Annotated in this window: 49 protein-coding genes (2 of these 49 cut by a window edge); 20 read left to right on the forward strand and 29 right to left on the reverse strand. The window is 40.5% G+C overall.

Features of this window, described 5'->3' with window-relative positions; genetic code table 11:
- The 4 genes in view from AN391_RS01620 to AN391_RS01635 are tightly spaced (at most 14 nt apart) and all read right to left on the reverse strand, a layout consistent with a single transcriptional unit that may run on beyond the window.
- On the reverse strand, window positions 1–1,008 hold the 5' portion of the coding sequence (locus tag AN391_RS01620; protein WP_055013767.1) for a zinc-binding dehydrogenase. 21 nt of this gene lie to the left of the window's left edge; the window shows 1,008 of its 1,029 coding nt (coding positions 1–1,008); it begins with the start codon at window positions 1,006–1,008; its stop codon lies off the left edge, out of view.
- A 14-nt stretch (window positions 1,009–1,022) separates the two neighbouring features.
- Complete coding sequence (locus tag AN391_RS01625; protein ID WP_055013768.1) at window positions 1,023–2,432, reverse strand: TolC family protein; 1,410 nt, start codon at window positions 2,430–2,432, stop codon at window positions 1,023–1,025.
- Window positions 2,425–5,577, reverse strand: coding sequence for an efflux RND transporter permease subunit (locus tag AN391_RS01630; RefSeq protein ID WP_055013769.1), 3,153 nt, complete (start codon window positions 5,575–5,577; stop codon window positions 2,425–2,427). The genes AN391_RS01625 and AN391_RS01630 overlap by 8 nt, the downstream gene beginning before the upstream one ends.
- Window positions 5,578–5,586: 9 nt before the next feature.
- Window positions 5,587–6,753 carry an efflux RND transporter periplasmic adaptor subunit gene (locus tag AN391_RS01635; RefSeq protein WP_055013770.1) on the reverse strand — a complete coding sequence of 389 codons (1,167 nt, stop codon included), beginning with the start codon at window positions 6,751–6,753 and terminating at the stop codon, window positions 5,587–5,589.
- 119 nt (window positions 6,754–6,872) lie between these two features.
- Here AN391_RS01635 and AN391_RS01640 point away from each other — a divergent pair, with 119 nt between their 5' ends.
- Window positions 6,873–7,811: a LysR family transcriptional regulator gene (locus AN391_RS01640; RefSeq protein WP_055013771.1), complete on the forward strand. Its 939-nt coding sequence runs from the start codon at window positions 6,873–6,875 to the stop codon at window positions 7,809–7,811.
- 8 nt (window positions 7,812–7,819) lie between these two features.
- Here AN391_RS01640 and AN391_RS01645 read toward each other — a convergent pair whose 3' ends face one another.
- From AN391_RS01645 to AN391_RS01675, 7 genes are all read right to left on the reverse strand, one after another.
- Window positions 7,820–8,857: a GGDEF domain-containing protein gene (locus tag AN391_RS01645; protein ID WP_055013772.1), complete on the reverse strand. Its 1,038-nt coding sequence runs from the start codon at window positions 8,855–8,857 to the stop codon at window positions 7,820–7,822.
- A gap of 129 nt (window positions 8,858–8,986) precedes the next feature.
- The gene (gene moaA, locus AN391_RS01650; RefSeq protein WP_055013857.1) at window positions 8,987–9,958 is read right to left on the reverse strand and encodes a GTP 3',8-cyclase MoaA; all 972 of its coding nucleotides are present in this window, start codon (window positions 9,956–9,958) and stop codon (window positions 8,987–8,989) included.
- An 82-nt stretch (window positions 9,959–10,040) separates the two neighbouring features.
- Window positions 10,041–12,332 carry a xanthine dehydrogenase family protein molybdopterin-binding subunit gene (locus AN391_RS01655; RefSeq protein WP_055013773.1) on the reverse strand — a complete coding sequence of 764 codons (2,292 nt, stop codon included), beginning with the start codon at window positions 12,330–12,332 and terminating at the stop codon, window positions 10,041–10,043.
- 12 nt (window positions 12,333–12,344) lie between these two features.
- The gene (locus tag AN391_RS01660) at window positions 12,345–12,833 is read right to left on the reverse strand and encodes a (2Fe-2S)-binding protein (RefSeq protein ID WP_024032209.1); all 489 of its coding nucleotides are present in this window, start codon (window positions 12,831–12,833) and stop codon (window positions 12,345–12,347) included.
- Between the two features lie 193 nt (window positions 12,834–13,026).
- Window positions 13,027–13,635, reverse strand: a complete 609-nt coding sequence (locus AN391_RS01665) for a nucleotidyltransferase family protein (RefSeq protein WP_055013774.1) — start codon at window positions 13,633–13,635, stop codon at window positions 13,027–13,029.
- 1 nt (window position 13,636) lies between these two features.
- Window positions 13,637–14,656: an XdhC family protein gene (locus AN391_RS01670; protein ID WP_055013775.1), complete on the reverse strand. Its 1,020-nt coding sequence runs from the start codon at window positions 14,654–14,656 to the stop codon at window positions 13,637–13,639.
- A 253-nt stretch (window positions 14,657–14,909) separates the two neighbouring features.
- Complete coding sequence (locus AN391_RS01675) at window positions 14,910–15,770, reverse strand: DUF6279 family lipoprotein (protein ID WP_055013776.1); 861 nt, start codon at window positions 15,768–15,770, stop codon at window positions 14,910–14,912.
- A 583-nt stretch (window positions 15,771–16,353) separates the two neighbouring features.
- Between AN391_RS01675 and AN391_RS01680 the strand changes: the two genes are divergently transcribed.
- A complete protein-coding gene (locus tag AN391_RS01680; protein ID WP_055013777.1) occupies window positions 16,354–17,079 on the forward strand; it encodes a tetratricopeptide repeat protein in 726 nt (241 codons plus the stop codon).
- A 70-nt stretch (window positions 17,080–17,149) separates the two neighbouring features.
- On the opposite strand, the gene AN391_RS01685 is transcribed toward AN391_RS01680, so the two are convergent.
- The 9 genes from AN391_RS01685 to dnaK form a co-directional block, all read right to left on the reverse strand.
- The gene (locus AN391_RS01685) at window positions 17,150–18,568 is read right to left on the reverse strand and encodes a coniferyl aldehyde dehydrogenase (protein ID WP_055013778.1); all 1,419 of its coding nucleotides are present in this window, start codon (window positions 18,566–18,568) and stop codon (window positions 17,150–17,152) included.
- 154 nt (window positions 18,569–18,722) lie between these two features.
- Complete coding sequence (locus tag AN391_RS01690) at window positions 18,723–20,447, reverse strand: ATP-binding protein (protein ID WP_055013779.1); 1,725 nt, start codon at window positions 20,445–20,447, stop codon at window positions 18,723–18,725.
- 171 nt (window positions 20,448–20,618) lie between these two features.
- The gene (locus AN391_RS01695) at window positions 20,619–20,885 is read right to left on the reverse strand and encodes a CBU_0592 family membrane protein (RefSeq protein WP_055013780.1); all 267 of its coding nucleotides are present in this window, start codon (window positions 20,883–20,885) and stop codon (window positions 20,619–20,621) included.
- A 185-nt stretch (window positions 20,886–21,070) separates the two neighbouring features.
- On the reverse strand, window positions 21,071–21,322 hold the full coding sequence (locus AN391_RS01700; RefSeq protein WP_055013781.1) for a hypothetical protein: 252 nt from the start codon (window positions 21,320–21,322) through the stop codon (window positions 21,071–21,073).
- A 158-nt stretch (window positions 21,323–21,480) separates the two neighbouring features.
- Window positions 21,481–21,849 carry a response regulator gene (locus AN391_RS01705; protein ID WP_055013782.1) on the reverse strand — a complete coding sequence of 123 codons (369 nt, stop codon included), beginning with the start codon at window positions 21,847–21,849 and terminating at the stop codon, window positions 21,481–21,483.
- Between the two features lie 48 nt (window positions 21,850–21,897).
- Window positions 21,898–22,302: a DUF1761 domain-containing protein gene (locus tag AN391_RS01710; protein ID WP_055013783.1), complete on the reverse strand. Its 405-nt coding sequence runs from the start codon at window positions 22,300–22,302 to the stop codon at window positions 21,898–21,900.
- 120 nt (window positions 22,303–22,422) lie between these two features.
- Window positions 22,423–22,884 carry a Cys-tRNA(Pro) deacylase gene (gene ybaK / locus AN391_RS01715; RefSeq protein WP_055013784.1) on the reverse strand — a complete coding sequence of 154 codons (462 nt, stop codon included), beginning with the start codon at window positions 22,882–22,884 and terminating at the stop codon, window positions 22,423–22,425.
- A 299-nt stretch (window positions 22,885–23,183) separates the two neighbouring features.
- On the reverse strand, window positions 23,184–24,326 hold the full coding sequence (gene dnaJ, locus AN391_RS01720; RefSeq protein WP_055013785.1) for a molecular chaperone DnaJ: 1,143 nt from the start codon (window positions 24,324–24,326) through the stop codon (window positions 23,184–23,186).
- 201 nt (window positions 24,327–24,527) lie between these two features.
- On the reverse strand, window positions 24,528–26,447 hold the full coding sequence (gene dnaK, locus AN391_RS01725) for a molecular chaperone DnaK (protein ID WP_055013786.1): 1,920 nt from the start codon (window positions 26,445–26,447) through the stop codon (window positions 24,528–24,530).
- Window positions 26,448–26,688: 241 nt separating this feature from the next.
- Here dnaK and AN391_RS01730 point away from each other — a divergent pair, with 241 nt between their 5' ends.
- The 4 genes from AN391_RS01730 (at window position 26,689) to AN391_RS01745 (ending at window position 31,439) form a co-directional block, all read left to right on the forward strand.
- On the forward strand, window positions 26,689–27,510 hold the full coding sequence (locus tag AN391_RS01730) for a thioesterase family protein (RefSeq protein ID WP_055013787.1): 822 nt from the start codon (window positions 26,689–26,691) through the stop codon (window positions 27,508–27,510).
- Between the two features lie 502 nt (window positions 27,511–28,012).
- On the forward strand, window positions 28,013–29,179 hold the full coding sequence (locus AN391_RS01735) for a paraquat-inducible protein A (RefSeq protein ID WP_235576197.1): 1,167 nt from the start codon (window positions 28,013–28,015) through the stop codon (window positions 29,177–29,179).
- On the forward strand, window positions 29,176–30,831 hold the full coding sequence (gene pqiB, locus AN391_RS01740) for an intermembrane transport protein PqiB (protein ID WP_055013789.1): 1,656 nt from the start codon (window positions 29,176–29,178) through the stop codon (window positions 30,829–30,831). Before AN391_RS01735 ends, pqiB begins: the two co-directional genes overlap by 4 nt.
- Complete coding sequence (locus tag AN391_RS01745) at window positions 30,831–31,439, forward strand: membrane integrity-associated transporter subunit PqiC (protein ID WP_055013790.1); 609 nt, start codon at window positions 30,831–30,833, stop codon at window positions 31,437–31,439. Before pqiB ends, AN391_RS01745 begins: the two co-directional genes overlap by 1 nt.
- Window positions 31,440–31,823: 384 nt before the next feature.
- On the opposite strand, the gene AN391_RS01750 is transcribed toward AN391_RS01745, so the two are convergent.
- Entirely contained in the window at window positions 31,824–34,715 is a 2,892-nt protein-coding gene (locus AN391_RS01750; protein ID WP_055013791.1) for an insulinase family protein, read from the reverse strand.
- 168 nt (window positions 34,716–34,883) lie between these two features.
- On the opposite strand from AN391_RS01750, the gene AN391_RS01755 reads away from it, so the two are divergent.
- The gene (locus AN391_RS01755) at window positions 34,884–35,303 is read left to right on the forward strand and encodes an MAPEG family protein (RefSeq protein WP_055013792.1); all 420 of its coding nucleotides are present in this window, start codon (window positions 34,884–34,886) and stop codon (window positions 35,301–35,303) included.
- Between the two features lie 313 nt (window positions 35,304–35,616).
- Here the strand turns inward: AN391_RS01755 and AN391_RS01760 are convergent, their stop codons facing one another.
- On the reverse strand, window positions 35,617–36,375 hold the full coding sequence (locus AN391_RS01760; protein WP_055013793.1) for a peptidylprolyl isomerase: 759 nt from the start codon (window positions 36,373–36,375) through the stop codon (window positions 35,617–35,619).
- Window positions 36,376–36,669: 294 nt separating this feature from the next.
- Here AN391_RS01760 and ushA point away from each other — a divergent pair, with 294 nt between their 5' ends.
- Complete coding sequence (ushA, locus tag AN391_RS01765) at window positions 36,670–38,292, forward strand: bifunctional UDP-sugar hydrolase/5'-nucleotidase UshA (protein WP_055013794.1); 1,623 nt, start codon at window positions 36,670–36,672, stop codon at window positions 38,290–38,292.
- Between the two features lie 28 nt (window positions 38,293–38,320).
- Here ushA and AN391_RS01770 read toward each other — a convergent pair whose 3' ends face one another.
- Together AN391_RS01770 and AN391_RS01775 are read right to left on the reverse strand one after the other, a co-directional pair.
- The gene (locus tag AN391_RS01770; protein WP_055013795.1) at window positions 38,321–39,265 is read right to left on the reverse strand and encodes a hypothetical protein; all 945 of its coding nucleotides are present in this window, start codon (window positions 39,263–39,265) and stop codon (window positions 38,321–38,323) included.
- Window positions 39,258–40,139, reverse strand: a complete 882-nt coding sequence (locus AN391_RS01775) for a hypothetical protein (RefSeq protein ID WP_055013796.1) — start codon at window positions 40,137–40,139, stop codon at window positions 39,258–39,260. Before AN391_RS01775 ends, AN391_RS01770 begins: the two co-directional genes overlap by 8 nt.
- Window positions 40,140–40,373: 234 nt before the next feature.
- Here AN391_RS01775 and AN391_RS01780 point away from each other — a divergent pair, with 234 nt between their 5' ends.
- Window positions 40,374–41,219 (forward strand): S1/P1 nuclease, encoded by an 846-nt coding sequence (locus AN391_RS01780; protein WP_055013858.1) that lies wholly within the window; start codon window positions 40,374–40,376, stop codon window positions 41,217–41,219.
- Between the two features lie 326 nt (window positions 41,220–41,545).
- Entirely contained in the window at window positions 41,546–44,689 is a 3,144-nt protein-coding gene (locus AN391_RS01785) for a TonB-dependent receptor (protein WP_055013797.1), read from the forward strand.
- A gap of 101 nt (window positions 44,690–44,790) precedes the next feature.
- Here AN391_RS01785 and AN391_RS01790 read toward each other — a convergent pair whose 3' ends face one another.
- Window positions 44,791–45,216, reverse strand: coding sequence for a MarR family winged helix-turn-helix transcriptional regulator (locus AN391_RS01790; RefSeq protein WP_055013798.1), 426 nt, complete (start codon window positions 45,214–45,216; stop codon window positions 44,791–44,793).
- 414 nt (window positions 45,217–45,630) lie between these two features.
- On the opposite strand from AN391_RS01790, the gene hmgA reads away from it, so the two are divergent.
- Window positions 45,631–46,929 (forward strand): homogentisate 1,2-dioxygenase, encoded by a 1,299-nt coding sequence (hmgA, locus tag AN391_RS01795; protein ID WP_055013799.1) that lies wholly within the window; start codon window positions 45,631–45,633, stop codon window positions 46,927–46,929.
- Between the two features lie 5 nt (window positions 46,930–46,934).
- Window positions 46,935–47,564, forward strand: coding sequence for a maleylacetoacetate isomerase (maiA, locus tag AN391_RS01800; protein WP_055013800.1), 630 nt, complete (start codon window positions 46,935–46,937; stop codon window positions 47,562–47,564).
- Here the strand turns inward: maiA and AN391_RS01805 are convergent.
- Window positions 47,561–47,794: a TIGR02647 family protein gene (locus tag AN391_RS01805; RefSeq protein WP_055013801.1), complete on the reverse strand. Its 234-nt coding sequence runs from the start codon at window positions 47,792–47,794 to the stop codon at window positions 47,561–47,563. The two genes, maiA and AN391_RS01805, sit on opposite strands and share 4 nt — an antisense overlap.
- Before the next feature lie 117 nt (window positions 47,795–47,911).
- On the opposite strand from AN391_RS01805, the gene AN391_RS01810 reads away from it, so the two are divergent.
- Window positions 47,912–48,214, forward strand: coding sequence for a DUF1496 domain-containing protein (locus AN391_RS01810; protein WP_055013802.1), 303 nt, complete (start codon window positions 47,912–47,914; stop codon window positions 48,212–48,214).
- 54 nt (window positions 48,215–48,268) lie between these two features.
- Entirely contained in the window at window positions 48,269–48,577 is a 309-nt protein-coding gene (locus tag AN391_RS01815; protein ID WP_055013803.1) for a VF530 family DNA-binding protein, read from the forward strand.
- A 38-nt stretch (window positions 48,578–48,615) separates the two neighbouring features.
- Here AN391_RS01815 and AN391_RS01820 read toward each other — a convergent pair whose 3' ends face one another.
- Window positions 48,616–50,235 carry a diacylglycerol kinase family protein gene (locus AN391_RS01820; RefSeq protein WP_055013804.1) on the reverse strand — a complete coding sequence of 540 codons (1,620 nt, stop codon included), beginning with the start codon at window positions 50,233–50,235 and terminating at the stop codon, window positions 48,616–48,618.
- Window positions 50,236–50,684: 449 nt separating this feature from the next.
- Here AN391_RS01820 and AN391_RS01825 point away from each other — a divergent pair, with 449 nt between their 5' ends.
- The 6 genes from AN391_RS01825 (at window position 50,685) to AN391_RS01850 (ending at window position 56,330) form a co-directional block, all read left to right on the forward strand.
- Entirely contained in the window at window positions 50,685–51,209 is a 525-nt protein-coding gene (locus tag AN391_RS01825) for a sigma-70 family RNA polymerase sigma factor (RefSeq protein WP_055013805.1), read from the forward strand.
- Complete coding sequence (locus tag AN391_RS01830; protein WP_055013806.1) at window positions 51,206–51,889, forward strand: anti-sigma factor domain-containing protein; 684 nt, start codon at window positions 51,206–51,208, stop codon at window positions 51,887–51,889. The genes AN391_RS01825 and AN391_RS01830 overlap by 4 nt, the downstream gene beginning before the upstream one ends.
- Window positions 51,890–52,038: 149 nt before the next feature.
- On the forward strand, window positions 52,039–53,631 hold the full coding sequence (locus AN391_RS01835; protein ID WP_055013807.1) for a DUF4331 domain-containing protein: 1,593 nt from the start codon (window positions 52,039–52,041) through the stop codon (window positions 53,629–53,631).
- 10 nt (window positions 53,632–53,641) lie between these two features.
- Window positions 53,642–54,145, forward strand: a complete 504-nt coding sequence (locus AN391_RS01840) for an Ig-like domain-containing protein (RefSeq protein WP_055013808.1) — start codon at window positions 53,642–53,644, stop codon at window positions 54,143–54,145.
- A gap of 56 nt (window positions 54,146–54,201) precedes the next feature.
- The gene (locus AN391_RS01845) at window positions 54,202–55,230 is read left to right on the forward strand and encodes a lipopolysaccharide assembly protein LapB (protein ID WP_055013809.1); all 1,029 of its coding nucleotides are present in this window, start codon (window positions 54,202–54,204) and stop codon (window positions 55,228–55,230) included.
- On the forward strand, window positions 55,227–56,330 hold the full coding sequence (locus AN391_RS01850; RefSeq protein ID WP_055013810.1) for a HupE/UreJ family protein: 1,104 nt from the start codon (window positions 55,227–55,229) through the stop codon (window positions 56,328–56,330). Before AN391_RS01845 ends, AN391_RS01850 begins: the two co-directional genes overlap by 4 nt.
- A 41-nt stretch (window positions 56,331–56,371) precedes the next feature.
- Here the strand turns inward: AN391_RS01850 and AN391_RS01855 are convergent, their stop codons facing one another.
- Entirely contained in the window at window positions 56,372–56,998 is a 627-nt protein-coding gene (locus tag AN391_RS01855; RefSeq protein WP_055013811.1) for a TetR/AcrR family transcriptional regulator, read from the reverse strand.
- Between the two features lie 78 nt (window positions 56,999–57,076).
- Window positions 57,077–57,671, reverse strand: the final stretch of a protein-coding gene (locus AN391_RS01860; RefSeq protein WP_055013812.1) for an efflux transporter outer membrane subunit. Its footprint extends 821 nt past the window's final position; 595 of the gene's 1,416 nt are visible here — the last part of the coding sequence; the start codon falls outside the window, past its right edge — the gene reads right to left on this strand; it ends in the stop codon at window positions 57,077–57,079.

Here is a 57,671-nt window from a genome sequence, read left to right on the forward strand (position 1 = left end):
GTGTTTGCCTGTAAAGCCACCCGCTATTTGATTGTTTAAAGCAGCACTTACAGACTCTGCAGTAAAATCAACCGCAGTTATTGCTGGTGTTTTAATATCGCCCGAAAGCGCGCCTTCAAGTAACAAATTGCCCATAAAACTTAAACGCTGTTGCGCACATAAACTGTTTGCAAGCCATGCACCACCAATTGAAACCACGCTAATATTAGGTGCTCGGCGGTACATTAAATTTTGATCAAAATGAGGCAATGGGTTTAAACACGCAATACGACCGCAAAAGCGCATTAATTCTATATTTCGCAGCGTTGATGCACCGCCCATTGTATCAATTACAGCATCAAAACCTTGTGGACCAAGCTCACGGCGAATTTTGTCGCACAACTTTTTATCGTTGTAGTCAAAAACAGTATCGGCTCCTAGCTTCTTAACCAATTTGTGATTACGTTTAGATGCAGTAGCAAATACATCAGCGCCACGTTGCTTGGCATATTGAATGGCAAACTGACCTACCGCGCCAGAGCCACCTTCAATTAATACTGTATCACCTTCGGCAATTGCAATTTTATCTAAGCTGATAAGTGCTGCCATACCCGCGCAAGGTAATGTTGCCGCTTGCGCAGGACTGAGCTCATTGGGCACAACCGATACAGCAAAATTAGGTACTTTAGTGTACTCACTCAATACCCCTTGCTCGCCAATATTGGCATGCCACATTACTCGCTCACCCACATTGGGGAACACGCCTTTGTTAGCTTTAACCACCACACCTACAGCATCAAGGCCTAGTATGTGTGGGTATTGCCAGTTACAAAAGCCTGTTTTAGCAAAATGCGCATCCGCAGGGTTAAGGCCCACGTATTCCACCTTTACCAACAATTCGTTGTTGACGCAATCAGGTACATCCACTTCAACATCGTGTAAGCAAATTTGCTCATCGGGTTGAGGAAGTACAATTGCCCGCATTGTTTGCGGAATATCGTATCTATCTGACAGTTCAGTATTGCTCATTCAATTAACTCTACTTATTTTGCGCTGTTAAGTGCATAGCTCCATTGGCCATTAAATGCTTGATAAGCTTTAACTTTCGCAAGCAAAGCTGTAATAGTTGTATCAACCGCATTTTCTTGGGCTATTAAAACATCCTGACGCGCATCTAACAACTCTAAGTACGGTATTTGTCCTTCTTCGTACATGGCTTGTGCTTGTAAAAACGCTTTATTAGCAAAGTCAAAACGCTCATCTGCAAACGTTTTTTGTTGCTGTTGGTTGACCAACATTTGCAGTGAAAGTTCACTTTCAGTCACCGCACTTAATACTATTTGCTGATAGTCGCTGTAAGCAGCTTCACTTAAAAACTGCTGTGCGTCGCGCTGAGCAAGTAGAGCTGGATAACTTAATATTGACCACTGTAACTGTGGCGCAACTTGCCATTGTTGGTCAGTATTTTTTAATCCTGTGCTGTCTATGCTCACCACGCCTGCAAAGGCCGATAAGCTAATGTCTGGCAGTAGCGCTTTGCTTGCAGCTACGCTCAAGCTATTAGCTTGACTAAAATCATAAAGTGCGCGGCTTATATCAGGGCGAAGCGCAATAGCTTCATTGGCATTTTTAAGCGCTACGCTAAAGTCGTGTTCAAGTATGTTTTGCTCATCGTTTATAGCTAGATCTTTGGTTAATTTACCACTCAGCACGGCCAGTGCCGATAAATCACTGTATTTAGCATACTCTATAGCAGGCATTAGGGCTTCTTGCTGCCTAAGCTGTGCCATAGTGCGGTTTAAATCAAGCTCGTTAGCAACGCCTTCGTCTACACGTGCTTGCAATACGTCAATACTTTGCTCAAGTGCTTCAATTTGCATCGCAATGATCTGCTGTTTTTGAACATTGCCTTGGTAGCTTACAAAGCCTTTCACCACTGACGATACAACTTCAATTTGCAATAAACGCACTTGCTCGGCTTGGCTCATGGTTGATGCATTTGCGGCATCAACCAAGGCTGTAATTCGACCAAACAAATCAAGTTGCCAGTTAAGAGCGACATTTGCACTTGATTGGCGCTCATACACACTGGGCGCATCGCTTCGAGCTGCGCCTACTTCAACACCACCTTGTGGTAAGTATTGCGCTTTTTGCTCGCCTAATCTTGCAAGTGCACTTTTCAGCGTTAATTGACTCGTTTTTAAGTCGTAGTTATTAGCAAGCGCGCTATTAACAAGGGCATTGAGCTGCTCTGACTCTAGCTTTTGCCACCAGTTAGTTTCATCAGCTGTCGCCACATTGCTTGCAATATTAGCCTGTGCTACAAAATCGTTAATGGCGTTTTGCTCACTGCGAGTATCTATTTTGCTTGCGCAACCAGATAAAGCAGCAGCCACTAACACAGCACTTAGCGTTAAGCGCGTTTTTACACGTTTAGTCATTAACTTAGTCATGTGATAACTCCTGCTCTTTTTGCTGCTTTTTAACAACTAACATGTAAAACACGGGGGTAAATAGTAAACCAAATACGGTTACCCCTATCATGCCTGCAAACACGGCGTTACCCATAGCATGGCGCATTTCGGCACCTGCCCCCGTTGCAAGTACTAGTGGTACAACCCCTGCTGTAAAGGCAATTGATGTCATTAATATTGGGCGCAAACGCATACGACATGCTTCAAGTATTGCCTCTATGTGCGTTAATCCTGAGTCGTGTCTGTCTTTTGCAAACTCAACCATTAATATCGCGTTTTTAGAAGCCAAGGCCACCAGTACTATTAACGCTATTTGCGTGAATATGTTGTTGTCTGAACCGACAAGCCACACCCCTAATAACGCAGAGAAAATAGTCATAGGTACAATTAATATTATTGCCAGTGGTAAACGTAAGCTTTCGTACTGCGCTGCAAGTACCATAAATACAAGCAATACAACTAACGGGAATACATAAACCATGGTATTACCGGCAAGTACTTGCTGGTAGGTTACTTCTGTCCACTCGTATTCAATACCCGTCGGTAGATTATCTGCAAGTATTGTTTCGATCGCGGTTTGTGCTTGATCAGAGCTGTAACCTGGTGCTGGGCTGCCGTTTAGTTCTGCACTTGGGTAACCGTTGTAATGCATTACACGGTCAGGCCCTATTGTTGGTGTCACCGTTAGTACAGAACCAAGTGGGACCATGTTCCCTGCACTGTTACGTACTTTTAGGTTAAGAATTTGCTCAGGATCAAGGCGGTAATCAGCATCAGCTTGCGCATTTACTTGGTAAGTACGACCAAACATATTAAAGTCATTTACATACACTGAGCCTAAGTAAACTTGCAGTGCGTCGAATACTTCATCAAGTGGAATACCTTGTATAAGTGCTTGTTCACGGTCAATGTCTATGTCCATTTGCGGCACTTGAATACGGAAACTTGAATACATACCCATTAACGCTGGGTCTTGCTGAGCCTTACCAATAATAGTTTGTAAGCTGTTAAATAGCGCGTCGAAGCCTTTATTTGCTCTGTCTTCAAGTTGCAATTTAAAGCCACCGGTTGTACCTAAGCCTTGAATTGGCGGTGGCGGAAATACAGCTACAAATGCTTCATCAATGGCCGCAAAACGTTGGTTTAGCTGCGCAGCAATGGCCATTGCCGATTGGCTAGGGTCTGTGCGTTTATCAAAGCTTTCAAGTGGTGTAAATACAATGCCGCTGTTCGGGCTATTCGTAAACCCATTAACCGATAAACCAGGAAACGCAACAGTGTGAGCAACACCAGGTACTTCTAACGCAATTTTTTGCATTTTCGAAATTACATCTTCAGTGCGGTCTAAACTTGCTGCATCGGGTAGTTGCGCAATGGCCACTAAATATTGCTTATCTTGTTGTGGAATAAAGCCACCAGGTACGGTATCAAACAATTTAATTGTACCGCCCACCAGCGCAACATAGGCCACCATAACAATTACACTCATACGAATAAGCTTTTGTACTAGTTTTTCGTACCCTTTGGCACCGCGATTAAATACGCGGTTAAACGGTTCAAACAACCAACGACCAAACAATTTATTCAGTAAACGAGTAAACGCATCTGGTTTTGCATCGTGCGATTTTAATAACAATGCAGCAAGCGCTGGCGATAACGTCAGTGAGTTAAACGCAGAGATAATAGTCGAAATTGTGATTGTAAGCGCAAATTGCTTATAAAACTGACCAGACAACCCAGTAATAAACGCCGTAGGAATAAACACCGCACTTAATACTAAAGCAATAGCAATAATTGGGCCTGTAACTTCACTCATGGCTACACGTGTTGCTTCTAGTGGCGATAATCCTTGCTCAATATTACGCTCTACGTTTTCAACCACAACGATGGCATCGTCCACAACTATACCAATTGCCAAAACTAAGCCAAATAGCGAGAGTGTATTAATAGACACGCCAAACCACTGCATAACCGCAAACGTACCAATTAATGATACAGGCACTGCAATCAGTGGAATAATAGATGCGCGCCATGTTTGTAAAAATACAATTACAACAATAACAACTAATACTATTGCCTCTAGCAATGTAGCGATTACCGCATCAATTGAACCACGAACAAATACCGTAGGGTCATATACAATGTCGTACTCAACACCCGCTGGGAAATCTTCTGACAAACGCGCCATTGTTTCACGTACTTGGTCTGAAAGCTCAATCGCATTTGAACCTGGGCGTTGAAAAATTGGCATTGCAAGTGCTGGCTGGTTATCCATTTCGGCGCGAAGTGCGTACGTATCTAGACCTAAATCTACACGTGCTACATCAGATAAGCGTGTTAACTGACCCTCGTCACCTACTTTAATAATAACGTTTTCAAATTCTTCAACGCTATTTAAACGCCCTTTTACGTTTAATAAAATTTGAAATTGGCTGTCGTTAGAAATTGGCTGTGCACCTAAGCTACCCGCGGCAACTTGCTGATTTTGCGAGCGCAAAGCGGCCACAACATCCGTTGCAGTAAGCTCACGGGCTGCTAATGCATCTGGGTTTAGCCACACGCGCATTGAATATTTGCCACCACCAAATAATTGAATGTCGCCTACACCTGGTAAACGGGCAATCTCGTCTTTAATATGAATGTCGGCATAGTTAGATAAGTACGCTGTGTCGTGCGTTTTTTCAGGCGAATATAAATGCACTACCATGGTTAAATCGGGTGATGATTTTTCGGCCACAACACCTAAACGCTGAACTTCCTCGGGTAAACGTGGCAATGCACTGTTTACACGGTTTTGTACTTGTACTTGTGCACGGTCTAAATCCGTACCTAACGCAAAGGTTACCGTTAATGTCATGCGGCCATCGCTGGTACCTTGCGAAAACATATAAAGCATGTTTTCAGTACCATTGATTTCTTGCTCAAGTGGCGTTGCCACTGTTTGCGCTATAACGGTAGGGTTTGCGCCCGGGTAATTTGCAGTTACTACAACCGTTGGTGGTACCACTTCTGGGTATTCACTTACAGGAAGTTGAAACAGTGATATACCACCAGCAATTAAAATAACCAACGACAGCATGGCTGCAAATATTGGTCGCTGAATAAAAAAGTGTGAAAATTTCATCGATAAACCTTATTGCTTAGCCATTAACTGGGCGTTGTCGTTTGACAGTGTAAAGGCAACCCCATCGGTATCAATTGTGACTGTATTAGGCGAAATAGGCATACCAGGGCCTACACGTGCTGGGCCATTTACCGCAATAACATCACCTTCATTTAGGCCTGATGTAACAGCACGTAACGCCCCATAACGTTCGCCTACTTCAATCAATTTGTATTCAAGAACGTTGTTTTCACCCACGGTTAATACAAAGCGATTTTTTAGATCTGTGCCAATAGCACGCTCAGGAATTATTACTTTTTCACTGACCTCATTTGCTGCCAATTTAATGCGAGCAAAAGAACCTGCGCGAAGTTGATTACTGTCTTGTTCAAATACCGCACGAACACGTAAAGTACCTGTGGCTGAGTTAATTTGGTTATCAATAAAATTAATATGGCCTTGGTAGGCAAACTCTTTTTGCCCTACTTTTTGCATAACAACGGTTTGGCGGCTTTGGGCGGTTACATCATTAAAAGCGCTATTCCATGTACGCTCATCAACATCAAAGTAGGCATACATTGCTTTGTTAGAGACAATAGACGTTAATACACTTTGCCCTGCTAAAACGTTATTACCTTTAGTAATGTTTGCACGAGAAATAATGCCATCAATTGGCGATACCACCGAGGTAAATTCTAAATCGAGCTTTGCAGAGGTAAGTTGTGCTTGTAGTGCTGCAAGTTGTGCTTCGCGCTGGCGAAGCGTTGAAGTACGTGCTTGCGCCTGCTCTGTAGAAATAGCTTTACGCTCTAATAATCGCATTGCACGTTTATCTTCACTTACAGCTTGTTCAAGGGCTGCTTCAGCGCTGTGAATTTGCGCTTCTAAACTTGCAACTACAGCAGCAAAAGGACGTTTATCAAGCTGAAAAAGCACATCGCCCTGCTTAACCACATCACCTTCTTTAAACTCAATACTATCGATAATACCTGACACACGTGGCATTAACGCCACCTCTTCTGGCGACTCTAAGCGCGTAGTGTAGGTGTGCCAGCTTTGTACCGGCTTTACCAGCACAGGTGCAACATCGATAGGCTGCAATTGTTGTTGCTGAGCTTGAGGCGCGCGCTCATCAGCACAGCCCGCAAGTGATAATGATGCCGCAGCGAGTGCAGCAGCAATTAAATGTTTGTTCATGTAGACGCTCCTTTATTGATTAGCGTGCATATTACGGACTATACCTGCGGACAAAAACCATAGATTTATAAATTCATTAATGCCAAAATGGCATCAATAAAAATTAATGAGTCATCGTGATGGATACAACAAGCCGACTTTTAATGCTACTAGAGGTCGTTGAGCAAGGTTCTTTTGCCAAAGCTGCAGAAATAAGAAACATAGACCGCTCCGTTATATCAAAGCAAATCAGTCGATTAGAGGACGAACTAGGCGTTAGGCTATTAAACCGTACCACCCGTTCGTTTTCGTTAACGGCCGCCGGCGCCGAAATGATAAAAAAAGCAAGTGAACTAAGAGAGCTACTTGGTGAAACCGTACGCATGGCAGAAAACTATCACCTTGAGCCACGGGGTGTATTAAAAATCACATCGTCAACGCTCATTGGTAGACGTTATTTGCAGCCTGTACTTAACGACTTTCAAAAACGTTTTCCTCAAGTAGAAGTAGAGCTACGCCTTGATGACAGGCTTGTTGATATTGTAGCTGAAGGCTTTGATTTAGCATTTAGAATTGGAGAACCTAAAGACTCTTCGTTAATTGCGCGTAGAATTGCCCGCAATAGATTACTTATTGTAGCGGCCCCTGAATTTATACAAACCTATGGCATGCCAAAAACCATAGAAGAATTGGCGAAGTTACCTGCCGCAAGTTATGCAAGTAATTCAATGCGGGTTGAAACCATAGATTACTACAATAGTCAGGGCGAGCCATGCGAGCAGAAAATTAACAGTGTGTACCGAGCAAACGATGCCGAGGTACTGCTAATGAAAGCTATTTCAGGGACTACCTACTTCGTGGCCCCGGCGTTTATTATTGATAAGGAAATAACGCAAGGCCAATTAGTGCCCATTTTAACGGATGTAAAGTTAAAGGAGTTTAGCCATATGTATGTCCTGTACCCGCACAGAGACTTACCAGTAAGAACTCGCTTATTTTTTGATGCAGTAAAGGAGTATTTAGGGAAAGACAAACCAATTTGGGAAAACAACATCCCTAATTTTGAACAAATGTACTAATTTGCTCGTTAAGCTACCTGAGGCTTTTCATTTAAATGGGCACTTGACTGAAAGTATACTTTATTTCGGCCAAATTCTTTTGCTTTGTAAAGTTGTTTATCTGCTTTAATAACAAATTTTTCAAGGGTATCGCCTTGGTGGTATTTTACAACGCCAATGCTTGCGGTCACTTTGATGTTTAGCCCATCAATATCAAGTGCCGTATTGTTAAGTTTTGATCTAATTGTTTCGGCCATGGTTAGAGCGTCATTTTGAGAAGTAAAAGAGTGCAGTAAAGCAAACTCTTCCCCACCTACTCTAAATACATACCCTTTTGCTAATAGAACTCGTAATAAAGTGGCTACTTCAATTAGCACTTTATCACCTACAGCGTGGCCATAGGTGTCGTTAACCTGTTTAAAATAGTCTAGGTCGAGTAAAAATAAATAAAGTTGCGACTTATCTCTAAGCTCTACTTCAAAGTAATGATTCATTGATAAACGGTTTGCAGCCCCGGTAAGTGGGTCTAACAAAGCAAGATTTTTTAACCGCTTAGATGATAAAGCACGGCTACCTTCAAAAACATGAGAAATAGCCCAAATACTGATATAAACAAAGGCAAGATTTAAACTGAAATTAAGCGTAGTTAGAGGAAGTTGCGATGATTTTGTTACTAATATGGCACCTTGAAGTACAAAGAGCAAAGCCGATAATACAATGCCATAACGCTTACCTAGCAACAGGTAATACAATATAGGTAACGCAAAAGACCACACATACACACCATTTATTGGTTTAGCTAAATAGTTGCCTAATACAATAACAAAGGTGACAAATATGCACATAACTACAGATTGCCATACCTCTAGCGCATGCGTGTTTAAGCGGTAGTAGGTGTAAGCACAAAATACACTGAGTGCTATTTCTAAATACCCTAATAAAGCAAAGTTATTTACAATAATATTAAATGCAGCAAAAAACAGTGAGACAAAACCAAAGCACAAGCACATCCATTTCAGGACGTTCCTTCTTAATGATTTAGTACTACTAAGCGCTGCTATATCCATTCAAAAAACTTAAAATAATAAAAAATTTAGTGTAACGCTAAAATTAAATATAACAAGTAGATATAAGAAAACATTAACTTTACTCACTACAAAGGCACGAGCACCCAACCAAACAGCTTACTATAAGGATTAACCACCTAACATAGATAAGTTTGTTGTAACCCCCGTATTACCTTGATGCAATAAGTGGGTTGGTTTTTTTGTTTTTATATAACGTGCTAACTGATTAATTAATGCCTGATTGGTGTTATCACTCATGTATTTTCTAAGCGATATACCTTGCTCAGAAAACAAACATAAATGCAATTTCCCTAGTGACGAAATTCTTAACCTATTGCAGGTGTTACAAAAGTCATTACTGTAGGGCATTATTAACCCTATTTTCCCCATATAATCAGGGTGGAAAAATTCTTGTGCAGGCCCTGCCGTTACATCGCGTATAATGGGCTGCCAACCAGCGCGAAGCAACTGCTCTTTTATGGATTGCCCCGATATATGGTTAGCATCAAAAAACGATTTGTTATCGTTAGTTTGCATTAGCTCAATAAAGCGCATTGTCACGGGTCTGTGCTTTAAATAATCTAAAAAGCTATCAAGCTCTCGGCCGTTGTACTGTTTCATAAGTACGCTGTTTATTTTTACCGATTCGATGCCGCTTTCAAGCGCACTTTCTATACCTTGCATTACGCGCGAGAATTTATCGTGACCGGTAATCGTATTAAACATACGTGGGTCAAGGGTATCAATACTGACATTGATGGCGTTTAAACCCGCATCTACCCAATTATTAATATGCTTATGCATAGAGTAGCCATTAGTAGTAGCGGCTATTTTGGTAATGCCTTGCGTGTCTTTTGCTGCACGAATTACATCTATAAAGTCTTTTCTGAGGGTGGGCTCGCCGCCAGTAATGCGTAACTTTGATATGCCATGATGGGCAAAGGCTTTTATAGTATTACTAATTTCGTTTAGTGACAGGAAGTCTCGGTCGTGATCGCATTGATACCCATCAGGTAAACAATACACACACTTAAAATTACATACATCGGTAATAGATAAACGCAGATAACTAAATTTTCGCCCTGCTGGGTCGACTAGCATAAATAAGCCTTTAACAATTTTAAAATACATCGCTAAATACACGAGTGTACAGCCTGCGCCATACACTCTTATTAGCGTTTAACTAGGCGGTTAAGCCTTTTTTGAGCTCACTCGGTTTCATGGGTAAATTACGTAACCTTACGCCAACTGCATTAAATACGGCGTTGCCAATAGCGGGTGCCACACCAATAACACCCGGCTCACCTAAGCCCATAGGAAACTCGTCACTTTGCACAAACTCTATGTCCATATCGGGCACATCTTGCATTCTAAGTGGCAAGTAAGTGTTAAAGTTAGTGGCCGCCACTTGCCCGTTTTGATAATTATTTGATTCGTGTAAAGCAAGGCTTGTGCCCCACAATAACGAACCTTCAAGCTGAGCTAATGCACCATCAGGATGAACTATTAAGCCTGCATCTACCACGGCATACAGTTTTTTAAGCGTAATTTTGCCATCACTTTTATCTACATGCACATGCGCCGCTGTAGCAATCCACGCAGGCATATTGCGCTCTTGACCAGAACTAACTGAAAAACCAATGCCTTCGTTTTCACCCAGCTTAACATTTGCGACCTTCGCTGACACTTTTTTAAGTACCGCATTTAAGCGCAGTGCGCCGCCTACGCTTTCAGGGGCTTTACCTGCTTGCTTGCCTTTGCCATCGAGCATTGATAAACGAAACTCCACCGGATCAAGCCCTTGTTTATGAGCAATTTCATCAATAAACGATTCTAAGCTCCATACAATCCAGCCAGGGCCTACCGAGCGAAGCCAGCCGGGGGTAAATGTGCTTTGCGCTAATTCATTATTAATTGCGCGAGCACGGTGATTATCCATGCTGTACCAGTGATCGGCTCCAGAGGCTGAAAACGAATCAAACTTGCCTTTGCCATCAACCCCAGGTGATAAAAAGCCAGGCGCCATTGCTTTTGTTGGCCAGCCTGCTGCAAATGCATGCTCCATAGCGCTTAACTCGCCTTTTTCATTAAACGAAGCTGTTAATTTAGCGGTGGAGGCAGAACGAGACTGATCAAATAAGCTATCATCAGCGCGTGTAAATACCAGTTTAACAGGTTTGCCAATCGCTTTGGCTGTTAGCGCTGCGGGCACAGTCCAATCACCAAATAGGCGACGCCCAAACCCACCACCTAAATAATAAGGACGAATAATAACGTTATTTTGTTCAACCTCTAATGCTTTGGCCAACGCAGGTAGTGTTAAAGACTGCCACTGATTACCAGTATGAATAATCCACTTGCCTTGTTTAAACTCTGCCACCGCATTAAGCGGTTCTAATTGATAATGACTTGCTGTTGCCGTGGTATACAATGACTCTAGCGACTGCGTTGCCTCAGCCTGCATTTTAGCGGTGTCGCCTTCATTAACAAATAAGGTGCCAGCGTTGCTATCGTTACATAATTTTTCGCCCAGGGATTGAATATCAGCCTCTGTAACATTAGCTGTTTGGCCTTTTTTATAAGTTACTTTTAGGGCATCTACCGCTTTAATTGCACTGGGGTAATTGTCAGCTAAAGCGACCACCCAGCCTTGTACAGTGTTACTTGGGTCATTTAAAATCTCATACCCTTTATAGCCTTTTATTGTTTTTGCGGCGCTATCATCTATTTGCGTGACTTCACTACCATAACGTGTTGGTGGGATCACAGGGCGCGCATACACCATGCCTTCAAGCTCTACATCTATGCCATACACAGCCATACCATTTGTTTTTTCCGGAATATCGAGGGCTTTAAAGTCTTGCTTTAAACCCGTTAAGTGGCGCTTGTTGGCAGGCTTTATCGGTAGTTTTGCAACTTCTTCGCTGCTAAAGGTACGGTTAAACTCACCATGTTTAACAATATCGGCATAACTGAGCGACTTATCGCCTGCAATTATACGCCCTTTACTAGCGTGGCACTGCTCAGGTTTAACTCCAAGCATATTAGCCCCAGCGTCTATAAGAGCTATGCGCCCTGCTGCGCCGGCTTGAGAAAGCGGTTTAAAGCTTTGAAATACAGACCATGAACCACCTGTAACCATGTAGCCCCACTTCTCGTGCGTATCTACATACGTGATTGATACTTTATCCCAGTCGCACTCCAGTTCATCTGCCACAATACGTGCTAAAGCAGTGCCAACGTGCTGACCCATTTCAGCTTTGGCAATGCTCACCTCTACTTCACCTTGCGGGTTCATAGTCCACCAAATTGTGGGTGAAAACGATTGTTGTGAAATCGACTCTTTCGCGCTAAGTTCACCTGAAAATAAAGCCGGCGCGAATGCCATAACTAGGCCAGCTGTTGCTGTGCTAATCATAAAAGAGCGACGGTTTAAGTCTACGGTTTCGGTATTTTTTTGAAATAGTTTTTTCATTGTCGGCTCCAGTTACACGTCTAGCTCTTTTGGGTTAAACATTTGAACTGCACTTTGCGATTCATCAGCGGCGCGTTGTATAGCCGATTTAATGCGCTTGTACGCCATACAACGACAGTAGTTGCCGTTCATATGATTTACTATTTCTTGCTCGGTTGGATTTGGATTGTCAGCTAATAACGTAGCAGCTTGCATAATTTGCCCAGATTGACAGTAGCCACACTGAGGTACTTGCTCATCTACCCATGCTTTTTGCAGCGGATGCGCATTATTGAGCCCTTCTATGGTGGTAATGTTTTTTCCTGCCACTGCGCCCACGGGTAATACACATGAGCGTGTCGCTTGCCCATCTAAATGCACGGTACATGCACCGCACATGGCAATACCACAACCAAACTTAGTTCCTTTTAGCCCTATTTCATCGCGAATAACCCACAGCAAAGGTGTATCTGCACTTGCTTGCGATTTAACCTCTTTGCCGTTAACTGTAAACGTCACCATAGCTTGCCCCTTGATTAAGCCTAAATAAAATTAAAATAACGCATGACCCATACACGTTACTTTTTACACCAACGTACGTTGAAATTATTACCCTTTGCATTACAGCGCACATTTACAAACGCGCTGTAATGAATTCTGAAAATTTAATTTTGATTTGAATATTTAAACCTTAAGTTTAGGCTATATTTTTAGTTTATTCGCGTGCCGTTAGGTTGTTGTTATTATCAATAAACTGCTTTAATTGCTGCTGAGTGTCGATATCTGTGCTTGCCTGCTTAAGTAAAATGGTATTTACCTTGACCTTTGTGTCTCGCAATAGATGTTGGGCGCCTTTATCACAACTTAGCGCTGCTAACGTTTTAAAATCACAGGCAGGAAATACAGCAGGCACGCCAATGCGCTCGCCATAATCAGCGCACCAACGCGAGGGTTTGTTTTTAAAATGATCAATTAATGTATTTATATCTGCAGTACAAAGCTCAACCTGATCTGCCAGCATAAATAAAATACCATCCAATGCGTGCGCAGCACTTATAACTTGCGTTGCCCGTGCAATGGATTTTCCTAAACCTACTTGCCAGTGCGGGTTATGCAGTATTTCAACATTTTTGTAGCTATGTAACGCATCTTCAATTTGCGCATGCCAAGCACCGCTAATAACGTATATGGGTAATGTGTCATACCCTTGTAAGGTATCTACGGCGCGGCAAATCATTGGTTTATTACCTACATCGGCTATTAGCTTACACCCGTTAAATCGCGACGATTGTCCTGCGGCCAATATAACCTTTGCTACGCGCACCTTAGTTACCCCAGTTACTTAACGATGTAGCATCTTTACTCGCTAATACTGCGTGTATTTCACTAATGAGCGATAAGGCAATACTCTCTGGGGTGTCTCCTCCTAAATTAAGCCCTACAGGGCCAAATACAGGGGCAACCACCTTGTTTACAGATGTGTTTGCATGCTCAAAAACTTGCGCTCGGCGATGTGCAGGTCCAAGTAACCCTAAGTACTTTAGTGGGCTTTGCTCAAGAGCGGCTAACGCCTGTGCATCAAGCTCTACACTGTGAGCCATTAAAGCGGCAGCATCCACTTTATGTTGTTCGCAAAACTGCTTTAATTGTGAAGCGGGACAACGCAAAATATGATCGGCATGCGTAAAATAGTCTCTTTTAGCATTTGCAGCGCGGCTATCCCATACACTCACCATCCAACCTAACTGCTTAGCAAACGCATATACCGGTATTGCATCCGCGCCACCGCCGACAATTAATAAATGTGCGCTGGGGTAAATAGCCACTTGTAAACTTTGGGTTTTATCTTGCTCTACAAGCATTGCTTTGCGGTTTAAAGATAAGTTGTGTTGCTGCGCCACGGTTTTAAAAACGCCAGCCCCCTTTGCCACTAAAGGTTTAATTTGCTGTGTGTAGTGCCCCGATTGCTTGTTTTTTAGCGCATTAAACATGGCATCTAATTGCAAGTATTCGTTTTCACGATTAACACTTTGCAAAAGAATATGCACCACGCCACCACAGCCTATACCCAGCTGAAACGTTAAATCGTCTTCATCAGTTGCATCGTAAGTGATTGTTTTAGAATGTAAGGTGGTCATAACCTGTTTGGCGTGACGCTGAATATCAGCCTCTAAACAGCCACCCGAAAGCATACCTAAACGTTGTCCTAGGCTTGAAATGAGCATCATCGCCCCCAGCTTTCGATAACTCGACCCTTCTATTTTATATAAAGTAGCAAGCACCCATTGTTGCTCATTACGAAGCGGATACCACGTATTGAGTATGCCTTTTAAATCAGTAACCATAAACTACTGCCATTACAAACCTTACTATGCGTGTGTTTCGATTATCATAATGCTGTCACTTTGCTAGATTTATGGACATAGCTAAGTTGCACAAGCGATAAATAAGTGAAAAGCGTACGTGATATATTTTAAAAGCGATCAGCTAGGACGTTTTCAACTTTAAATTATTATTTTAGCATTTATGTAGTTAGCTCAATAAGCGTAAAATTTATAAACCAGCATGCATGCCTAATTAGTAAGCAACAAGGCGGCTTTAATCCTCTATTAAATCGGTGAGCGTATTAACAAGGTCATCAAACTCCTCATTTACACGTTCTCGTTGCTGCTCACTCAACGTCGCATTTAGCTTTAAGAGCAAGTTTACATAACGTTCTAAATTCGCTTCATTATTGGCTAATAACTCTTTGCTCATATACGCTTCTCGCTGAGTAATTACATGGCTCAATTGTTTAACAAAATCAGCTTCATTGAGAGTTTCATTTAAAAGTACCTGTTGCGCTGCATTTAAACGCGTTTGCTTGTACTGATGCCAAAGCAGTGAGGAATCATAATGAGCATTGTTAGCTTGAGTAATAAGCTGCGTTTGCACAGGCGTTAAGTTTCCTAGCCATTGTTTATAGTAATCTAGCTGCCTTTCTAGGCGCTCACTTTTACGCTCTTGCGCTGTTAATTCATTAAACTCTTCGTATTCATCGTTAATTTGCGCTTGGATATTAGCAATGAGCTCGGCACGCTGTTCATACGAAAGCGTAAACCCTAATTGCGCAAGCTCAATATGTGCCTGTTCGAGAATGTTTTGAAAGTGAGCTCTTGCCAAGACCACTTGGGCCTTTAATTGTTGATAATCTAACTGTTTATTAAATAACGTTTTTAAATTTAATATATCTTGCTTATACCTTGGTAACTGTGTACTGCGGTGCCACTGCTGAGTGGTATTGATGATATTTTTAAGTTGTTTATTTTGCTGTTTAGTAAGGTCTATATAGTCATCTATCCAAAACGACGAAAGCCACGTTAAATTATTATAAGTAAACGAAGCTGAACAACTACACAAAAACAGTAGGCTAAGCACGATGGTGGCGCGTGATACTTTTATATTTTTTATTTTAAACATGTAAACCCCTTCTATCACTCATACTCTCAGATATTCCGTAAAGGCAGCACTTAATTGATAATAATTATTATTTACTATTGACACATAGTTAAATCTAAATAATAATTAATCGCATAAACAAAGTGTAACGACCTCAGTGCCCAAGGAAGAAATACAGCATGGATGCTGGCATTTTGTTTTAAGCACATGACTGCTTATTGACTATTATTTACTCGACCCAAGTAATAGCATAAAAGTTCATCTCTACTTGCTACATTGCTCATATTAGTGACGGTTAATATGACATTAAAAGCGCAGGCCTTGGCTTGCGCTTTTTTACTGCTTTAAATTTTCTGTAATATCTGTATCTTACGCTTATAAACACCGCATTATTAGCAATATAATTGCTTATTTAAGCTATAATTACCACTATAGCTTGGCTATATATTAAACGCACACATAATCATGAAAGCGATTTTAATTTACTTTAACCAAGCACTTGCACCATTTTATACGTGGCTATTAAATAGTAAGTACAAAGTGTTGCAATAAAACAGGTTTTTATACATACACATTGCAACTATTACCTATTGGAGACATGGCTATGTCACAGTTTAATTTAAAAGCATTAATACTCACTGGCGTTTTGCTTTCAAGCCCATTTGCACATGCAACTCTTGAAGATGGTATAAGAGCGGCCAACGAAGGCAAATTTGCTATAGCACTAAAAGAATTTGAATATTTAGCTGACAAAGGCTTTGCGCCGGGAATTTACGAACTAGGTAAACTTTACGAAGGTGGCTATGGCGTTACGCGCGACTATTTTAAAGCGGCAGAGCTTTATAAAGAAGGCGTTAAAAAAAATCACGCTGACTCAATGTTTGCACTAGCCGTTTTATACGATGAAGGCAAAGGCGTAAAGCTTGATAAGCAAATGGCGGTGACGTTATTCGAAAAAGCAGCGAAAAAAAACCTCCCTGCCGCACAATTCAATTTAGGTGTTATGTACGCAAATGGCGAGGGCGTCACGCGCGATTACAAACAAGCCAGAACATGGTACGAAAAAGCCGCTGCTAATAACTATTCACTGGCGCAATTTAATTTGGCACTCATGTATTTCGAAGGTCTAGGCATGCCTAAAGATCTAGAGAAATCATATGTATGGAACACCATTGCCGAATACAACGGCAACATGCAAGCAAGCCATAGCCGCAAGCTAGATGAGCGTAAAATGCTCCCTAAAGAAATAGAAGAAGCAAAAGAAAAAGCCGACAAAATTTACGAAAAAATACTCGCGGGCACTTACGCCGGTGAAGGACGTTTATTTTAATTTTCGCATTGCTAAACAAAGCATTACACAAGGGCAAATGCGTCTCGCATTAGCCCTTTTTTATACCAATTTACTTAATATATAAAAACTTAAGCAGCTTAATAATAAAGTTACTCTGTTTTAGTAAAAGCCCGGTACGTGGGTTAAACGAGCCAGACACCAAGGTGTTTTTTGCATGACTAAAGGTTAAAAACCCTTCTTTGCCATGATAATGCCCCATTCCAGAATGCCCAACGCCACCAAATGGCACATCATCTGCTGTCACCTGCACTAAAGCATCGTTTACAGCAACTGTACCGCTTAATGTTTGCTGCATTATGTAATCTTGAGCGTGCTTATCTTGTCCCAAAATATATAGCGCTAAAGGGTGATTATGCGCTTTAATGTAGCTAATTGCCTCATCGAGCTTTTCGTAGGTTTTAATCGGCAAAATGGGGCCAAATAATTCATCTTGCATTAGCGTCATATCATCGCTAGGCGCGATAACAATATGCAACCCCATTCTATGCTTTTGTTTGTCTTGTTGGTTTTGGCTGAGTGGCTTAATAACTTGCGCACCCAACTCATGTGCTTGTGTTAAATACCCTTCTAAGCGACTGTAATGCGCATCGCTAATAATTGACGTTAAATTTTTTCCTTCAACCCCGTCTTTAAAGTGCTTTTTATAAAGCTCGCACAATTGCTGTACCAGCTGATGCTCAAGGGATTTAGGCACAAATACATAATCTGGGGCTACACAAATTTGTCCTGCATTTGCCATTTTACCAAACAGTAATGTTTGCGCTGCTTTTTTAATATCCGCCTGCTCAGTAATAATTACAGGTGATTTTCCACCTAGCTCTAAGGTAACAGGGGTTAAATTTTCGCTGGCTGCTTTCATCACCAGCTTGCCCACTGACGTTGAGCCAGTAAACAGTAAATGTGCAAATGGCAATGACGAAAATTCACTTGCTACATCGCTTGCCCCTAACACCACTTTACAATGTGCTTGTAGCTCATCTGCAAATATTTTCTCGATGACAGCATTAGTATGCGGGGTAAATTCGCTGAGCTTAAGCATGACCCTATTGCCCGCGGCAATAGCGGTAATAACAGGCACTAATGCCAATTGTATGGGATAATTCCAAGGCGCAATCACCCCAACTACACCAAGTGGCTGGTATGTCACACTCACTTTTGATGGCCACAAACTTAAGCTCGCTGAGCGCTTACTGGGTTTTGCCCATTTTGGCAATTTTTTAATAATGTGCGCTAAGCCCTGAACCGTTGGCAAAATATCACCAAGTAACGTATCGAACGCGGTTCTGTAGCCAAAGTCTTTTGATGCTGCATCTATAAGCGCTTGTTCGTGACTAACAATTCGTTTGTGCAACGTTTTTAATAATACGATACGCTTATCTATCGGGAGGTACGACTGGGCTAAAAAGCTATTTTGCAGCTCATTAAACGTATCGCTGAGTGACGGTGTGTATGTGCTATCAGTATCCAAAGGTGCTACTCGAGTATCATTTTGCTACGACTATAACGCCGTTCTGATTTTCGAGCAATAACACTAACTATCTAAAAATCACCGTTTTTATAGGAACAAATAGCCACAATTAACCACTACTTGCTCAATCATTTACCCCTTAAATTACTTTTATTTAGCGTGTTAGCGCCCCACTAGGCAGTGTAATAATAAACTTAGCGCCGCCCTGCTCTCGGTTCTGCGCACTTAACGTTCCTTTAAGTGCGCTAATAATTTGCTTACATATACACAACCCAAGTCCTAGCCCATCGACCGATTTAGTACTGTAAAAAGGCTCAAAAATTTTATCTATATCGTGCACCTCTATGCCTGGCCCAGTATCTTCAATACACAGTTGAATCTCTTTGTTAACATAACCCGCGCTAATGCTGAGCTCGCGGGTGATACAGCCTTGCATTGCTTGGCTGGCATTCGATATTAAATTAACCAGTACCTCTTCAAGGGCTGCTTTATCTGCTAACACGTTTAATTGGCTGTCAATTTTAGTGGATAACACACTTATATTGTCTTGCTTTAGCTGGTTTTTATTTATATCAAGTGCCCTGGCTACTGATTCACTTAATGGCACTTCATTAATAGTCGTTTGCGTAGAATCAGAAAAATAATTTAGCTGTGCAACTATTTTTTGTACCCTTGCAACTAAAGCTTCAATAAACTGTAAATTTTCGTTTAGGGATTCAAACTTACCTTTAGCAAGCAAACGTTTAGCGCTAGCTAGATAGGTATTAATAGTATTAAGCGGATGATTTATTTCGTGGTTAAAGCCCATGCTAAGCTGGCCAATTGTTGCAAGTTTAGTTGATTGTACTAATGCCTCTTGGTGAGCTTTAAACGCATTGGTGCGCGCATCAATTTCTTGGCTAACACTGTGATGTGAATACACCAACTTTTTTACGCCTGCAAAGCGTCTTAAAACTAAATACCCTAACGCAATAACAAGTGCATAAATGACCAAAAAGCCAAATAACGCAGGTAATTGAGCAATATTAGCGTTAGATACATTTACTAATACAGTGACCGATGCATTCAAAAAGCGTAATTTTTGCTCTACCGATAGATAGTTGTGCTCACCAATTGTGTTAAACAGTAACCTTTGCGATGTGTAATTTGAATGGGCTATCAGCGTAGGTTGATAATCTAGATATGCTTGACGTTGAGCTATATCCCTACGATCCGTTATATCGAGAGTGGAAAACGTATTAAGGCGCCAGTCTTTCATATCTGAGATTGCAATCACGCTATCTTCTAATTGCACATAAAAGTGACTACCTTTGGCGGTATTTAATAGCTCGCGATCACTTTCAAATTTATTTACGTTAACTTTTAGCGCAACAACACCTACTGCCTTATTGTTGTTATAAATGGCTTGAGAAAAGTAAATACCTCGCTCTTTTGTACGCATGCCCACGGCAAAGTACGCGACTTTTTCGCCTGCAAATGCGCGTTTAAAGTAAGGTCTAAACGACAAGTCACTACCCAAAAAGTTATGATCAGCCTGCCAGTTGCTACTTGCGATTACAGCGCCTTGCTCATCAAGGATATAAATGTCTGAAGCGCCACTGGCTTGTTGTATATCGGCTAAATAGTTATTAATTTTTTTTTCGTTATTTTGCGGCGCACCTAAAAAATTAATAACCGCATTGTTATAGGTAAGAAGCTGTGGGATTTTTGAAAAACGTGCAAGCTCGGTATCAATGTAGTGCTTTAACTGAGTTGCTTGTTGGGCTGCTTTTTGCTCGGCCTGATTATAGTAATGAGTTCGGCCATAGCAAAACACCACCGATAATAGCACTATCAGTACAACAAAAATTAAAAGAAGTTTTTTAGAAAAGGAGAACATGCCCTAGCTCACAACATAATAGCTATAAAATTTAAGGGCGCTAGTTTAACGGGTTATGAGCGCTAACAACAGAAACTTTGTGTTAACAAATACAATAAAGCTTAATTTATTTATAAACTGCTGCAAGTCTATACTGACTCGCAACAGTCAACACAATTAGCAACACTAAAATTAAGCGTTAGTGGCTAATTTAGGCTTATTTTTAACGTACTTGTATAAGCCGATCAGCGAAGCTGCAATCCAAAAAATCTCGATTACAAAGCTTGCAAGGTTAAAGTTGTAACACAAACTGATTAGCAGCAAAATTGCTCCTGACAAATTCATTGTGTTGTACAATAACCCCGTTGGGGATGCTTTATTCAGTTGTAATAAAAAAAACGCACCAACAACTAAGAAAGTACCCGCCATACCTACAATATCAAATAACAGTGCTATCACACGTTTATCCTTTGCTTAAAAAACCCAACTAACTGGCCCTATCCTTGGGGAGGGTGTTTTTCAATCATTGAAACAGCAAAACCGGGCGAGTATATCAACCTTATTTATTGCTACAAGGTCAATTGTCCGCCCCAATCTATATCAGGGCTAATCTATTGTAATTAAATGTTTTTTGATAAATAAAGTTATTTAAAGGTAACCTTACCACCAATTATTTTGTAGGCTGGCGTACCACGTATGATTGCTGGGCGCGCAAACGGGCGCTCGCATTTAGGGCAAATACACGGTGTTGTTGTGTAGTCCTGAGTTATTCGCTCTATAAAACATTTAACTAAAGCGCCTTTGCCGCCTTTTCTATATTTAAATAGCGCCGCTTTGCAAGCAGAGCAAAAAATATCGACTGTTTTAGTCGGACCTTTTTTATTTGGCTTAGCCATATACGTCTTTAACATACCTACGTAATTGCAAAGCAGGCATTTTAGCAGTTAATAAATAAAAACGTTATAGACGCTTGGCAAAGTGCCTAATAAGCGGTGGAGAGAACACAGGGGTTAAAATAATAGGTGCAATATAAAACGCCTTACAAGCGTTTACATTAATCTCTAAAAAACAGACGGTTTAATTGCGCTGATAACACATTCATATTAAATGGCTTAATAATAAACCCCGACACTTTTGCTTTTATAACTTGCTTTACTGTATCTGCGTTATCTTCGCACGTGATCATAATAACGGGTAAGTCGACTAAGGCTTCATCATGATGTATTTTATCGAGTAGGTTTACACCATCTACTTTAGGCATATGTAGGTCGGTTATAACTAAATCAAACTTTTGCTGATTCAGTATTTTCAACGCCTGGTAGCCATCAGTTGCCTCCACCACGTTTTTATAATCTAGCTGCCTCAACATATTAATTAATACGTGGCGCATGAGAGGCATGTCACCTACGACTAATATTTTCATAATTATCTTTACTGTATTGGGCTCTCAAAGGGGGCCAGAATTAAGCGCTTACGGCCATACACCTATAATGAAACCCATTAATGTAAACTGTAATGTGTAATACCCTGCATTAATTAAAAATAGCTTGATTGGACGCTGCTCATAAATATAACTAAGTCCAAGCGAGCTACCTACCCAAAACAAACCGATGGCAAAGCCTGTAAATGCGCCCTCTCCCATACCGGCTTCTTTACCCAAAAATAATGAAAGTACTACCGCCGACACAAGTGCAAGTACCATACTGCCGCCAAAAATTAACGCCGGTTTTGCTGTTTGTAAATCAAGCTCAGTAAGACCTGTGCACTCTAACCAGGCATTTTTAAAAAAAGCGTTTGAATACCAAATACCGCCAAGCATAAAAGAGGAAAGTGCCGCCACAAGCACGGCAAAAAAATCAACATCAGTAAAATTCATACATACTGCCATAATACATAGTGTACAAGGGTATTCTGACTGTAGTTAAAAATACCCTAAGCAGCAAATTATCGCCTTTAAAATTTGCGGCTTAGGCTATATTAGTTTGCGTGGATCTTTTTAAAAATCACCATAAATGGCACGTGTTTGTTCTTTTAAATCAGTTGGCGAAAGCGCTAGCTCAAGCCCTCGCTTACCTGCACTTACATACACTGTATTAAAGGCTATAGCGCTTGAATGAATAAAGGTGGGTAGGCGCTTTTTTTGCCCAAGCGGACTAACCCCTCCTAAAATGTATCCCGTGGCGGCTTGTACCTTTGGTGCGCTTGCCATTGCGACCTTTTTAGCATGACTCAATTTGGCTAATTGCTTTAAATTTACTTGCTGGGATACCGGTGTAACGGCAACAATTAACTTCCCTTCACTGGTTTCAAGCACAAGGGTTTTAAATACCTGCTCACTGTTAAGGTTTAACTTTTCAACGGCTTCTTGGCCATAACGCGTTGTATTAGCATCGTGTTGATAACTAAGTACATCGTGAGGCACATTTTGTTTTTTCAGTAACTCTATTGCTGGGGTCATTCAAGTTAGCCCTGTTATTTAAGCGCATTATTAATCTACAATAAGGGCTAATCATTTTGAAGGGTTACTTAATAGCAGATACGTTAATAGCCGCTTATTGACGAGGATATAGGTGCAAAGGGTAAAGACGCGCAGGGGAATTACCTAAGACAACAAAATAAGCTCAGTGAATTAATCGATTGGGTATACGCACTTTATAAAAGTGTTAGGTAGTGCCCAGTGATAGGTATAAATTACATGAATTTGAGCCAAAAAAAACGGTGCATCAAGCACCGTTATTTAGTTTTTACGATAACTAATTACTTAGTTAAATCGTCAAAAAACTTTTTAACACCGTCAAAAAAGCCTTGCTCTTTAGGACGGTTTTTTGAGCTATCTTTGCCCATGCTCTCGTCTAACTCTTTAAGTAACTCGCGTTGACGCTCGTTTAAATTAACTGGCGTTTCAATCACGACTTTACAAATTAAGTCACCTTGAGCACCACTACGTACAGATTTAACACCTTTGCCACGCATACGGAACATTTTGCCCGTTTGTGTTTCAGACGGTATTTTAAGTTTTGCACGGCCATCAAGTGTAGGTACTTCAATTTCGCCACCCAAACCGGCAGTAGTAAAGCTAATAGGCACTTCGCAGTATAAGTTATTTGCTTCACGAACAAATATTGGGTGTTCGCGAACCGATACTTGTACGTATAAATCGCCTGCTGGCGCCCCGTGCATGCCCGCTTCGCCTTCACCACTTAAACGAATGCGATCGCCCGTGTCTACGCCTGCTGGAATTTTGACTGACAACGTTTTTGTTTTTTCAACGCGCCCTTGCCCATGACACTTGTTACAAGGGTCTGAAATAATCTGACCTTGTCCCTGACATGTTGGACACGTTTGTTGCACAGCAAAGAATCCTTGGCGCATTTGTACTTGCCCAGCGCCATGACACGTAGTACATGTTTTAGGCTTAGAGCCTGCTTTAGCACCACTGCCATCACAGGGCTTACAGCTAACCCATGTCGGTACTTTTATTTCTACTTCTTTACCACGAACCGCTTCTTCTAAGCTTAGGTCCATGTTGTAACGTAAGTCCGAACCACGTTGCTGGCGCGATTGACGACGGCCACCACCGCCACCAAAAATGTCACCGAACACATCACCAAAAATATCACCAAAATCGCCTTGACCACCACCGCCAAAGCCACCGTGACCGCCGCCACCGCCTTGTTCAAAGGCAGCATGGCCGTATTGGTCATACATTTGACGTTTTTGATCGTCGGTTAATATCTCGTATGCTTCTTTTACTTCTTTAAACTTTGATTCGAGATCTTTATCACCGGCGGTACGATCTGGGTGATATTTCATCGCTAAGCGTTTATACGCTTTTTTTATGTCTCTCTCGCTTGCATCTTTGCTTACGCCGAGAACTTCGTAATAATCGCGTTTTGACATATCTATCACACTACTCTTTTCTATTTGCAGCTAAGCTGCGGGATAAACCGATAAATCACATCGATTTATCATGAAAATTTTAAACCTTAAATACATACAAAAGGCGCGACAAGCTGTAGCCTGCGCGCCTCAAAAGTTCATCCTACCCTAAAAACGTGAGCAAATCATGTTGTTTAGGCTAGTTAGAAGCTTAGCTGACAATTACTTGTCGTCTTTTACTTCTTCAAACTCAGCATCAACTACATCATCGTCTTGCTTAGCAGACTGTTGTGGTTGCTCGCCTGCATCTGCGCCACCTTGTTGCGCTTTAGCTTGAGCAATTTCCATTAGCTTTTGAGACTTTTCAGCAAGTGCTTGCGTTTTAGCTTCAATTTCAGCTTTGTCATCGCTCTTAATAGCTGCTTCAAGGTCAACAACAGCGGCTTCAATTGCCTCTTTGTCTTCGCTTGGTAGTGCATCACCCGCTTCTTCAATTTGCTTGCGAGTGCCGTGTACCATTGCATCAGCTTGGTTACGAGTTGCTACTAGCTCTTCAAACTTTTTGTCTTCTTCAGCATTCGCTTCTGCATCACGAACCATTTTTTCTACTTCTTCATCGCTTAAGCCTGAAGACGCTTGAATCGTGATCTTTTGCTCTTTACCTGTATCTTTATCTTTCGCTGATACATGTAAGATACCATCCGCATCTACATCAAAAGTTACTTCGATTTGTGGCGTACCACGTTGTGCTGGACGAATACCTTCTAGGTTAAATTGACCTAAAGATTTGTTGTCGCTAGCACGTTTACGCTCACCTTGTAGTACATGAATCGTAACCGCAGACTGGTTATCTTCTGCTGTAGAGAAAGTTTGCGATTTCTTAGTTGGAATCGTTGTATTTTTCTCAATTAGCGGTGTCATTACAGAGCCCATTGTCTCAATACCTAGCGATAATGGAGACACGTCTAATAGTAGTACGTCTTTAACGTCGCCTGCTAATACACCACCTTGAATTGCCGCGCCTACTGCTACAGCTTCATCAGGGTTAACATCTTTACGTGGCTCTTTACCAAAGAACTCAGCAACAGTTTTTTGTACTAGTGGCATACGTGTTTGACCACCTACTAAAATGATATCGTTAATATCATTTACAGATAAATCAGCATCCGCTAGTGCACGTTTAAGTGGCTCAATTGACTTAGTTACTAAGTCTTCAACTAATGACTCAAGTTTAGCACGCGTTAGTTTAACGTTCATGTGCTTAGGACCTGATGCATCGGCAGTTACGTACGGAAGGTTAACTTCTGTAGATTGTGCAGATGATAGTTCGATTTTCGCTTTTTCAGCCGCTTCTTTAACACGTTGCATAGCAAGCGGATCGTTTTCTAAATCGATACCTTGGTCTTTCTTGAACTCAGCTACTAGGTAGTTGATTACACGGTTATCGAAATCTTCACCACCTAAGTGAGTGTCACCGTTTGTAGCAAGTACTTCAAATGTGTGCTCGCCTTCAACTTCATCAATTTCAATGATAGATAAATCGAAAGTACCACCACCTAAGTCGTATACTGCAACAACGTTTTCACCTTTGTTTTTGTCCATGCCGTAAGCAAGGGCAGCAGCTGTTGGCTCATTGATGATACGTTTAACTTCAAGACCCGCAATACGACCAGCATCTTTTGTTGCTTGACGTTGTGAATCGTTAAAGTATGCAGGTACTGTGATTACAGCTTCAGTTACTTCTTCACCTAAGAAGTCTTCTGCCGTTTTCTTCATTTTTTTAAGTACTTCTGCAGAAATTTGTGGTGCAGCGCGTTTTTCACCGCCTGCTTCTACCCATGCATCGCCGTTATCAGCTTTAATGATTTTAAACGGCATAATACCGATATCGCGTTGTACTTCTTCGTCTTCAAAACGACGACCGATTAAACGCTTAATTGCAAATAACGTGTTAGTTGGGTTAGTAACCGCTTGACGCTTAGCAGGCTGACCTACTAGTGTTTCGCCGTCTTGCGTGTAAGCAATAATAGACGGGGTTGTGCGATCGCCTTCCGCATTTTCAATAACACGTGCTTTATCACCATCAAGTACTGCAACACAAGAGTTTGTAGTACCTAAATCGATTCCAATAATTTTACCCATGAATCTTCTCCAACTTCAAATTCGTTAATACGTTCGATGACTAGTAAATAGGGATGCCACAAAGTGAATTCAACTGTAAAAATGAAAAAAAATTCATTTTTTGTAATTTATTTAACAAAAAACCTTAATAAAAGTAGGGTTTGATGTTTTTTGCGCCAAATACACCCCTTCAACTCAACTAGTCTGACCAGTTGATATGTGTTATATATGTTTAATAATGATAATTTCAAGGATATTAACGATGCATTTTGATGACTTATTAAAACAAGCCTCTGCTATTTCTAGCACGTCTTCGGCTGCGCTCACCGCTCACAGCAACACAATGGAATTTCCGGCTAATTGGTGCCAAGGTAGAACCGCCTTTGGTGGCCTTTCTGCTGCACTACTTTATCAAGCAATCAGAAAACACATTGACCCAAGTAGACGATTACTTTCTTTGAGTACTAATTTTGTGGGGCCATTGCTTGCTGACATGCCTTTTTCGATGTCAGTTGAAATTTTACGCCAAGGTAAAAGCAGTACTCAGGTATTAGCTAAAGTGATTCAAAGTGAGCAAGTGTGTGTAATTGTCCAAGCGTGCTTCGCTATTGATAGGCAATCAGGTGTTAACGTACCAGTAAGTAAAGAAATGGGATTAAAGCCTGTAGATGCACGACATACATTGCCATTTATTCAAGGGCAAATGCCTGAGTTTTTCCAGCATGTTGATTTATGCCCGCAGCAAGGCGCTATGCCATTTAGTGCTGCTGAGACTTCGCATTTAGGTGGTTGGATGCGTTTTAAACACACTCCCGAAACCATTACAGAAGCGCATATCATTGCACTAACAGATGCTTGGCCACCCACATTACTGCAAATGTTTAAGCAACCTGCGCCAGCAAGTAGCATGTCGTGGTATTTAGAATTTGTGCAAGAGCCAACACTTACACCTGGAGAGTGGTTAGGCTTTGAAGCAATCACACATCATGCAAAAGGTGGCTACGGATTAGAAGATGGCTGTATTTGGTCGCAGTCAGGGGAGTTAATTGCATTAACGCGTCAAACCGTTGCTTTATTTGATTAAACACCGCTTGGCTTGCTGTTAACCACTTATTATTTGTTGATATTTACCCTTTACTTTTATATTTGGCCGCCATTATTAAATGCTTTTTTTAAGTACTAAGTTGCTAAAATAAGCAAGGCACTGGGCTTTTAGTAAATTGGGTGAATATTAACGGGTAATGAGTGTGTATTGTTATAGTAATGGAATATGCGCTCATTGGAGATAATTACATCTACCCTGTTTTCTTATGGCGGAATTGTCGCGCTGGCAGCAATCACAGCAGGCTTTTCACTGAGCAGCATCCATTGCCGGGTTTATAAAAAATAGCTATTAAAGCTAAGTTATAACAGCCTCATACCTACCCTTAACAAAGTGTTATTGCGCCTAATGATGAATCGCGTTGTATTAATAACCCAAATATAGCAAAATTGCATAAACATTCTTCTTTGATGGTTATAACTTGCAAACGATTTGCCCGTGCTGCGATTTAATAATTGATATACCTGCAATAGCCAATAAGCAAATGGCTGTGTGTCCGCATTGTCACCATAAGTTGTGCGAAAGCGATGTAAATAACGACACTAAAGTGGTCGCACTCAGTATTGGCTCATTACTTATGCTATTAAGTAGCATGTTTTACCCGTTTATTTCGTTTAGTAGTAGCGGTATTACGCAAACCATCACCCTACCCGATGCCGCCCGAATTTTATTTAATTACGATAGTCAGTTACTTGGTTTATTTATTGACTTAAGTATTATTGCGCTACCAATGAGCTTACTGCTCATTCTTATTCCTATGCACCTTGGGCTTTTACAATCTTTGCCAAATGGTATTGCTAGACGTTTACTCAAATTTACCTTGGCTCTTGAGCCGTGGATCATGTCTGAAATATTTTTAATTGGTGTACTGGTCAGCATGGTTAAGATTATGTCGCTTGCCGACATTAGTTTTGGGACCAGCTTCTGGGCTTATATTGGCTTTGTTGTTATGTACATTGCCGCGCTTGCTCATGTAAACAAGCCTCGTCTATGGGCACAAATTAAGCCCGCCATAACACTTGATGACACATCACATGCTAAACGCGCTATTGATCGCAACATAAAAGCCTGCCATGTATGCCACCAACTTTGTAAAGATGACTATTGTCCGCGTTGCCACACTAAAACTCACATAAGAAACCCCAACAGTGTTCAAAAAGCAGCGGCTTGGTTAGTCACCTCAGTGCTTTGTTATATACCTGCAAACTTATTACCAATAATGCATACCACCAGTCTTGGCGATACATCACCGTCAACCTTAATTGGCGGCGTACTGACACTTTGGAAAAGTGGCTCCTACCCCATTGCCGCCATTATATTTTTAGCCAGTGTGGTGGTGCCTTTAGCCAAAGCCCTTGTGCTAAGTTTTTTATGTTTTATGGTGGCAAAACCTGCTAACAAGCATACAAAAGGCTATACTAAAATTTATCAACTTACTGAATTTATTGGCAAATGGTCAATGATTGATGTATTTGTTGTTGCTATACTCGTCGCCTTAGTGCAATTAGGTAATTTAATGTCAATTACGCCTGGGCTAGGCATTGTATTTTTTACTGTTATGGTAATATGCCAAATGATGGCTGCACATGCGTTTGATCCACGCTTGTTGTGGGATACACCAAAAAACAAACATTCAGAGAATAAAGCATGACCGAAACGGCTAATGTAACAAACAAACCAAAAATCTCAGCTATTTGGATTATTCCGCTAATAGCCTTATTAGTTGGTATTTGGATGTTGTATCAATATCAAGCAAATGTAGGCCCTACTATTTATATAAAAATGCCCCATGCAGAGGGCATTATTGCAGGTAAAACAGAAATAAAGGTGCGCAGTGTTAAAATTGGTCAAATTGACGCTATACGCCTATCTGACTCGCAAGATAGCGTAATTGCCCGCGCACAAATAGACAGAAATTATAACGAACTACTCACCGAAGATGCCAAAATTTGGGTTGTTAAACCCCGTATAGACGAGACTGGCATTAGCGGCATGAGTACGCTTTTGTCGGGTGTTTATTTAGAGTTTTCCCCAGGGGAGAGTAAAAAACTTAAAGAGCGTTTTGTATTACAAGACGAGCCCGCCCTTATTGGTAAAGATGTAAAAGGTGGGCGTTTTCAATTACTCAGCTACAATGCTGAGGTACTCGAAGTTAGTACAGGCATATTTTTTAAAAATTATAAAATAGGCCAAATAGAAACCGCTACCTTTGACTGGAAAAACCAAGCAATGAAGTACGGCATTTTTATTAATGAGCCGTATCAAAACCTCATAACATTAAACTCTATTTTTTGGGTTAATGCAGGGATTGAAATCGACTTATCAGCCGATGGTATTAATATAAGTACTGGCTCACTGAGCAAGCTTCTCAAAGGCGGTATTTCGGTTGGCTTACCCGATCAACAAGCACCTGGCGATATTGCACAAAACGGCCACAACTTCTCGTTGAGTCAAAGCTACAAAGAAGCCTTGGAAGAGCGCTTTTACGATTTTGATTACTACATTATTGACTTTGAACAATCAATACGAGGCCTACGCCCCGGTGCCCCGGTGGAATATCGTGGCACTCGAATTGGTACAGTGGTAGAAGCGCCCGCTAACGTTATTATTGATGGTAAACCCGCGCACTTTAAAAACCACAATACAGCGGTGCCTGTACTGATTAAAATAGAGTATGGCCGTTTATATCACGATAGCGCAGCGGCCAGAGAATTTTGGCAAAGCAGCCTAACAGGTTGGATAAAAAGTGGTATGCGTGCCTCTTTAAAGCCCGGCAACCTTTTAACTGGCGCAGTGTATGTTGATTTTGATATATACCCCGACGCCCCTAAAGCGCATTTAGCAAAGCTTGCGAAGTATGATGTTTTTCCAAGTATATCCAGCGGCATTACCGTGCTTGCCGATCAGGTCTCGGATGTGCTTAACAAAGTAAACAGCTTAAAAATCGAAGACAGTCTCGCGCAAATGCAGGCTACATTTAGTGACTACCAAGCCCTCGCTAACGAAATGCGTGCGTTATTAAGCCAAAAAGAGACACAAAATTTGCCCGGCGACTTTAATCGTAACTTTGATAAAATGACTAAAAGTATGGAGCAGTTTGAAGTGACCATGCGTCAATTTGATAAAACCATGGCTAGCTATCAGGCAGGCTCTGAGTTTCACCATCAATTACAGCAAACATTACTTGAATTTAAACGTTTAAGTGAGGAAATTCAGCCGCTGACACGTGGCTTAAATGAACAACCAAATATGTTTATTTTTGATAAATCACTCCCTGCTGATCCACAACCAAGGAAGCAATAATGAAACACTTATTTTTAGCCATCACTGTGTTAATCACTCTTGCAGGGTGCAGTGCGTCAATTCAAACAGCAACGCAGTATTATCAGTTTGAACAACCCATTGCTTCATCATCCCGTCATGTTAAAGAAACAGATGCGCAGCTTAGAGTACAAACTGTGGCACTTAGAGGCGCATTAAATAATTTAGGCATAGCGATGAAAATAGATAACAATCAAATTCACGCAGCAAATTACAATCTGTGGGGGGAATCGCCTGATGTTATGCTTACCGCTACAGCGCAACAAACCCTTTTCAATGCCATGCCTAATTGGATGGTCATCAAGGGCTTACCGGTAATTACCGAGCTTGATCAGCAAACGTTTTACGAGCTTGAGTATGAAGTACACCACTTTAATGGAGATATGCAAGGCAACGCTGATATTTCAGGGTTATGGCGCTTGTATTACACCCATCCAGAAACCGGCCGCAGCTTGATTAGCGTACATAATTTTTCACATATAGTGCCTATAGATGACGACGGTTACGATGGTTTAGTGGCCACCCTTGAGCAAACCTGGTACAACATAAATTTAGATGTGGCAAAAGCGATAGAGAAAGCACGTATTTAAACACTAACTATAGGGCGGTTTTATGGTCACTAAAAATCGCCCTCCTCCCCTATTTATTTAAACAGAGCAAAATGCAGCCAATTTTGCTACCGATGCTCAAGCTATTATCATTCTAACATTCGTATTAATGCCAATTTGCTTAATTAAGTGAACCATTTTGAAGCGTTTAGAACGTATTGGTAGCTGGCCAAAAATTCTAATCATTTGTGATAAAAGAGAATTAATAACGCATATAGCGACATGTTTAGCCCCATAAAATGATTACGTATTATTGCGCATGGGTATAAGTTATCAGCTAATTGATGCGTATAGCCTAAAGAAAATATAAAAAACCCAGTACATATTTGCACTGGGTTTTGCGTTAAATACATAATCTATACAAAATTATTTTTGTAATTTTATTCCTTTGTAATAGGTTTCCAGCGATTTAATTTTCGTTTGATTTGGCAAATCTGCAAAGTCGCTTTCTGTAAACTTAGTACCACGTAGTTGCACATTTAAACGTGCAGCTTGCGGGTTTAACATAGTTTGTTTGTAATACTGCTTAATATCTTCAAGCGTTACTTTTTCGACTTCATCAATTAGTTTTTGTTTGGAGTCAAAATTAAAGTTTTCGCGGTACCAATCTGTAATGAGAGGCCCCATCTCATCGCTTAAGTTTTTAGGTTGCTCTTTGAGAGATACAAGCGTAGCGTTTTTAAGTTGGGTAAAGGTATCTAAACTCATATTATCAAGCTCTACCGCGTACTCTTTTTTGAATTGATCAAAACGTGCCTGAATTTCTTTTGGCCCTTTAACCGGCGTTTGTATGAACAAGCCGATTGCCGAGTAATCCTCTATTGGGCGAGCCAACGCACCTACAGCATATGCAAGTTGCTCTTCGGTACGCATTTTGTCAAACGCAACCGTTCTAAAGTGACTTTGTAGTACTGCAGCTTGTGCTTTTTGTTTATAGCCGGCTATTGGGTGTACGCTCATATCTACAACAGCTACATCAGCTACATCAATATCTTTTTGAAGTACCCATGTTTCGCCAGGCTGCGGTAACCATGCTTTACTGCGCGCAAACTCACTCGATGTATGATTGCTTGGTAAAGTGGCACTTAATTCATTGGCTATCGATTCTATATCTTGTTGGTTGTAATTACCGTAGCTAAATACACGTAAATCGTTGGTGGCAAACGTGGCTGTTTTTAGCTTGTTTAAATCGGCAACGCTTAACGCTTCTGCCGCTTTTATCAGTGCCTCTGTATCAAAGCTGCCTGTGCGGGTAAGTTTAGAGTAAGCGCCAAATGCTTGTGCATACGGAAATTGCTTTTGCTGATTTAACAAGCCACGTTTGTAGCGATCAATTGCTTGGTTAAATGCTTGTGCTGTTACCTTGGCTTTTAACCCGCTTAGCGCTTGTTTTAAAAGTACATCTTGCTTATCGGTAAAGCCACTCATTGATAAAACTAAACCATTACTTGGCGCAAGGTTTACGCTCATGCCGGCAATGGCGGCTTCGGTGCTTAATTGGCTTTGTTGCATGTTATATAAGTCAGCCCATACTGCGTATAGTACTTCAGCCTTAATATCGTTTAAGCCAGGTTGAGTATTAATATATACCTCAACCAGCCCCTTGGGCTGGGCTGCAAATTTTTGGCTTGCTTGGCGCCATACTTTTACGCCGTTTTTATCGTAAGCCAATTCAGGGTGTTTTTGCTCTTTAAACTTGGCTGTTTTAATGGCAAAGCTTTCTGGTAGTAAGTTATTTACACTGGGTAAAGCAAGCTTAAACTCGCTTGATGTTTTCCAACTGGCAATTTCGGCATCGCTAATATCTTCAATACGGTATTTACCATCATAAAAATGCAGTTGCGAGTCGGTTTCTTCTTGTTGCGAAATATACCATACGCGCAGCGTATCGGGATTTAATTGTTTAAGTACTGCGTTTATCGCCTCTGCGTCAAATTTGGCATAATAATAAGGCGCATCAATGGCATGATTTAATGGATAATCTTGCATGCTGCCAGTAAGCGCGCTGACATAACTAAACTCATCGCCTTTTTCTAAAAACTTAAATTGATTGCTAAGCGATGTACGAATTTCGTTAAAGTACTTAGCGTCTACACCTTCTTTTTTAATCAGTTCAATGTATTGCATAATAGTTGCGACAATTGTTTCGCGGTTTTTCATGCCTTCATCGGTTAATTCTAGCGAAATAGTCAGCGCGCCGTAATTGCCATACTGACTAGGCGACGGTGACGCGGTTAATTGCGATACCCAGCCTTTGTCACGCAGTAATTGTGCAGGGCTACCTGGCATTTCATTACTCAATAAATAAGTAACATAACGATTAGGTTTAACCGCAAAGTCGCTGCTATTGTTATTAATAGTAAACTCAAGTTGCAGCTGTTTTACATCTTCATTTGGTGAATAGTACACTTTTTTACCGCCGGCTTTATCAAAATCAAGCTCTGCGGTAACAGATGGTTTTTCAATGTGTTTATTTTCAATATCGGCAAAATAAGTTCTCGCTTTTTGCTCCATTTGCTCAATTGGCAAGTTTGAGATAAGCGCCACTTTCATAATGTTAGATGAATAGTATTTATTGTAAAAATCGACTGTTTCTTTGTGTAATTTGCTACCTTCTTTGTCTCCTAACGTTTCTAGATTACCAATTAAAAAGCGGTTAGCTGGGTGATCCCCCATCATTTTACGGGCGAGTTTAAATTGGCCAAAAAAGTCCATTTCTCGGCGCATAGACCACTCGGCATTCACAGCGTTTTTTTCTTTATCTGCATACTCTGGGTAAAGCTTAGGGGCTTTAAAAAAGTCAGCAAAACGGTCTAGCGCTTCATCAAAAGCGTCGTTATTAATTTTAAACATGTAGTTGGTAATATCCAGCCACGTATACGCATTATTTACCCCGCCATTTTTAGTCATAAAGTCGGAGTAGCCTTTGGTATCTGGGTAGCGCTCTGTGCCTAAAAAAAGCATATGCTCTAAGTAATGTGCCATACCTTGCTGCATCATAGGGTCGTGCAGTAAACCTACACCTACACTTAACGATGCAGCTGATTTTTCAGCGCTTGGATCAGAGACTAAAATAACTTCTATTTCGTTTTCAAGCTTTAGGGTTTTATATTCACGCGTGTCATTTGGGCTTACAACTAATGTGTCTGAGAGTAAGGTGCTTTGCGAAGAACTAGCAACCGGTGAGGTAGATGATGTATTTGTACAGCCACTTAAAACTGCTAAAGCGATGGCGCTAAAACCAAGAATTTTTTTCATTTTGTTTTTCCATTAAAATTGCGCTTAGGATGCGCTAAAAACAACATAACAGGACTAAATTAACACTAACAATTAAGGGTTTACCACAAAATAATACTAATTTATGTAACACATTGTGAAAAACACCTGCATACTTAAAGTCAGTAAAATAATAACGAAGGAAATAGGATGGAAAAAATAATAATACTCGCCATGTTTGCACAAGTAACGTTATCGCTAATTGTAATGTTAATTATGGGCAAACGACGCTTTGCGGCTGCAAAAAACAAACAATTACAGTTGAGTGATTTTAAAACCATGCGCCTTGATAACGCAGGCGATACCGTACGCGTAGCCGATAGAAACTTTACTAATCAGTTTGAAATACCTGTGCTTTTTTATATCGGTTGTATTGTTGCACTGCAACTTAACAGCGCCAGCTATTTAATAACTGCGCTTGCGTGCTTATTTGTTATTTCGCGTGTTGTGCATACGGTTATTCATATTGGCAGTAATAATGTAAGAATGCGCTTTAATGTTTTTTTACTTGGCTGCGCCAGCGTGTTTGCTTTATGGCTTGCGATTGTTTGGCGAATTTTAGCATTTTAGCAAAAGCGGCTTTATTAGCCGCTTTTTATTTATTGTTTAATGCATTGTTAGGGCCTGTTTACCTTTCGAGGTTAAATTTACAGCAGTCTGTTTGGTAATTAGGCAAAGCAGAGCCTATGTAGTGTGGTTGCTCCCCATAAATAGGCGATAACGTAGCATAAATGCCAAACAGGCGCTGCCCGAAAGGGTTCTGCCTAGGGGGCATTTACTCTTTGTTGCTCGGTTTTTACTTAGCCCACTAGGTTACAAACCTCGCGCCGCGATTAAACGCCCCTAGATTGAACAAACTTTAATCCTGAAAGGTCAACAGGCCCTAATATTTGGCGCGATTTAAGCGTGTACCCACTCCAAGCAGTGCAATTAAGCAAAAGCCAACCCCCATACTCCCACCCGAGCTACTTACCGAACCAGCCTCAGAGGGTGAATCCTCTTGGCTTATTAATGTATTAGCTATTGGGTTTAAGCCGGCAGATGAAAGCGGGTCGTCATCTAATACCACCACACTATTAATAGTTACAAAGTTAGCGCTGCTCAGAGCGACATCGCTACTTGAGCATTGCTCACTGGTTATATCAACTAACGGAATATCACCACAGTGTACCAACCCTGCAATACTATCGAGCGTCGCTTGGCCTTGCGCTGTAATTTGTCCAAATACTGTAAAACCGCCATTTTGAGTATCAAGCGCTTCGCTATTATCAACCATATTAAAGAACCACTGGCTCGTTGCGCTGTTTTCATCGTTGGCTAATTTAGCCATCGCGATTGTGCCCTTCACATTAGATAAAACAGGCTCATTAACAACAGCAGGTTTAGTGGTTATTGGCACTAATTCGTCGGTAAATGTAAAGCCACCGCCTTGTATTACAAAGTCGCTGGCTGAGCGGTGTATAACAGTTTGGTTATATGCGTCATCTTCAATATAACTTAAAAAGTTAGCAACCGTATTGGGGGCTTGTTGATCAAACAAGTTAATTTGTATTACACCGTGCGAGGTTTGCATTTCAACAATGGTGGCTTGGCTAGTAAAGCACGAAAACGCAAGTAGCGAGCCAATCAAGCACTTTTTCATTATGAGTCCTTTTGTTATTGTTATTTAAAGTAAGTGTTAATACTAAACAACACTATACGCCATGCTAGAGCATTAATGGAGCGCAACTACAAATAGCACCGCTTTAGTTACATTTCATTACATATTATTTTAAATAACACTCACTTTATTTGCTTAATAAAAAGTTATTAATAATTTAATATTACTTTTATTAGCTGCAAGTAAAAAAGGATAAAATAAGTACGTTATTTATCGTAAAATTAGTTTAAACTAACCGTCTAATAAATTAAGCACAGCATAATAAACGGGTATTTCATGCGTATAATTATTTTATTTTCAGTTATTTTATCTATCATAGGTTGTACAAGCGCGCCTTTAAACACAGCCCCTTCCCCACAGTATATTACTGTATTACATACTAACGATAATCATGGGCGCTTTTGGCATAACGAAAAAGGCGAGTACGGTATGGCAGCGCGTAAAACGTTAATTGACGCTTTACGCAACAAAGCACAACAGCAAGGCCATGCAGTTCTACTGCTATCAGGGGGTGATATAAACACCGGTATACCTGAGTCAGACTTGCAGCATGCTGAGCCTGATTTTAAGGGTATGTCATTACTGGGATACGATGCTATGGCTATTGGTAACCATGAATTTGACAACCCGCTTAGCGTTTTAGCTAAGCAGCAACAATGGGCTAACTTTCCATTACTGTCTGCAAATATTTTTGATAAAGCAACCGGAGAAAACGCTTTTCAAGCTTATCAAATTTTCGAAAAAAATGGCTTAAAAATCGCGGTTATTGGGCTTACTACCACAGACACAGCTAAAATAGCTAACCCTCAATATATTGGGCATTTAGAATTTAAAGACCCTACTGAGGTCACCGCATCCCTTGCTAAAAAAATTAAGGCGCAATATAACCCCGATATTATGATTGCAGTGACACACATGGGCCATTATGTAGATGCAAACTTTGGTATTAATGCGCCAGGTGATGTGACGCTTGCGCGCTCTCTACCTACAAATACTTTAGATATGATTATTGGCGGTCATTCGCAAGAGCCTGTTTGTATGGCTGGAAAAAATAAAAATGACGACAAGTTTAAACCTGGACTTGCATGTAAGCCTGATCAGCAAAACGGCACATGGATTATGCAAGCGCATGAATGGGGTAAATATGTAGGTAAAGCAGAGTTCAAACTAGAAAATGGCACGCTGACCTTACTAGATTACAAATTAATGCCAGTTAATTTATATGTAGATGAAGTTCAAGCCGATGGGTCAAGTAAACAAGTATTAGCAAATCAATACATTGAGCCTGATCCTACTTTAAAAGCTTTTTTGGCTACGTACCAAGCCAAAGGCGCAAAACAAATTGCTGGAAAAATTGGCAGTGTTGATGCGCGCTTAGAGGGCGATAGAAACAAAGTACGTTACCAACAAACCAACTTAGCACGCGTGATAATTCAAGCACAAATGAATGTAGTCGGTGCCGATTTCGGCCTTATTAGTGGTGGCGGGATCAGAAGTTCAATTGAAGCCGGTGATATTAGCTATAAAGATATTTTAAAAGTGCACCCGTTTAAAAATCGCATTACCTATATGGACTGGCAAGGAAATGATCTATGGGATTACTTAGAGACAGTCACTGGCTTCCCTGTTGATGCGGGGGCCTATTTGCAATATCACAAATTGGCATTCACTCGTAAAAATGGCAAATTAGTCAGTGTATTTATTAACGGTAAACCGCTTGATAAAAATAAAACCTATCGAATGAGTTTGAATAGTTATAACGCATCAGGTGGTGATGGTTACCCCGCAATAAATAAACTTAAAGGCTTTGTGAGCACAGACGAAACCGATGCACAGGCACTTAAAACGTTTATCATGCAACATAGCCCACTTAAAGCTGCGGAGTTTGCACCTAAATAAAAAAGTTTTTAAAAAGGAAAGTAGCTGGCTACTTTCCTTTTATTTCGATATTTCCCTTTGCAATATTTATTAACGCATAGCTATGTAATCGAGACCTCGAACCTTCGCCATAGGCTTTAGGCGGATAGTAAATATCTTTCATATCAGGGTGCTCTGATAATACCTCATCTAAAGCTGCACGTATCTCGCTTAATGTTTTTTCTAAACTGCTATTAAAATTTGGGCGCTTGCGTATAGTGTGCCCAAGCTCAATCAACCTGTAAAAGTACTTATTAGCCAACTCTATAAGCTCATCTGGCACATATTTATTTTGATTTAGCACAACATCACGGTTATCTCTGCAAAACTCTATCAAGGCTAAATAAAAGCATAGCGGCTTGTTTGCTAAACACACCGTATTTTCTGGAAAGTAATTATTGCTGAGCGTTTTAGTGTTTAAATCAATAATCAGTACAAGCTCTTTAGGCGTGCTTACCTCTGTATTGGCGTTTTGTGGCGTACCTTTTACCTCAGCAGGCATTTCCGTAATAGATTTTAACCATTTACTGAATAAAACACTCAAGACTAAGAATAACAAACAAATCAAAAACCGAGTTTCTGACCAAAATTGTGCGTTTTTCTCGAATACTAAAGAGACATGCGTGGTACTCGACTTAAGTGTTCTTACAAATTGATTTGGTTTTAAAACTAAAGGCTTTGCAGACTTTGGCACAATTTTAACTAAACGTAAGTTGTTGCCTAAATAATCGTTAAGCTTTATTAAATAGTCTTGCACTGCATGCTGATTACCCGAGTGCTTTAAAAGAGCGTTAGAAAGCGCAATTAACGGCAAGTCTAGGGCTACTTGTTTTTCCGTTTCGATAACCTGGTGTTTAATGACGTGATTCTGCTCGCTAATGACAGAGACATAGAATACAAAGCAATTAATAAAAAAAACAGCACAGCCAAAAACAACATATTTATACTTATCCATTTTTAATGCTCTCATCTTTTGCTGTTACGTGTTCTGAGGTGCAATCCCAGTATGATTGTGCTTCTTTGTAATAGCTTAATGTTTGTTCTTTAGACATATCAAGAATATGACGCTGCACAGCGCATAATAGGTCAGTATTATTTTGCTGCATTTTTAAATACCAACGTGAACCTGAAATTTTGTTACTTAAGGGCGTTATATAATTTTTTGAAAAACGCTCGGCGTCACTCTCTTTCCAAAAAGATGCAATAATATCTACCTGCCCATTAGCTAATAAATCACGAAGCTCGCTGTGTGAACTTGCATAAGTAATGTCTAAGTTGCCTTGGTTTATATTTAAATCTTTAAACACCTTTTTGGGTAATATATGGCCAGAGCGGCTTGTAGGGTAATCCAACAAGCCTATGCGCTTATCTAAAAAGTACTGTTTTGTTAAGCGAGGTTTTTCCTTTGAAGAAATAAAGTACGCTGTATAATCAGAAAAGCCCACAACGGCTTGGTAGTTGTAGGTAAGCTCAGCATTAAAAGCGTTCATTATATTATTTTTTGCAAGTACCAGATCCGCTATCCCTTTACCCACAAAGTCAAAGCTTTCAGTTGTGCTATCGCCCCAATAACCTTTAACAGAACCATATTGCTTAGTTACTACTGAATCAACGCAAAGCGACTCAGTAAGTCGCTCTGCAACACTTTGCGAGGGCGTAAATACAATGAGCTGATTTTTGTTCTCACTTGCCGTGGTATAACATTGTGTTGACGTTTTTATTAATTCTGGAAAAGTAATTTCGTCACTGTTTACGCTTACATTTCCTACAGACCACGCAGCAACCATAACCAGAAACAAAAGTGTAACAAACGACAGTTTATGTAACATGACCTCTATAAACCCCACCAATAAGGTGTACCTAACAATGCAAAGGCTATATTTGAACAATATTTCTTACTTATTACAATAGGTAATTTTACCCATATATCATAACTAGCTGAAATTAAAGGGTTATGAATAAGAAATAATGAATACTCTTGACTCCTTCCTATATTAAGTAAAAACAATCACAATGCTCATACCAGCTATATAGGTGAATAAAAATAAATGCAGAAAACATTAATGCGCATTAAAATTGCTACTCTCGTAGCAACAACGTTAATAATTAGTGCTGTTTTTACAACAAGTAAATCGTATGCATGGGGCCAAAATGGCCACCGTATCGTTGGTTATATTGCTGAGCAACACTTAACCAACCAAGCCGTTCATAATTTAGCACCACTTTTGGAAGGTCAATCATTAGCTAAAATAGCGACTTGGGCTGATGAAATGCGATCTAACCCTGAGCTATTTTGGCGTAAAAAATCTTCTCGCTGGCATTACATAAATCTTCCCAAAAATAAAACGCTTTCCCTAAATCACGCACACACACACAGCAAAGATGATGTTACAAACATTCTAGAAGGTATCTACTTCTCTATTAATACACTCCAGTCATCGACTACTTCACTTCAAGAAAAACAGTTTGCTTTAAAGTTTTTAGTTCACTTGGTTGGCGACAGCCATCAACCATTTCATGCTGGGCGAAGTGAAGATAGAGGCGGCAATTTAATTAAGGTCGATTTTTTTGATAACGAGACCAATTTGCATAGCCTTTGGGACACTGGATTAATAGAAAATGAGAATCTAGCTTATACTGAATACGCTAAATTTATAGATACAAACGATACATCACTCATTAAAACCTACTTGCAGAGTAGCCCTACTACGTGGCTTATGGAGTCTCACAAACTGGCTGAAGAAATTTATAACTCAACCGATGACGAAGTAAGCTATAGTTATGTTTTCAAATACAATCCTCTTGTTAAGCAGCGTTTACAAAAAGCAGGCATTAGACTTGCGGGTGTATTAAACTATTTATTTGATTCATCAGAAGATAATAAAAACTTAAAAATAACGATAAAATAACAATCAACCTATAAATAAAAACCTACACACGGGAATTAATTTATGTTTATACACGGTTTAGAGTATAGCTAAAATAATAAAGCTGGAAATGCATTGATTACAAAGTGTAATTAACTATAGAGGGAGTTATATAAGTTACATTTCATAATACTGTCATATAATGTCGGTAACATAACAATAAGTAATTAATCCATATTTAGTTAAGTATACAAGTATAAATTGTGCAAATTAATTTTGCATATTACAAGAGTATACCCTTAGTGAAAAACGCTGGGGTTATACGACTTAAAATAACAATTTAATTATAACTTTCACGGGAAATGAAAATGAAGACTAAACTTCAAAAAACAGCACTTTCACTTGCTATCGCTGCATGTGTTAGTGTAAGTGGCGCTGCATTCGCCAACGAAACCACCTCTGCGATTAAAGGGCAAATTACTGGTCCAAATGGTAACCCTGCTCCAGGTACTAAAATAACAATTTTACACGTACCGTCTGGTTCAGTTAAAACAACTGAAGCGAATGATGCGGGTTACTTTACTGCTAAAGGCCTCCGTGTTGGTGGTCCGTACAAGGTAATTGTTGACTCTGATGTCTATGCTGACCAAGAATTCAATAACATTATCCTTAATATCGGTAACGATTACCCAGTAAATGCTTCACTTGAGCCACAATCAAGCATGGAGCAAATTGTTGTTACTGGCGCGCCTATCAGCTCTATGTCTGGTGGAACTGGTCCAGCATCTACATTTACATTAACTGATCTTGAAAACACGCCTGCTATTAACCGTGATTTAAAAGATATCATTCGTATTGACCCGCGTATCACAATTGACGATAGCCGTGGTTCAATTAACTGTGGTGGTGGTAACCCTCGTTACAACAGCTTAACGCTTGATGGCGTTCGTATGAACGATAACTTTGGTTTAAGCTCTAACGGTTACCCAACTATTCGTGCACCTTTCTCTTTTGATTCAATTGAACAGGTTTCAGCTGAGCTAGCACCATTTGACGTACAGTACGGTGGCTTTACTTCGTGTAACATCAATGCGGTAACTAAGTCAGGTGGAAATGAAGTTCACGGTGGCATCTTCTATGATTACACAAGCGATTCATTAAAAGGCGATAAAATCGAAGGCGAAGACGTTGATAACGGTAACTACACCGAAAAACGTTACGGCTTTAACGTTGGTTTACCGTTAATCGAAGATAAACTGTTTTTATTCACTTCATACGAAAAACTTGAAGGTGTACAACAGTTTAACTACGACGGTTTAAGCAGCGGCAGTGTAACTGCAGATGATATTGCTCGTATTACAAACATTGCTCAAACTGTATATGGCTATGACGTAGGCGGTATGCCTTCAAGTATGCCTGTTGAAGATGAAAAAATCTTAGTTAAATTAGATTGGAACATCAACGAAGATCACCGTGCAAACTTAATCTACAACTACAACGACGGTAATACAGTTTCACAGTCAGACACTGGTTCTAGCCGTGTTTCACTATCAAACCACTTTTACGACCAAAGTGCAGAATTTACTTCAATCATTGCTTCAGTATACTCAGATTGGTCAGATGATTTTTCAACTGAAGTTCGTATTGGTAAATCAGAACTAGATGCAACGGTACAATCACTTGATGCTGCAAGCAGCTTTGGTGAAATGCAAATAAGCACAGGTAACGGTGGTACAGTTTACATTGGCCCAGATGACTCTCGTCAATCAAATGATCTAGATTACGATACCACTACATTTAAAGTAGCGGGTACTTACTACCTTGACCAACATACCATTACAGCTGGCTATGAGTTTGAAGAGTTAGAAGTATTTAACTTATTCGTACAGCATACTGAAGGCGAGTACCGTTTCTATAACGAAAGAGATTCAGACGTAACGGGTATTGATTTATTTGAGCAAGGTATCGCAAACGCTGTTTACTACAACAATGCTGCCGGTACTAATGATCCTAACGATGCGGCTGCAAGTTTCTCATACGCTCAGCATACGTTTTATGTTCAAGACGAATACGCATTTACAGACTTAGATGCAAACATCACGTTTGGTTTACGCTACGATAAATACACAAGTGATGACGTACCAAACTTTAACCAAAACTATACTGACCGCTATGGTTTTAGTAACCAAAGCACGTTTGATGGTATTGATTTACTTCAACCACGTGTTGGCTTCCAGTGGTATGCAACAGACGAGTTAGAAGTTCGTGCTGGTGTTGGCTTATTCTCTGGTGGTAACCCAAATGTGTGGTTATCTAACTCTTACTCTAACGATGGTATTACAAACATCGGTACATTCCGCAGCTCGGTTGATTTATTCAACACGCCAAACGTAAATGGCGGCACGCCTGGTTTTGAAGTACCGCAAGAGATGTTTGATGAAGTTGCTAACACTGTAATTGGCTCAGGTGATGCTACAGTAAATGCAGTTGACCCAGACTTTGAAATCCCTTCTGAGTGGAAATACTCAATCGGTGCAACATACACAACTGAAAACGAGTATGTAATTTCACTTGATTACTTATACTCTAAGAAGAAAGATGCTGCCTTAATGCGCGACATCGCACTTCAGGATTCGGGCGAAACTACATTTGATGGTCGTCCTATTTACGAGTCAATCGAAGGCCGTGATGGTGAATACCTTCTTACAAATGTAAGTGGTGATAGCGGTGATTCATCGGTTATTTCATTAGCTGTAAGCAAAATGTTTGACAATGGCGTAAGCGTTAACTTTGGTTACGCGTACACAGATTCAGACGATGTTAACCCAATGACAAGCTCTGTTGCGGGCTCAAACTACGGTAATATTGCGCTAACGGATCCTGGTAACCCTGGTGTTGCATCATCAGATTACGAAATCCCACATCGTTTTACTATGACGCTTGGCTACACGCATGAGTTTGTTGATGGTTTTGCTACTCGCTTTAACCTATACGGTGAAGCATACAAAGGCTTACCATACAGCTACACATTTGATGGGAGCGACGAAAATGTATGGGGCGATGCTAACTGGAATGGCGATCGTCAATTACTTTACGTACCACTTGAAAACGATCCTAACGTTGTTTACGACATGAGCGCTGATGAAATTAACGCGTTTAACGACTTTATCGCGTCTAACGGTTTAGAGCGCGGTGAAATCACTGGCCGTAATGCTGAAAACTCAGATTGGTTTGTTAAATTTAACTTTAAAGTTACTCAAGAATTACCAGGCTTTATGGATGGCCATAAAGGTGAAGCGTTCTTCGTAATTGATAACTTAACTAACCTATTAAACGATGATTGGGGCGTACTTAAAAAAGGTCCTTTCGTTGGCGCTAGCATGATTTCAACATCAATTGATGAGCAAGGCCGTTACGTATACTCTGGCTTTAACGAAAACAATGCAAATACATCAGTACAAACTGATGCGTCTTTATGGCAAATGCGTGTAGGTGTACGTTACACCTTCTAATCTCATTAGTATAAAGACTAAATGTTTATTAAAGCCCATCAACTGATGGGCTTTTTTTATACCAATCCGCCTAATTAACTGATCGAATTTAAGGGTTGGGATTATAAAGCCCCTTTTAGCTCTTTTAGTAAATTTAGCAATTGTGCTTGTTGTTGCTTGGTAAATTTTTTAGCTAATTGCGCTTCCCAGTTTTGTGCATCATGCGCTATCAGCTTGTAAATTGCATTGCCTTGCTCATTTAACATAACCTGAGTTACTCGCTTATCTTGCTGATTTAATTCAGCTTCTATATACCCTCTTTGTAGCAATGATTTAATAGCTCGCGAAACCGTTGACTTGTCCATATTGGCTTGTGTACATAAATCTTTAGCACTACTTTTGCCATATTGCGCCAAGTTTGCCAACACCCGCCATTGAGGAATCGTTAAGTCGTATTTTTGCTGATAAACACGCGCAAAATCATCGCTTATGTGATTTGCCATTTGGTTTAACTGATAGGGCAAAAAGTGCTCTAAATCTATTTTCATTATTGCTTTCTCATCACATTTACACACCATGAAAACTGTGCATTTTAATTTACAGGCTAAAACATGCGCCCATTTGAAATTACTCTCACATGAGAGTACTTTAAACTAATTAGGGTCTGTTGACCTTTCAGGATTGAAATTTGTTCAATCTAGGGGCCATTTAATCGCGGCGCGAGGTTTGTAACCTAGTGGGCTAAGTAAAAACCGAGCAACAAAGAGTAAATGACCCCTAGGCAGAACCCTTCGGGCAGCGCCTGTTTGGCATTTATGCTACATTATCGCCTATTTATGGGGAACAACCACACTGCATAGGCTCTGCCTTGCCTAATTACCAAACAGACTGCTGCAAATTCAACCTCGAAAGATAAACGGCCCTAGAAAGATAAAACACTGTCACTTTTACAGGATCATATTATGGCCAGCGAAATAAACTACATGAGCGGTTTTGGCAATGAGTTTGAAACCGAAGCGCTTCCCGGCGCACTGCCTGTTGGGCAATTTACCCCACAAAAAGTTAAATATAATTTATACACCGAGCAATTTAGCAGCACGGCCTTTACGGCGCCGCGTGCCGCTAATCGTCGTACGTGGCTGTACCGCCTTCGTCCATCGGTGGTACAAGGTGACTATACTGCAATAGATAATGCACTAATCAGAACAGCACCTATAACTGAAGCAATTACGCCCCCTACGATGATGCGCTGGAGCCCGATTGATATTCCCTCAAAGCCTACTGATTTTATTGATGGGTTAATTACAATGGCTGCAAATGGCAATGCCAATGGTCAATCGGGTATTGGTATTCATGTTTATGTGGCTAATAATTCTATGCAAGGGCGCTACTTTTGTAATGCCGATGGTGAGATGTTGTTTGTGCCTCAGCATGGCGAGTTGCTATTACACACTGAGTGCGGAAAGCTGACTGTAAAACCGGGGGAAATTGCCGTCATTCCTCGCGGGATTAAATTCTCGGTTGATTTAATAGATGAAACTGCACGTGGTTACATTTGTGAAAACTATGGCCATGCGTTTGAGCTCGCCGAGCGCGGCCCCGTTGGTGCAAATGGCTACGCGAACGACAGAGACTTTAAATACCCCGTTGCGTCATTTGAAGACAAAGAAGGTGACTTTGAATTAGTGACTAAATTTAATGGTAATCTCTTTAGTTGCTCGGTCACTCATTCGCCTTTTGATGTGGTTGCATGGACTGGTAACAGCGCCCCGTACAAATACGATTTAGCCCGCTTTAATGTTATTAACACTGTAAGTTTTGATCACCCAGATCCTTCAATATTTACTGTACTTACCTCTCCCTCAGCCACTGAGGGCATGGCAAATGTGGATTTTGTAATTTTTCCACCACGTTGGATGGTAGCAGAGAATACGTTTAGGCCTCCTTATTATCATCGCAATATTATGAGTGAGTTCATGGGCTTAATAGAAGGGGTTTACGATGCAAAAGAGCACGGGTTTGTACCAGGAGGCGCTAGTTTGCATAATTGTATGTCGCCCCATGGGCCTGAAGCCGAGGTATTCGAAAAAGCATCTAATGCTGAGCTCACACCACAAAAATACGAGAACACGCTGGCCTTTATGTTTGAGTCTCGTTACATAATATCGCCCACTAAATATGCCCTTGAAGGAAAAGAGCGCCAATCTAATTACACTCAATGTTGGCGTAGTATCACTAAACACTTTACAGGCGAGGAATAATGACAATGAAACTCTACAGCTACTTTCGCTCATCTGCTGCATACCGTGTTCGCATAGCACTTAATTTAAAAGGCATTGAACACGATATACAATTTGTTAATTTACTTAAATCTGAGCAGTTAGCTCAGCCTTACTTAGATAAAAACGTGCAAGGTTTATTACCCGCTATTGAAACAGAGGACGGTGTATTAGCGCAATCACTTGCTATATTAGAATGGTTAGATGAAAGTTATCCGCAAACGCCTCTGGTTTATGGGAGTGCATGGCAAAAAGCGCAGATTCGTAACATAAGTTATGCCGTAGCGTGTGATATTCACCCTGTAAATAATTTACGTGTTTTAAAGTATTTATCAAATGAACTGAGCGTTAATGACGAGGCGAAAAATAAATGGTACAGACATTGGGTTGAGGTCGGGTTTGAAAAAATTGAATCAATGCTAAGCGAAGACTGTGATTTTTGTGTAGGCGATAAACCATCACTGGCTGATATTTGTCTAGTGCCACAGGTATTTAATGCGTTGCGTTTTAATGTAGATATGGCTGCGTATCCAAAAATTGCAGCCATTTATGCACGCTGTAATGCACTGCCCGCTTTTAATGAAGCAGCGCCGCAAAATCAACGCGATGCAGTTTAACTTTTTAAAGCGCTGTGAATAACACTTACATGCTCTATTAAATCTAAGCCCAGATCGGTCAAATAGCCACCATCTGGGCTATCTATTACGCCTTTATCAAATAAGCGTTGCGCCGCACTTAATAAATTAGGCTCTGCGTCAGAATGTAACTTTATCCCCTGCATTTTGCTATCCCTAGGAAACTTAGCTAATAACGTAAATTCATCTATCATTATTTGATTAAATCGCATGTCTTCACCTTTTTATAGTTGTGTGTTTAAGTCAGTGTTGTATAACGCTATTACTTACCCTAGCATGTTTTTTAATCGTGTGTACTATTTTTAAACTATCAAAATTCGAGGTGGCTCATGCGCCATATTATGGTTTTATTTATTTTTACAATTGCGTTAACTCTTCCCCCTAGTAGCGATGCTAAAACAGTTAAAACACATTCTATTATTGACACTAACGAGGTTATTAACGCTGGTAATATTTGTTGGTACGATAACAAACGTTATAGTGAAGGTGCGCCGGTGCAAGTACATTCTTTTACCTTAGTATGTGCAGCTAGTAACCCTCAGCATAATAACAGTAAGCTCATTTGGTTAAAATTAGATAAAAAAGGCAATCTTGTTTACCCCGCAAAACTTAAAACCATTAGGGTCAATTAGCGCTAAATGCGGATTTACGCTACAATGCGCACAGTTTAAATAAGTAGTATGGCTATGGATAATCAACCAAAGAATCCTCTTCACGGGGTAACATTAGAACAAATTTTAGTAGAGCTTGAACAACGTTTAGGTTTTAAAGCCATGGGCGAGCAAGTAAACATTAAATGTTTTACCGACTCGCCAAGCATTAAATCAAGCTTAAAATTTTTACGTAAAACCCCTTGGGCACGCGATAAAGTTGAAGCTCTCTACTTACATACGCTAAGTAACAAACCGCTGCGTAAACCCAAAAGCGCTCAGCGCTCTAAGCCTACTAGCTCAAGCAATAGCAGTGGTTTTGTTTGGCCAAGCATTAAAAAGTAATACACAAAAATGCACGTTAAATACGTGCATTTTGTATTTTATAATTCCTTACTAATTACATTTAATGAGGCAGGGTCAACTGTAATAGTAAGCGTATCAGCTGTTTTTATTTCACCATCTAATACATACTTGATTTCTTCATCTGCAGTAATCGTTACTTTTTTAGCGTTGGTATGATGCGAACTAATAGCTAATTGCGTTTGTGTAATACTACTAAACATCAACTCAGCAATACTAAGCACACTGGTTGTGTTTTCTTCGCTCGGTATCAGCCAATTTATGTCCAATAAACCATCTTCGTGATTAGGCTGTCCTCCCCCTTGCGCTAACAACGTGGTAAAAGGGGCTGCGTTAGCAACAATAAAGCTATTTGTGTGCACCTCTTGGGTTTGGTTATCATCAAGAGTTACATAGAGTGTTTGCGCTTTTTGCTCACTAAATGCCTGAAAAAAGCCGTTTAAGTAAGCAAGCTGACCCGATTTATTTTTTGAATCTCTGTCGGCTTTTTCAATCATCGATTGCTCATAACCAATTCCCGCTAACAACAGCATGAGCTCGTCATTACAGTAGGCGGTGTCTATTGTATGAGTTTGCCCATCTATAATTAATTCGCAGGCCTGTTCAACAGGAATTATTTTAGAGCTAATACCCATAAGCACATGGGCTAAAGCATTGGCTGTACCCATTGGGATAATACCCAGCTTGCACTGAGTGTTTACCAACACACTAGCTACTTCTGTCACGGTTCCATCACCGCCACAGGCAATTATTATGTCTGGCTTATTTTTAATAGCTTGTTTAGCAAGTTCAATTCCATTTACTTCTTTAGAGGTAGTTAAAACGTTTAAATCATAATATTCCGACAGCCTAGCCACTATTAAGGGCTCTTTATCTTGCCACATTTTGGTGCCCGACACTGGGTTTGCTATTAATACCGCTTTGTTTTTTATAACAAGCTCCCCTTTTTTATGTCGTTTAGCCAAATGGTGAAGTTGGTGTTTATTAAGGTTTGCGGTTTCACGTGTCTCTTTAATTTGTGCAAGTATTTGATGTACATCTGCATTTTTATCTTGGCTCAACAAATATGCAGCCATCACAAATACTGAGCGCCCTCTTCCTAGTGCGCAATGAACGACCACTCGGCGGTCTTCTTTAATATGATGATGTATCCAGTTAATGGCTTGGTTTAATTGCGAATGAGTAGGCACACTATGATCAAGCACCGGGATATTTAAATAGCTAATATTTTCTTGGGTTGAGCTCCACTCCAAGCCATCAAACTCACACGTTACATCTAATATTGCTGTTATGCCGTTTTCTTTTAACGTATCAATATCAGAGGGAAACAATCGACATGCTAAAAATAAATGCTCGTTAATTTTTTGAATGGGAGGGACTTTATCGTGCTTGCGAGAATACGCATTGTAAATTTGGGCACCTAATAAAAAGGGCACAAAAGCCCAACGAATATAAAAAGGAATGATGCCATTCTCGCGCTTTCTAAAAATTTTTGCCAAATTAAAAATATAAGCGCCACTGACAAGTATTAACGACAAGGCACTCCAATAAAACACCACTGCAAAGTAAACCGAGTTAACCTCCCAGCCTATCCATATAAAAATTAACGCTAAAATTAAATAACTCGTTGCAGCCCACATATTTTCTCCTTTATTTTTACTGTTTTGGCAAATTTTTACAGCTGTTTATAAGTGTAGTTGCAATTTACAGGCCAACAAAAATTGTGTTTAGAACTTAAAAATAAATATAACTGATTGATATTAAACAGGTTAAAATCTTCAACTTTAAAGAAATTGGCCATATTAGCCGCTTTTTACACAGTTCTGGGTCATTTTTTCTCACTCGCCTTATGCGTCTGTTTTATGGTTAAAACTTGTCTCTTAGTTAAGAGCAGCTAAGATAAATAACAGTTCAACGTTTTGCATCCAATCGCCCTTCTCACACGTTTATTGAGAGTGTGTTTATATTTTAGTTACATTTATATCTAGTCGATAAGTGTTTATCACGCGAGACTTAATATGTTTCTAGGTAAAAATTTAATTAATACAGCGCAATGCGCCTCAATAATAATAAAAATAACAGGAACCCTATGGAAAACGACAATCTACTTCCTCTTTTGTGTAAAACAGCACAAGGTAATAAAGCTGCGTTTGCCGATTTGTACCGGCAAACAAGCGCTAAGTTATTTGCAATAAGTTTAAATATGCTCTCAAATCGAGCGCACGCTGAAGAGGTATTGCAAGAAGCATTTATAAAAATTTGGCATAACGCGTCAGAATACAACCCGACTAAAGGCACCGTAATAAGTTGGATGATAAGCATAGTACGGTACAGAAGCTTAGATGCGCTGCGCTATCATAAGGTCAGAAAAGAACAAGCCATAGGCGATGAGGAATATGATGAACAAGACTTAGACATTAACTACGATGATCAAACCAAACTTGTAAATTGCATTGAGCAACTCGACCCACAGCAAAAACAAGCCATTCACCTAGCGTATTACAAAGGCTTAAGCCATGGTGAGTTGGTCAATCATATAGAAACGCCTTTAGGCACAGTTAAAAGCTGGATAAGGCGTGGTTTGCAGCAATTGCAGAGGTGTTTAACATTATGAACTATAACAAACCAGAACTACTTGATGCTTTAGCAGGGCAATATGTGCTAGGTACTCTAAATGGCCTTGCACGAAAGCGTTTTCAACGCTTAATGCTCAGTTTACCGCAAGCCCGAGAAGCCACTATGATGTGGGAGCAAAATTTAAATGGCTTAGCCAGTGCAATTACACCACAAGCACCCGATGAGCATGTTTGGCAGCACATTTTAGATAAAATAGAAAGCAATGCTCAGCCTATTAAAACAGTTATAAAACCGGCGCCATCGGTATGGCGTACTTGGTCGTTTATAGCCACAGCGGCCTGTATTATTTTAGCATTTGTAGTTATTAAACCAGTAACACAACTGCAAGATAGCCAGCAGATTGCGCTTGTACAAAACCAAGATAAGCAATCACTGTGGATTATTAATGTGGACGAGCAAGCATTATCAATTAAAGCTAGTTCCAAATTGGTTGCGCAAACAGATAAAGACTACGAGCTGTGGATGATTTTACAAGGACAGGACACGCCTATTTCGCTTGGTTTATTACCTAAACAAGGTGAAAAGCTTTTAATAAAAGACGCTCGTTTTAATGCCCTGAATATTGCTCTACTTGCAGTAAGTTTAGAGCCGTTAGGTGGCTCGCCCAACGGCCTACCAACCCAAGTGTTATATACTACAGATTTAGTGGTTTTATAACTCAATAATCGCATTAGGTTGGCTTATCTATTTAGGCCAATCCACCCTACTTTTTTAACAAATTTAAAAATATTTTAACTTTTTTGCATCTAATGTGCTTTTTGCTTCGTTATTAGTTATGACTCCAATCAAAACTAAAGGAAAAAGTCATGAAAGCTTTAACTCCATCTATACTCGCAGTAGTAGTATGCAGTACCTTAGTAAGCACCTCTAGCGAGGCATCAAGTCATCGTGAAGCGCCAAATATTAGCCGCTTTCCAACCTTAGACTCTACCGACTTTTACGTATTTAATAGTTATGAAGCAGGCAGAAACGATTACGTTACGTTTATTGCCAATTATATTCCATTACAAGATGCCTATGGCGGCCCTAACTACTTCGCTATGGACCCAGATGCAACCTACAGTATTCATATTGATAATGATGGTGATGCAGTAGAAGATATTACTTTTGCCTTTAATTTTACCAGTATGCTGCCAAACGATAACCAGGGTGTTCAGTTAACTGTTGGCCCAGAAGGTAATCAACGCACTGTATCTGTACCGCTTAAAAATGTTGGTGGCGTTGCAGCTGGTGATGATAGCGCTGCAAATTTTAGTGAGTCATATACACTAAGCATGATTAACGGCCCACAACGCACAGGTACCAGTACCACACTAAGCAATACAACCACCAGCTCAACCACGTTCAACAAACCGCTAGATTATGTAGGCGATAAAACATTTGGTTCAATGGCTGATTACCAAACTTATGCCGATCAGTTTGTTTACCAAGTGTCTGTACCGGGCTGTGACAATATGGCCAAAGTGTTTGTTGGTCAGCGCAAAGACCCATTTGTTGTTAACTTAGGTAAAACTTTTGATTTAGTTAACTATGTGCCTGTAGAAGGTGATAGTGCGCCAGGTGCGGGCGATGGTGGTGGTTTTCCTGGGGGAATTACACAATCGGCTGATAATGATGACCTTATTGATAAAAATGTGACATCAATTGCCATTGAAATGCCTAAAAGCTGTATTGTGGGTGATGGCAACGGCGTAATTGGCTCTTGGACAACAGCAAGCCTACCGCAAGCACGCATTTTAAACCCGAACGCTAAGTTTGCAGATAACGCAGTAAATGGCGGTGCATTAACACAGGTTTCACGCTTAGGTAACCCTTTAGTTAACGAGCTTGTTATTGGTATTAAAGACAAAGATACCTTCTCAACAGCTCACCCTAAAGATGATGCGCAATTTTTAGATTATGTTTCGCACCCCTCTTTACCTGAGCTTTTAAATATTTTATTTAAAGATGCAGTAAATACCACACTTGGCGCTAACTTAGAAACCCTCGCCCCCACTAATTTTCCGCGTACCGATTTAATCACCGCATTTTTAACCGGTTTTGCTGGAGTAAACCAACAAGCAACGGTAACGCCTTCAGAAATGTTACGCTTAAATACCGCAATTGCAGCCACAGCACAGGCTGATCAATCTGCATTTGGTGTTGCTGGTGATGATTTAGCGGGCTTTCCAAATGGCCGTCGCCCAGGTGATGATGTAGTAGATATTGCACTTCGCGTGGTAATGGGTCGTTTGTGTCACCCTATCCCAGTAAATGGTGAAGACACCGACTTAGGGCTGTGTACACCAGAAGATGCTGATGTAGGTACAGTGCCATTTACTGATGGTGCGCCTGTTGATGCAAGCATGATGGATGCCGCTTTCCCATACTTAGCCACCCCACTTGCAGGGTCTAAATAAGGAGTAACGTATGCGTAATTTAACTCTTACTCATATCGGTGTACTACTGGGCGCACTAACGCTTAGCGCATGTAGCAACGATGATGACAATAAGCAGCCTACACCGGTGGTAAATACAGCCCCCAGTGCAAGCGATGTAATGTTAACCACACAAACAGAAGTTGAAATTAACGACACGTTAGTAGCGAGTGATGCCGATGGCGACTCACTCACCTATGAACTCACAACAGAGCCTACACTGGGCAATGTAGTAGTTAATAGTGATGGCAGCTTTACCTATACACCCAATAAAGAAGCAACAGGCAGTGACAGCTTTATGTTTGGCGTATCTGATGGGGTAAACCAGCAAGTGACAGCTATGGTTGATATTACCATTGAGGCTTTGCAAGTAGATTTTGCACAATTTGCCAGTGATGCATTTAATCAAAGCCCTAACGATGAGCCACTATCGACCAACGGACGTGTTTTTACCAATACAGATACCGATGTAAGTACTATTTCATCAGGTAACTAACAGAGTAAATAATTTAAGCTGATGGCCATGGATGGCTTTTTTAAGAGGATAAAACGATGCGCGGTTATTATAAAAAAATGCTCTTTGTTTTTTGCGCTGCACTGTATGTAAGTAATGCTGATGCAGAGCCCATAATTCCAGAAGATAACGATATTATTGCAACCAGTAATTCATCAATTAGCGCTAAATTGACACTAGAGCAACTCAACACTTTGGTCTTAAATAGCCAATACATAGGGCAAACCGAGCTGTATCAAGGCGTGCTAAAAAACCGCTTAGCGGCACTTTATAAACAACAGCCCACGGCACAAATAGGCTATTTATATGCAAGAGTGTTACAAAAAGAGCATCAATTTACTCACGCTATTGAAGTTGCAAGTACTGTAATAAAAAAACACCCACACCACGTCAATACCCACCTTTTACTGGCAAATATGTTAATGACACAAGGTAAGTTTGAACAAGCCAAGCAACACTGTGTGTCTCTTATTGGTGCAGCAAGCGTTATCAGTGCAACAACCTGTGTGCTTGATATTCAAAGTCAGCAAGGTCAATTACAGCAAAGCTATCAATCATTACTTGATATTACTCAAAATAAAAACATAAGCTTAACAACCAAACAGGTACTTAGTGAGATGGCGTTTAGGCTTAACAAGCTCAATGAAGCGCTTGAGCACATTAACAGTATTGATTTAAGCAAAGCACCTGTGAGCCTCATTGTGTTATGGGCTGATATACAGCTAAGCCAAAACAACCCTGAGCAGGTACTTAATACCTTGAGTCAATTTAGTAATTTAAAGAGTCAACTTGAAGATGCTGTTTTACTTCGGCTCGCCATAGCTGAAAAACGCAGCACACATAAAGTTAGTGATCAGTGGCAAACACGTATGCAGCAACGAGTTAACTTACGAGAACAACGACAAGATACTTTTCATGCCAATGATTTAGCTAACTATTATATTCATGTACAAGTAGATAAAGCCAAGGCACAATATTGGGCAAATATAAATTGGCAGCAAGCAAAAATGAGCACAGATCAACACCTATTACACCAAGCTAATGCCATGGCTAGGGACACCTTATGAAAACATTAAGCTCTTTTTTAACCGCTTTACTTGTTACACTAATGTGCACTTTTAGTGCCCATGCACACCAACTAAGTACCAGTTACATCACTTTAGATAACGCGCAAAATCCGCAGCAATATACCGGTACATGGCAAATAAATATTAACGATTTAGAACAAAGCGTTGCGCTTGATTTAAACCAAGACCAACAAATAAGCTGGGCCGAACTTAAGTCACAAAGCGAAGCCATTAATCGCTATGCAAAATCTAATTTTACTGTTTTACAAAACTTGCAAACTTGCCCGCTAACAATTGCTGATAACTACCAATTAGATAACCATTTTAATGAGGCTTATTTAGTTTTACCGCTGCTATTTAGTTGCGCCAATAATGCCGATATCACCCTTAACTACAGTGCTTTTTTTGAGTACGATGCTAATCACAAGGTGATTGTTAACGTAAACCAAGTATCGCGCGTATTTACCAAAGCTGAGCAACAACAGGCGTTTTCTACACAGCAAGCAAGTTACCTAAGTACATTTAACCAATATGTTTACCAAGGTGTATTACATATTTGGATTGGTGTTGACCATATTTTATTTTTAATTGCCTTACTTTTAACCTGTGTATTGTATCGCACTAACAAACAATGGCAGGCAATCGCCTCTAAAAAACAAATAATTAAGCACACAGCCTGGATTGTAACGGCATTTACCCTCGCCCATTCACTTACTTTAACAGCGACAGCACTTAATATGGTGTCGCCAAATAGCCGCTGGGTAGAGCTTGGTATTGCAATTTCAGTATTATTTGCAGCTTTAAATAACGTATGGCCAGTTATATTGCGCCTTGGCTGGCTAACGTTTGCATTTGGTTTATTACACGGTATGGGCTTTGCCAGTGTGCTTGGTGAGCTTGGGTTATCGAGTGATTATCAGCTATTGAGTATTTTAGCATTTAACTTAGGGGTTGAACTGGGACAATTGAGTATTTTGTGTATAGCGCTACCTCTATTACTTATCGTGCGAGATAAGCCTACCTACATAAAATGGGTAATGCCCGTAGGTTCGCTTGCAATAGCCGCAATGGCTTTAATGTGGTGTATAGAGCGAATTTAATGCTAAAAAGCGAGTACGATGACTCGCTTTTTTATTTTCCATTACTGGGCTTTATCGAACGGCAATAACAGGGTTTTCATTGCAGGCCTTAGTGCAATTAACACCGTTTCTTCAGTGAGTTCTGGGTAGAGCATCTTACGAAGCAGTAACCCTGCCATCATCGAAAAAATAACATTAATACGGCTCTCAAGCTCTTGTTCATCCGTGTTTTTAAGCGCACTACGCTCACTGGTGAGCAGTTGGCGCATGCGAGAGCGTGCTTGAGTATCCATATCGCGCAAAAGCGAGGCCACCTTATTATTGCGACCTGCTTCCGCCATCATGTCTAAGTCAATCACACAAGCACCGGTATCCATATGCCTTTGCACACCAATGTTTAGGCCATCTATAAGCGCTTGTAAAACATCACCCGGGTGATCTTCAAACTCCTGAAAGATAGAGAACATTTCTTCCATATCTTTAGCAATAATACTTTCAATTATTGCCTCTTTGCTTTCAAAGTAGTTATATATATGCCCAGCGCTCATACCCGCAGTTCGGGAAATTTCAGCCATACCCGCGCCGTGGTATCCCTTGCGTCTAAAACACTCTGCGGCAGCACTGAGCACCTGTTCACGCCTAGCTTGAGCTAAGGCTGGGTCTAAATGTCTTTTAGCCTTAGTGCTCATAACCCGACTCCAGTATTAAAGGCATACATAATATTCGATAAGCTAATTGCACAGCTTAATTTAATAGCACCTTTCATTTTACTGCTCTTGCACAGAAGTTTTAGCTACATTCCAACCACCACCTAAGGCTTTATACAAGTTGATTTGGCTGGCAAGGTATGCCTGCTGACCCGTTATTAACTGCTGTTGAGCCGAGTACCACGTGCGTTGGGCATCAAGTACCTGTAGGTAGCTATCAGCTCCTTTTTCGTAACGCATTTTTGATAAATCGTAAGTAAGCTCACGCGAGCTAATTAGCATATCAAGGGCGTCAAGTTGCTCTTTGTAGCCTTCTCTATCTGCTAATGCATCAGCGGTTTCACGAAACGCATTTTGAATTTTTTGCTGGTACGTCGCCACTGCAATTTTTTGTTCGGCCTTTGCTACATCAAGGTTTGCCTGATTACGCCCCATAGTAAAAATAGGTAAGTTTATCGACGGTACAAAGCTCCACGTGCCCGAGCCTGAATCGAACAAGCCACTTAAATCACTTGAGGCAGAGCCCGCATTAGCCGTTAAACTAATGCTAGGATAAAAAGCCGCACGCGCTATACCAATATTCGCATTCGCGGCTAATAAAGCATGTTCAGCGGCTTTAATATCAGGGCGCTGCGTAAGTAAATCAGAGGGTAAA

Source organism: Pseudoalteromonas sp. P1-13-1a, assembly GCF_001401875.1.
Lineage (GTDB): Bacteria > Pseudomonadota > Gammaproteobacteria > Enterobacterales > Alteromonadaceae > Pseudoalteromonas.

Coding starts and splice junctions, on each gene's coding strand:
- AN391_RS01790 (WP_055013798.1), bottom strand. CDS start 45,216: ATGAAAATAGATTTAGAGCACTTTTTGCCCTATCAGTTAAACCAAATG.
- AN391_RS01780 (WP_055013858.1), top strand. CDS start 40,374: ATGCGCATTAAAATTGCTACTCTCGTAGCAACAACGTTAATAATTAGT.
- AN391_RS01830 (WP_055013806.1), top strand. CDS start 51,206: ATGAACTATAACAAACCAGAACTACTTGATGCTTTAGCAGGGCAATAT.
- AN391_RS01805 (WP_055013801.1), bottom strand. CDS start 47,794: ATGCGATTTAATCAAATAATGATAGATGAATTTACGTTATTAGCTAAG.
- AN391_RS01845 (WP_055013809.1), top strand. CDS start 54,202: ATGCGCGGTTATTATAAAAAAATGCTCTTTGTTTTTTGCGCTGCACTG.
- AN391_RS01745 (WP_055013790.1), top strand. CDS start 30,831: ATGAAACACTTATTTTTAGCCATCACTGTGTTAATCACTCTTGCAGGG.
- AN391_RS01775 (WP_055013796.1), bottom strand. CDS start 40,139: ATGTTACATAAACTGTCGTTTGTTACACTTTTGTTTCTGGTTATGGTT.
- maiA (WP_055013800.1), top strand. CDS start 46,935: ATGAAACTCTACAGCTACTTTCGCTCATCTGCTGCATACCGTGTTCGC.
- hmgA (WP_055013799.1), top strand. CDS start 45,631: ATGGCCAGCGAAATAAACTACATGAGCGGTTTTGGCAATGAGTTTGAA.
- AN391_RS01835 (WP_055013807.1), top strand. CDS start 52,039: ATGAAAGCTTTAACTCCATCTATACTCGCAGTAGTAGTATGCAGTACC.
- AN391_RS01625 (WP_055013768.1), bottom strand. CDS start 2,432: ATGACTAAGTTAATGACTAAACGTGTAAAAACGCGCTTAACGCTAAGT.
- AN391_RS01785 (WP_055013797.1), top strand. CDS start 41,546: ATGAAGACTAAACTTCAAAAAACAGCACTTTCACTTGCTATCGCTGCA.
- AN391_RS01750 (WP_055013791.1), bottom strand. CDS start 34,715: ATGAAAAAAATTCTTGGTTTTAGCGCCATCGCTTTAGCAGTTTTAAGT.
- AN391_RS01730 (WP_055013787.1), top strand. CDS start 26,689: ATGCATTTTGATGACTTATTAAAACAAGCCTCTGCTATTTCTAGCACG.
- AN391_RS01710 (WP_055013783.1), bottom strand. CDS start 22,302: ATGAATTTTACTGATGTTGATTTTTTTGCCGTGCTTGTGGCGGCACTT.
- AN391_RS01705 (WP_055013782.1), bottom strand. CDS start 21,849: ATGAAAATATTAGTCGTAGGTGACATGCCTCTCATGCGCCACGTATTA.
- AN391_RS01755 (WP_055013792.1), top strand. CDS start 34,884: ATGGAAAAAATAATAATACTCGCCATGTTTGCACAAGTAACGTTATCG.
- AN391_RS01690 (WP_055013779.1), bottom strand. CDS start 20,447: ATGTTCTCCTTTTCTAAAAAACTTCTTTTAATTTTTGTTGTACTGATA.
- AN391_RS01670 (WP_055013775.1), bottom strand. CDS start 14,656: ATGGTTACTGATTTAAAAGGCATACTCAATACGTGGTATCCGCTTCGT.
- AN391_RS01630 (WP_055013769.1), bottom strand. CDS start 5,577: ATGAAATTTTCACACTTTTTTATTCAGCGACCAATATTTGCAGCCATG.
- AN391_RS01840 (WP_055013808.1), top strand. CDS start 53,642: ATGCGTAATTTAACTCTTACTCATATCGGTGTACTACTGGGCGCACTA.
- AN391_RS01640 (WP_055013771.1), top strand. CDS start 6,873: ATGGATACAACAAGCCGACTTTTAATGCTACTAGAGGTCGTTGAGCAA.
- dnaK (WP_055013786.1), bottom strand. CDS start 26,447: ATGGGTAAAATTATTGGAATCGATTTAGGTACTACAAACTCTTGTGTT.
- AN391_RS01635 (WP_055013770.1), bottom strand. CDS start 6,753: ATGAACAAACATTTAATTGCTGCTGCACTCGCTGCGGCATCATTATCA.
- AN391_RS01825 (WP_055013805.1), top strand. CDS start 50,685: ATGGAAAACGACAATCTACTTCCTCTTTTGTGTAAAACAGCACAAGGT.
- AN391_RS01770 (WP_055013795.1), bottom strand. CDS start 39,265: ATGGATAAGTATAAATATGTTGTTTTTGGCTGTGCTGTTTTTTTTATT.
- AN391_RS01855 (WP_055013811.1), bottom strand. CDS start 56,998: ATGAGCACTAAGGCTAAAAGACATTTAGACCCAGCCTTAGCTCAAGCT.
- AN391_RS01760 (WP_055013793.1), bottom strand. CDS start 36,375: ATGAAAAAGTGCTTGATTGGCTCGCTACTTGCGTTTTCGTGCTTTACT.
- AN391_RS01735 (WP_235576197.1), top strand. CDS start 28,013: ATGGCTGTGTGTCCGCATTGTCACCATAAGTTGTGCGAAAGCGATGTA.
- AN391_RS01820 (WP_055013804.1), bottom strand. CDS start 50,235: ATGTGGGCTGCAACGAGTTATTTAATTTTAGCGTTAATTTTTATATGG.
- AN391_RS01700 (WP_055013781.1), bottom strand. CDS start 21,322: ATGGCTAAGCCAAATAAAAAAGGTCCGACTAAAACAGTCGATATTTTT.
- moaA (WP_055013857.1), bottom strand. CDS start 9,958: ATGCTAGTCGACCCAGCAGGGCGAAAATTTAGTTATCTGCGTTTATCT.
- AN391_RS01645 (WP_055013772.1), bottom strand. CDS start 8,857: ATGGATATAGCAGCGCTTAGTAGTACTAAATCATTAAGAAGGAACGTC.
- AN391_RS01655 (WP_055013773.1), bottom strand. CDS start 12,332: ATGAAAAAACTATTTCAAAAAAATACCGAAACCGTAGACTTAAACCGT.
- AN391_RS01660 (WP_024032209.1), bottom strand. CDS start 12,833: ATGGTGACGTTTACAGTTAACGGCAAAGAGGTTAAATCGCAAGCAAGT.
- AN391_RS01680 (WP_055013777.1), top strand. CDS start 16,354: ATGTCACAGTTTAATTTAAAAGCATTAATACTCACTGGCGTTTTGCTT.
- ushA (WP_055013794.1), top strand. CDS start 36,670: ATGCGTATAATTATTTTATTTTCAGTTATTTTATCTATCATAGGTTGT.
- AN391_RS01850 (WP_055013810.1), top strand. CDS start 55,227: ATGAAAACATTAAGCTCTTTTTTAACCGCTTTACTTGTTACACTAATG.
- AN391_RS01810 (WP_055013802.1), top strand. CDS start 47,912: ATGCGCCATATTATGGTTTTATTTATTTTTACAATTGCGTTAACTCTT.
- ybaK (WP_055013784.1), bottom strand. CDS start 22,884: ATGACCCCAGCAATAGAGTTACTGAAAAAACAAAATGTGCCTCACGAT.
- dnaJ (WP_055013785.1), bottom strand. CDS start 24,326: ATGTCAAAACGCGATTATTACGAAGTTCTCGGCGTAAGCAAAGATGCA.
- pqiB (WP_055013789.1), top strand. CDS start 29,176: ATGACCGAAACGGCTAATGTAACAAACAAACCAAAAATCTCAGCTATT.
- AN391_RS01675 (WP_055013776.1), bottom strand. CDS start 15,770: ATGTTTAAAATAAAAAATATAAAAGTATCACGCGCCACCATCGTGCTT.
- AN391_RS01815 (WP_055013803.1), top strand. CDS start 48,269: ATGGATAATCAACCAAAGAATCCTCTTCACGGGGTAACATTAGAACAA.